The sequence below is a fragment of the Zoogloea sp. LCSB751 genome (assembly GCF_002028455.1).
In the GTDB taxonomy this organism is placed as follows: domain Bacteria; phylum Pseudomonadota; class Gammaproteobacteria; order Burkholderiales; family Rhodocyclaceae; genus Zoogloea.
On sequence record NZ_MWUM01000004.1, the window covers coordinates 172,618 to 229,914 of the forward strand.

The 57,297-nt window shown below is 65.6% G+C and carries 51 protein-coding genes, 3 tRNA genes and 1 pseudogene (2 of these 55 cut by a window edge); 23 read left to right on the forward strand and 32 right to left on the reverse strand.

Annotated elements, in window-relative coordinates; translation table 11 throughout:
* Together cphA (B4920_RS06605) and cphA (B4920_RS06610) are read right to left on the reverse strand one after the other, a co-directional pair.
* On the reverse strand, positions 1-210 hold the beginning of the coding sequence (cphA, locus tag B4920_RS06605; RefSeq protein WP_079433829.1) for a cyanophycin synthetase. It extends 2,367 nt beyond the left edge of the window; the window shows 210 of its 2,577 coding nt (coding positions 1-210); it begins with the start codon at positions 208-210; its stop codon lies off the left edge, out of view.
* 74 nt (positions 211-284) lie between these two features.
* Positions 285-2,477: a cyanophycin synthetase gene (gene cphA, locus B4920_RS06610; RefSeq protein ID WP_079433830.1), complete on the reverse strand. Its 2,193-nt coding sequence runs from the start codon at positions 2,475-2,477 to the stop codon at positions 285-287.
* A gap of 228 nt (positions 2,478-2,705) precedes the next feature.
* On the opposite strand from cphA (B4920_RS06610), the gene B4920_RS06615 reads away from it, so the two are divergent.
* Together B4920_RS06615 and B4920_RS06620 are read left to right on the forward strand one after the other, a co-directional pair.
* Positions 2,706-5,030, forward strand: coding sequence for an ABC transporter ATP-binding protein (locus tag B4920_RS06615; protein ID WP_079433831.1), 2,325 nt, complete (start codon positions 2,706-2,708; stop codon positions 5,028-5,030).
* Between the two features lie 10 nt (positions 5,031-5,040).
* Positions 5,041-5,508, forward strand: coding sequence for a DUF1854 domain-containing protein (locus tag B4920_RS06620; RefSeq protein ID WP_079433832.1), 468 nt, complete (start codon positions 5,041-5,043; stop codon positions 5,506-5,508).
* Between the two features lie 83 nt (positions 5,509-5,591).
* Here B4920_RS06620 and B4920_RS06625 read toward each other — a convergent pair whose 3' ends face one another.
* On the reverse strand, positions 5,592-6,410 hold the full coding sequence (locus B4920_RS06625) for a hypothetical protein (RefSeq protein WP_216819769.1): 819 nt from the start codon (positions 6,408-6,410) through the stop codon (positions 5,592-5,594).
* Positions 6,411-6,608: 198 nt separating this feature from the next.
* Here B4920_RS06625 and B4920_RS06630 point away from each other — a divergent pair, with 198 nt between their 5' ends.
* Positions 6,609-7,202: a hypothetical protein gene (locus B4920_RS06630; RefSeq protein ID WP_079433833.1), complete on the forward strand. Its 594-nt coding sequence runs from the start codon at positions 6,609-6,611 to the stop codon at positions 7,200-7,202.
* Between the two features lie 47 nt (positions 7,203-7,249).
* Here B4920_RS06630 and B4920_RS06635 read toward each other — a convergent pair whose 3' ends face one another.
* Positions 7,250-8,908, reverse strand: a complete 1,659-nt coding sequence (locus tag B4920_RS06635; RefSeq protein ID WP_079433834.1) for an aminotransferase class III-fold pyridoxal phosphate-dependent enzyme — start codon at positions 8,906-8,908, stop codon at positions 7,250-7,252.
* A 56-nt stretch (positions 8,909-8,964) separates the two neighbouring features.
* Here B4920_RS06635 and asd point away from each other — a divergent pair, with 56 nt between their 5' ends.
* From asd to B4920_RS30360, 9 genes are all read left to right on the forward strand, one after another.
* Positions 8,965-9,837 (forward strand): archaetidylserine decarboxylase, encoded by an 873-nt coding sequence (gene asd, locus B4920_RS06640; RefSeq protein WP_079433835.1) that lies wholly within the window; start codon positions 8,965-8,967, stop codon positions 9,835-9,837.
* 129 nt (positions 9,838-9,966) lie between these two features.
* Positions 9,967-11,169 carry a 3-hydroxybenzoate 6-monooxygenase gene (locus tag B4920_RS06645; protein ID WP_079433836.1) on the forward strand — a complete coding sequence of 401 codons (1,203 nt, stop codon included), beginning with the start codon at positions 9,967-9,969 and terminating at the stop codon, positions 11,167-11,169.
* Positions 11,170-11,204: 35 nt separating this feature from the next.
* The gene (locus B4920_RS06650) at positions 11,205-12,260 is read left to right on the forward strand and encodes a cupin domain-containing protein (protein WP_079433837.1); all 1,056 of its coding nucleotides are present in this window, start codon (positions 11,205-11,207) and stop codon (positions 12,258-12,260) included.
* Positions 12,261-12,295: 35 nt separating this feature from the next.
* Complete coding sequence (locus B4920_RS06655; protein ID WP_079433838.1) at positions 12,296-13,006, forward strand: fumarylacetoacetate hydrolase family protein; 711 nt, start codon at positions 12,296-12,298, stop codon at positions 13,004-13,006.
* Between the two features lie 3 nt (positions 13,007-13,009).
* A complete protein-coding gene (gene maiA / locus B4920_RS06660) occupies positions 13,010-13,648 on the forward strand; it encodes a maleylacetoacetate isomerase (RefSeq protein WP_079433839.1) in 639 nt (212 codons plus the stop codon).
* Between the two features lie 100 nt (positions 13,649-13,748).
* Positions 13,749-15,092: an aromatic acid/H+ symport family MFS transporter gene (locus B4920_RS06665; protein WP_079433840.1), complete on the forward strand. Its 1,344-nt coding sequence runs from the start codon at positions 13,749-13,751 to the stop codon at positions 15,090-15,092.
* Between the two features lie 146 nt (positions 15,093-15,238).
* Complete coding sequence (locus B4920_RS30350) at positions 15,239-15,412, forward strand: hypothetical protein (protein ID WP_254050853.1); 174 nt, start codon at positions 15,239-15,241, stop codon at positions 15,410-15,412.
* 57 nt (positions 15,413-15,469) lie between these two features.
* Entirely contained in the window at positions 15,470-15,853 is a 384-nt protein-coding gene (locus B4920_RS30355) for an aminotransferase class I/II-fold pyridoxal phosphate-dependent enzyme (RefSeq protein ID WP_368664712.1), read from the forward strand.
* A complete protein-coding gene (locus tag B4920_RS30360) occupies positions 15,850-16,089 on the forward strand; it encodes a PLP-dependent transferase (protein WP_254050864.1) in 240 nt (79 codons plus the stop codon). Before B4920_RS30355 ends, B4920_RS30360 begins: the two co-directional genes overlap by 4 nt.
* A gap of 84 nt (positions 16,090-16,173) precedes the next feature.
* On the opposite strand, the gene B4920_RS06675 is transcribed toward B4920_RS30360, so the two are convergent.
* Complete coding sequence (locus tag B4920_RS06675) at positions 16,174-16,914, reverse strand: siderophore-interacting protein (RefSeq protein WP_079433841.1); 741 nt, start codon at positions 16,912-16,914, stop codon at positions 16,174-16,176.
* Positions 16,915-16,977: 63 nt separating this feature from the next.
* Between B4920_RS06675 and B4920_RS06680 the strand changes: the two genes are divergently transcribed.
* The gene (locus B4920_RS06680) at positions 16,978-17,418 is read left to right on the forward strand and encodes a MarR family winged helix-turn-helix transcriptional regulator (protein WP_173862647.1); all 441 of its coding nucleotides are present in this window, start codon (positions 16,978-16,980) and stop codon (positions 17,416-17,418) included.
* 210 nt (positions 17,419-17,628) lie between these two features.
* On the opposite strand, the gene cydX is transcribed toward B4920_RS06680, so the two are convergent.
* The 8 genes and pseudogenes from cydX to B4920_RS06715 all read right to left on the reverse strand — a co-directional run bounded on the left by cydX (position 17,629) and on the right by B4920_RS06715 (position 21,487).
* The gene (gene cydX / locus B4920_RS06685) at positions 17,629-17,748 is read right to left on the reverse strand and encodes a cytochrome bd-I oxidase subunit CydX (RefSeq protein WP_079433842.1); all 120 of its coding nucleotides are present in this window, start codon (positions 17,746-17,748) and stop codon (positions 17,629-17,631) included.
* A gap of 12 nt (positions 17,749-17,760) precedes the next feature.
* Positions 17,761-18,904, reverse strand: a pseudogene (gene cydB / locus B4920_RS06690) (cytochrome d ubiquinol oxidase subunit II).
* 11 nt (positions 18,905-18,915) lie between these two features.
* Positions 18,916-20,469, reverse strand: coding sequence for a cytochrome ubiquinol oxidase subunit I (locus B4920_RS06695; RefSeq protein WP_079433843.1), 1,554 nt, complete (start codon positions 20,467-20,469; stop codon positions 18,916-18,918).
* The gene (cydP, locus tag B4920_RS28700; RefSeq protein ID WP_139379442.1) at positions 20,459-20,641 is read right to left on the reverse strand and encodes a cytochrome oxidase putative small subunit CydP; all 183 of its coding nucleotides are present in this window, start codon (positions 20,639-20,641) and stop codon (positions 20,459-20,461) included. Before cydP ends, B4920_RS06695 begins: the two co-directional genes overlap by 11 nt.
* A 212-nt stretch (positions 20,642-20,853) precedes the next feature.
* Entirely contained in the window at positions 20,854-21,021 is a 168-nt protein-coding gene (locus tag B4920_RS29465; RefSeq protein ID WP_161493253.1) for a hypothetical protein, read from the reverse strand.
* A gap of 61 nt (positions 21,022-21,082) precedes the next feature.
* A tRNA-Arg gene (locus tag B4920_RS06705) sits at positions 21,083-21,159 on the reverse strand.
* Positions 21,160-21,246: 87 nt separating this feature from the next.
* A tRNA-Arg gene (locus B4920_RS06710) sits at positions 21,247-21,323 on the reverse strand.
* 87 nt (positions 21,324-21,410) lie between these two features.
* A tRNA-Arg gene (locus B4920_RS06715) sits at positions 21,411-21,487 on the reverse strand.
* Positions 21,488-21,709: 222 nt separating this feature from the next.
* On the opposite strand from B4920_RS06715, the gene B4920_RS06720 reads away from it, so the two are divergent.
* Positions 21,710-22,063, forward strand: a complete 354-nt coding sequence (locus B4920_RS06720; protein ID WP_079433845.1) for a Rieske 2Fe-2S domain-containing protein — start codon at positions 21,710-21,712, stop codon at positions 22,061-22,063.
* On the opposite strand, the gene B4920_RS06725 is transcribed toward B4920_RS06720, so the two are convergent.
* The 3 genes from B4920_RS06725 to B4920_RS06735 form a co-directional block, all read right to left on the reverse strand.
* Positions 22,023-22,943: a helix-turn-helix domain-containing protein gene (locus B4920_RS06725; RefSeq protein ID WP_254050856.1), complete on the reverse strand. Its 921-nt coding sequence runs from the start codon at positions 22,941-22,943 to the stop codon at positions 22,023-22,025. The genes B4920_RS06720 and B4920_RS06725 overlap by 41 nt on opposite strands.
* A 237-nt stretch (positions 22,944-23,180) precedes the next feature.
* Positions 23,181-24,371, reverse strand: coding sequence for a 4-hydroxybenzoate 3-monooxygenase (locus B4920_RS06730; RefSeq protein ID WP_079433846.1), 1,191 nt, complete (start codon positions 24,369-24,371; stop codon positions 23,181-23,183).
* Positions 24,372-24,515: 144 nt separating this feature from the next.
* Positions 24,516-25,421 (reverse strand): LysR family transcriptional regulator, encoded by a 906-nt coding sequence (locus B4920_RS06735; RefSeq protein WP_079433847.1) that lies wholly within the window; start codon positions 25,419-25,421, stop codon positions 24,516-24,518.
* 168 nt (positions 25,422-25,589) lie between these two features.
* Here B4920_RS06735 and B4920_RS06740 point away from each other — a divergent pair, with 168 nt between their 5' ends.
* Together B4920_RS06740 and B4920_RS06745 are read left to right on the forward strand one after the other, a co-directional pair.
* Entirely contained in the window at positions 25,590-28,313 is a 2,724-nt protein-coding gene (locus tag B4920_RS06740; RefSeq protein ID WP_079433848.1) for a type VI secretion system Vgr family protein, read from the forward strand.
* Between the two features lie 126 nt (positions 28,314-28,439).
* The gene (locus B4920_RS06745; protein WP_161493254.1) at positions 28,440-30,485 is read left to right on the forward strand and encodes a hypothetical protein; all 2,046 of its coding nucleotides are present in this window, start codon (positions 28,440-28,442) and stop codon (positions 30,483-30,485) included.
* A gap of 356 nt (positions 30,486-30,841) precedes the next feature.
* Here B4920_RS06745 and B4920_RS29875 read toward each other — a convergent pair whose 3' ends face one another.
* Positions 30,842-31,138, reverse strand: coding sequence for a hypothetical protein (locus tag B4920_RS29875; RefSeq protein WP_216819771.1), 297 nt, complete (start codon positions 31,136-31,138; stop codon positions 30,842-30,844).
* Between the two features lie 15 nt (positions 31,139-31,153).
* On the opposite strand from B4920_RS29875, the gene B4920_RS29880 reads away from it, so the two are divergent.
* From B4920_RS29880 to B4920_RS06765, 4 genes are all read left to right on the forward strand, one after another.
* A complete protein-coding gene (locus B4920_RS29880) occupies positions 31,154-31,951 on the forward strand; it encodes a hypothetical protein (RefSeq protein ID WP_216819773.1) in 798 nt (265 codons plus the stop codon).
* 25 nt (positions 31,952-31,976) lie between these two features.
* Entirely contained in the window at positions 31,977-32,240 is a 264-nt protein-coding gene (locus tag B4920_RS06755) for a PAAR domain-containing protein (RefSeq protein ID WP_079433851.1), read from the forward strand.
* Between the two features lie 54 nt (positions 32,241-32,294).
* Entirely contained in the window at positions 32,295-32,909 is a 615-nt protein-coding gene (locus tag B4920_RS06760; protein ID WP_079433852.1) for a LysE family transporter, read from the forward strand.
* 158 nt (positions 32,910-33,067) lie between these two features.
* Complete coding sequence (locus B4920_RS06765) at positions 33,068-33,685, forward strand: DVUA0089 family protein (RefSeq protein ID WP_079433853.1); 618 nt, start codon at positions 33,068-33,070, stop codon at positions 33,683-33,685.
* On the opposite strand, the gene B4920_RS06770 is transcribed toward B4920_RS06765, so the two are convergent.
* The 12 genes from B4920_RS06770 to B4920_RS06825 form a co-directional block, all read right to left on the reverse strand.
* Positions 33,682-35,250, reverse strand: coding sequence for an acyl CoA:acetate/3-ketoacid CoA transferase (locus B4920_RS06770; RefSeq protein WP_079433854.1), 1,569 nt, complete (start codon positions 35,248-35,250; stop codon positions 33,682-33,684). The two genes, B4920_RS06765 and B4920_RS06770, sit on opposite strands and share 4 nt — an antisense overlap.
* Positions 35,251-35,348: 98 nt before the next feature.
* On the reverse strand, positions 35,349-37,136 hold the full coding sequence (locus tag B4920_RS06775) for an acyl-CoA dehydrogenase (protein ID WP_079433855.1): 1,788 nt from the start codon (positions 37,134-37,136) through the stop codon (positions 35,349-35,351).
* A 59-nt stretch (positions 37,137-37,195) separates the two neighbouring features.
* Positions 37,196-38,542: a porin gene (locus B4920_RS06780; protein ID WP_079433856.1), complete on the reverse strand. Its 1,347-nt coding sequence runs from the start codon at positions 38,540-38,542 to the stop codon at positions 37,196-37,198.
* 204 nt (positions 38,543-38,746) lie between these two features.
* Positions 38,747-39,166, reverse strand: coding sequence for a thioesterase family protein (locus B4920_RS06785; protein WP_079433857.1), 420 nt, complete (start codon positions 39,164-39,166; stop codon positions 38,747-38,749).
* Positions 39,167-39,176: 10 nt separating this feature from the next.
* Entirely contained in the window at positions 39,177-39,944 is a 768-nt protein-coding gene (locus tag B4920_RS06790; RefSeq protein WP_079433858.1) for a 3-hydroxyacyl-CoA dehydrogenase, read from the reverse strand.
* A gap of 155 nt (positions 39,945-40,099) precedes the next feature.
* Positions 40,100-41,359, reverse strand: a complete 1,260-nt coding sequence (locus B4920_RS06795) for a thiolase family protein (protein WP_079433859.1) — start codon at positions 41,357-41,359, stop codon at positions 40,100-40,102.
* Positions 41,356-42,126 (reverse strand): crotonase/enoyl-CoA hydratase family protein, encoded by a 771-nt coding sequence (locus B4920_RS06800; RefSeq protein ID WP_079433860.1) that lies wholly within the window; start codon positions 42,124-42,126, stop codon positions 41,356-41,358. The genes B4920_RS06795 and B4920_RS06800 overlap by 4 nt, the downstream gene beginning before the upstream one ends.
* 40 nt (positions 42,127-42,166) lie before the next feature.
* Entirely contained in the window at positions 42,167-44,035 is a 1,869-nt protein-coding gene (locus B4920_RS06805; RefSeq protein WP_079433944.1) for a feruloyl-CoA synthase, read from the reverse strand.
* Positions 44,036-44,050: 15 nt separating this feature from the next.
* A complete protein-coding gene (locus tag B4920_RS06810; protein WP_079433861.1) occupies positions 44,051-45,193 on the reverse strand; it encodes an ABC transporter substrate-binding protein in 1,143 nt (380 codons plus the stop codon).
* A 108-nt stretch (positions 45,194-45,301) separates the two neighbouring features.
* A complete protein-coding gene (locus B4920_RS06815; protein ID WP_079433862.1) occupies positions 45,302-46,060 on the reverse strand; it encodes an ABC transporter ATP-binding protein in 759 nt (252 codons plus the stop codon).
* Entirely contained in the window at positions 46,060-47,913 is a 1,854-nt protein-coding gene (locus tag B4920_RS06820) for an ATP-binding cassette domain-containing protein (protein WP_079433863.1), read from the reverse strand. The genes B4920_RS06815 and B4920_RS06820 overlap by 1 nt, the downstream gene beginning before the upstream one ends.
* Entirely contained in the window at positions 47,910-48,944 is a 1,035-nt protein-coding gene (locus B4920_RS06825; protein ID WP_079433864.1) for a branched-chain amino acid ABC transporter permease, read from the reverse strand. Before B4920_RS06825 ends, B4920_RS06820 begins: the two co-directional genes overlap by 4 nt.
* Positions 48,945-49,277: 333 nt before the next feature.
* Here B4920_RS06825 and B4920_RS06830 point away from each other — a divergent pair, with 333 nt between their 5' ends.
* Entirely contained in the window at positions 49,278-50,225 is a 948-nt protein-coding gene (locus tag B4920_RS06830) for a TetR/AcrR family transcriptional regulator (RefSeq protein WP_079433865.1), read from the forward strand.
* A 128-nt stretch (positions 50,226-50,353) separates the two neighbouring features.
* Positions 50,354-52,936, forward strand: a complete 2,583-nt coding sequence (locus tag B4920_RS06835) for a diguanylate cyclase (protein ID WP_139379444.1) — start codon at positions 50,354-50,356, stop codon at positions 52,934-52,936.
* A 28-nt stretch (positions 52,937-52,964) separates the two neighbouring features.
* Here the strand turns inward: B4920_RS06835 and B4920_RS06840 are convergent, their stop codons facing one another.
* Entirely contained in the window at positions 52,965-54,113 is a 1,149-nt protein-coding gene (locus B4920_RS06840; RefSeq protein WP_079433867.1) for a histidine kinase, read from the reverse strand.
* The gene (locus B4920_RS06845) at positions 54,106-55,257 is read right to left on the reverse strand and encodes an FIST N-terminal domain-containing protein (RefSeq protein ID WP_079433868.1); all 1,152 of its coding nucleotides are present in this window, start codon (positions 55,255-55,257) and stop codon (positions 54,106-54,108) included. Before B4920_RS06845 ends, B4920_RS06840 begins: the two co-directional genes overlap by 8 nt.
* A 170-nt stretch (positions 55,258-55,427) precedes the next feature.
* Here B4920_RS06845 and B4920_RS06850 point away from each other — a divergent pair, with 170 nt between their 5' ends.
* A complete protein-coding gene (locus B4920_RS06850) occupies positions 55,428-56,309 on the forward strand; it encodes a LysR family transcriptional regulator (protein ID WP_079433869.1) in 882 nt (293 codons plus the stop codon).
* 106 nt (positions 56,310-56,415) lie between these two features.
* Here the strand turns inward: B4920_RS06850 and B4920_RS06855 are convergent, their stop codons facing one another.
* Positions 56,416-57,297 carry the 3' end of a bifunctional aconitate hydratase 2/2-methylisocitrate dehydratase gene (locus B4920_RS06855; RefSeq protein ID WP_079433870.1) on the reverse strand. It continues 1,728 nt past the right edge of the window, so only the last 882 of its 2,610 coding nucleotides appear in the window; its start codon lies off the right edge, out of view — the gene reads right to left on this strand; its stop codon occupies positions 56,416-56,418.

The window sequence follows — 57,297 nt, forward strand, 5'->3', positions numbered from 1 at the left end:
TTCCAAGGCCTGGGCCACGGAGCTGGCGCCCATGTGGCCGTCGGCCTCGAGAAAGCCCATTTCGGGGAACAGGTTGCGCAATCGCGTCTCGTAGCCCGGCAGGGAGTCGATGTCGCACTCCGCTTCGGTGCAGGTCACGATGGCTTCGATCGCGGTGTGCCGGCTCCACAGATTGGGGCCGCGCAGAGCCCGGATGCGTGAGACTTCCATGGATAACAGTCCTTGTCGTTTTTCTCTGGGGCCGCCAGCGTCGGGCGGCCCTTCATCGTTGTTCGGTGGCGGCTTCAGTCGTTGCGCAGCGGCGCCTTCGGATCGTAGGGCTTGACGCCAGCACGGATCATCGCCGGCGATACGCCCAGCGCCCAGGCTGCGGCCACCGCGGCCAGCAGGTTGGACAGCACGCCCGGCGCATCGCCGCCGTCGGCCAGCAGCTTGATCTTGGCCAGGCGGGCCACCGGATCTTCCTGCTCGCCGGTGGCCAGCACGATGGCGCCGTCCTTCACGAAGACCGTGCGACGGCCTTCGTTGCGGGCCTGTACGACAGCCTCGGCGTTGGGATCGACGGCGTAGAAGATCACCTCGCCGTCGGACAGGGAGGCCATCTCGACGACCGCCGGGTCCTCGGCATTGAGCACCGCGGCACCGCTGGACAGCACCAGATCCACCTGGGTGCGGAAGACGTTCCAGACCTTTTCCGGGGAGTCGATGTAGAACTCACCATAATGGAGTTCCGGGTCGATGTTGGTGACCACGCCCACGGAGCAGCGGTCGTACACGGTGCCGTCGGCGAGGATGCTGCGGCAGCCGTTCTCGAACACCGCGGTCTCGACGGAGCGGTTCATCAGCACGCGCTCGGCGGCGTCCCAGTTGGAGCCTTCGGCGGTTTCCACCTGGCGGCCGTCGAGGAACACGCCCTCGGAGCAAGCCAGGCCGGTGTACTGCCCGGACAGGCGGGACAGGTGGGCGATCAGGCGAGCCACCGGCGTCTTGCCACGGCTGCCGGTGACGCCGACGATGGGAATACGCGCGTCCGCGTCCTTCTCGAACAGATGATCGACGATCGCCTCGCCCACCGGACGCGGCTGGCCGACTCCCGGCTTGATGTGCATCAGCAGGCCGGGGCCGGCGTTCACTTCGACGATGGCGCCCTGCTGCTCGCTCAAGGGCTTGGAGATGTCTTCGCAGACCAGGTCCACGCCGGCGATGTCGAGGCCGACGATGCGCGCCGCCAGACAGGCCAGCTCGGCGGTGTCCGGATGCACTTCGTCGGTCACGTCGAAGGCCATGTTGCTGGTGCGGACGATCATCACCTCCTGGCCTTCCGGCGGCACCGAGGCGCCGGTATAGCCCTGGCGCGCCACTTCCATCTGCGCGGCCGGGTAGTTTTCCAGCTTGATCAGGTACAGCGGGAACTCGTGCTCGACGCCGCGGCGCGGGTCGGAGTTGATCTGGGTCTCGATCAGTTCGTCGATGGTGTGCGTGCCGTCGCCGATCACCGACACCATGTCGCCCTTGTTGGCGGCGACCATCTTGCCGCCAACCACCAGCAGGCGGTGCTCGGCGCCCTTCACGAAGCGCTCGACCATCACCTCGGAGCCTTCCGCCGCCGACAGCGGGAACACGTCCGCCACTTCCTGCGGGGTGCGGATGTTGGTGAATACGCCGCGGGCGTGATTGCCGTCGCTGGGCTTCACCACCACCGGGAAGCCAATGTCCTCGGCGGCCTCGATGGCGTCCTCGACGCTGGTCACGATGCGGCCTTCCGGCACCGGCACGCCGCAGGACTCCAGCAGCGTCTTGGTGAGGTCCTTCTCGCGGGAGATGCTCTCGGCAATGGCCGGCGTACGATCGGTCTCGGCGGTCCAGATACGGCGCTGACGGGCACCGTAACCGAGTTGCACGAGGTTGCCCTCGGGCAGCAGGCGGATGTAGGGAATGCGGCGTTGCTTGTCGGCGGCAGCCTCGACGATGCAGCGGGTGCTCGGGCCGAGCATGTGCTTGTCGACGAGGTCACGCAGGCGCACGACGGCGGCGTCCACATCGTAGGAGCGGCCTTCGATGGCGGCCATCAGCAAGTCGTGGCCCATGTTGAGGGCGGCCATCGACACATCTTTCTGCCAGGCGCGGATCACCACCTTGTAGACGCCGCGCAGCGAGGTTTCGCGCGCCTTGCCGAAGCCACCGGTCATGCCGGCGAGGTTCTGCAGTTCGAGCGTGACGTGTTCGAGGATGTGTCCCGGCCAGGTCCCGTCCCGCAGGCGCTTGAGGAAGCCGCCGCGCTCACCGATGCTGCAACGGTGCTCGATGAGGGTCGGCAGCATTGCCGTCAGCCGCTCGTAGAAGCCGGGGATGACGTTGGACGGACAGTCTTCCAGGTCGTGGATGTCGACCCATGCTTCGAGGACTGAGCGATAGGTCCAGATGTTCGGTCCCCGCAGATGGAGCACATTGAGGAATTCGATCGTTTTATTGGTCATGGACGAGACACTTCGGAAGTAACGGGCCTGGTTTACGGCGCTCGGCAACGGAAACGCGATCTCCCTTTAACGCGGACGAGGCCGCCAGGATTACCTGAGAGAAAAATAATCGGGTTGACGATGCTTCTGGCCACCCGCCGGGTATACGCGCATGTAACGAGTCAGTAAACTTCGGGCGCAATTTTGCCCTACGCTGGCCCTTTTCTGGGGCCTAATCGCGTCTCCGAGATGAATTCCGAGTCCACTTCCCTTACCGCCGCCTATTCCGACTACCTCGGTCCGGCCGTGCCCGACAGCTGGCGCCCCCTCCTCGACAAGGCCCTGCAGGCCGGCGAAAAGGTTCTGGCCAGCCTCAACCTCGATCTCGATGCCACCCTGCAATTCCGCGACGGCCTGGTAGCCCTGACCGACCGCCGCCTGCTGGCCTGGGACCTGCAGGCCAAGGTCTGGCAGGTATGGACCTTCCGCAACGGCATGGCCCTGCGCCACCGCGACCACGCCGGCGTGGCCAGCCTCGACCTGGTGGACGGCGACGGCAAGCTGGCCGGCTGGCGCTTCACGCTGGCCCAGGACCCGGCCGCCCGCAATCTGGCCGACCGTTTCCATGCCCAACTCGAATGCGTGCTGGCCGGCCGTGAGCCGACGCCGCCCGAACCGCTCACCTGTCCGACCTGCGACGCACCGCTGCCACCGGGCACCGACGAGTGCCCGACCTGCGCCCGCGAGATCCACACGCCGCCGTCCACCTGGACCCTGTTCCGTCTGTGGCGCTTCGCCAGGCCCTACAAGAGCCAGCTGCTGGCCGGCTTCATCCTGACCCTGATCTCGACCGCCGCCACGCTGGTGCCCCCCTACCTCACCATGCCGCTGATGGACGAGGTGCTGATCCCCTTCCAGAACGGCCAGCCCATCGACACCCACCGCGTGATGATGATGCTGGGCGGACTGCTGGTCGCTGCACTGTTCGCCTGGGGCCTTGGCTGGGCCAAGACCTACATCCTGGCCTTGGTCAGCGAGCGCATCGGCGCCGACCTGCGCACCACCACCTATGAGCACCTGCAGGGCCTGTCGCTGGAATACTTCGGCGGCAAGCGCACCGGCGACCTGATGTCGCGCATCGGCTCGGAGACCGACCGGATCTGCCTGTTCCTGTCGATGAACCTGCTCGATTTCGCCACCGACGTACTGATGATCACCATGACGGCGATCATCCTGGTGTCGATCAATCCGTGGCTGGCGCTGGTCACCCTGGTGCCGCTGCCCTTCATCGCCTGGCTGATCCACACCGTGCGCGACAAGCTGCGCTACGGCTTCGAGCAGGTGGACCGGGTGTGGTCCGAAGTCACCAGCGTGCTCGCCGACACCATTCCGGGCATCCGCGTGGTGAAGGCCTTTGCGCAGGAGAAACGCGAGGTCGCCCGTTTCCGCGAAGCCAACGCCCGCAACCTGGCAGTAAACGACCGGGTGAACAAAGTGTGGTCGGTGTTCTCGCCCACCGTCACGCTGATGACCGAGATCGGGCTTCTGATCGTGTGGGGCTTCGGCATCTGGCTGGTGTCCGGGAAGTCCGTCACCGTCGGTACGCTGGCCGCTTTCCTGGCCTACATCTCGCGTTTCTACACCCGGCTGGACTCCATGAGCCGGATCGTCTCGGTAACGCAGAAAGCCGCTGCCGGCGCCAAGCGCATCTTCGACATCCTCGACCACGTTTCCAGCGTGCCCGATCCGGTCAATCCGCAACACCTGCCCAAGGTGACCGGCGCCATCGAGGTCAAGCGGGTCGGCTTCCGCTACGGCAACCGCACCATCCTGCGCGGCGTGGACCTCAACATCGCGCCGGGCGAGATGATCGGCCTGGTCGGCCACTCGGGTTCCGGCAAGAGCACGCTGGTCAACCTGATCTGCCGCTTCTACGACGTGACCGACGGCGCCATCCGCATCGAAGGCATGGACATCCGCTCCGTGCCGGTGTCCGAGTACCGCCGCAATATCGGCCTGGTGCTGCAGGAGCCCTTCCTGTTCTTCGGCACCATCGCCGAGAACATCGCCTACGGCAAGCCCGATGCGACCCGCGAGGAGATCATCGCTGCTGCCCGCGCCGCCCACGCCCACGACTTCATCCTGCGCCTCCCGCAGGGCTACGACTCGCTGGTCGGCGAGCGCGGACAGGCCCTGTCCGGCGGCGAGCGCCAGCGCATCTCCATCGCCCGCGCGCTGCTGATCGACCCGCGCATCCTGATCCTCGACGAAGCCACCTCGGCGGTGGATACCGAAACGGAAATGGAAATCCAGGCCGCGCTGGAAAACCTCATCCGCGGCCGCACCACCATCGCCATCGCCCACCGCCTGTCCACGCTGCGCAAGGCCGACCGCCTGGTGGTGCTGGACCGCGGCCAGATCGTCGAGATCGGCAACCACGACACGCTGATGGAAAAACAGGGCGCCTACTTCCGCCTCTACGAAGCCCAGACCCGCAAGCTGGACGACGACGCGCTGGGCGGCAACGGCGACAAACCCCGCGTGCCCTTCCACCGCGCCCACACCCCTGCCTGAAGACCACGCCATGCCTACGCAAAACATCCAGCTGGAACGCAATGCCTTCGGCCAGCTCGTCTTCATCGACGCCACCGGCCAGGCCCAGCTGATCACCCCGGTCCGCGCCTTCCCGATCGCCGCCCCGGCCGAGAGCATCGGCCTCATCAACGGCGACGGTGAGGAAGTCGCGTGGATCGACCGCCTCACCGATCTGCCCGACGCGCCGCGCAAGCTGCTCGAGGACGAAATGGCCAGCCGCGAGTTCATGCCGGTGATCCAGCGCATCCACAGCGTGTCCAGCTTCGCTACCCCCAGCACCTGGGAGATCGAGACCGACCGCGGCCCGACCAGCCTGGTGCTGAAGGGCGAGGAAGACATCCGCCGCCTCACCCCGCCGGCCCTGCTGATCGCCGACAGCCGCGGCATCCACTTTCTGATCCGCGACCGCTACGGGCTGGATGCCCACAGCAAGCGGCTACTGGACCGCTTCCTGTAATCCGTTCCATCCGGCGCAGGCTGGCTCATGCGCCGGGCTGCGCCAGCCAGTATCAATCGGAGGCCGACCGGCGTCCGACCCCGTCAGTCGCCGCCCCCTCCTCCGCAGCTGCTGCAAGCACTGCCCCCATCTCCACCCGAACCACCATCGGCGGTGCCGTCGCCATGTCCATGGCCACCGCCATGTCCAGAGCCGCAATCTCCGATTCCATCCGCCGCGCAGGAGCCGCCGCAACCGATGTCGCTGGCGCAATAGGCCGGAACGCCCTGCGCGTTCTCCACGCCGGAACAATCCAGCACATAGTGGAAGCCATCCGGAATCTGCAGCAGCGCATCCAGCGCGAAGAGCACCGGTAACCGGTCCGGCTTGTTGGGGTCGATGCCTTCGAGACGGCAGGCATGCAACCAGGTGCGTCGCAGGCCTTGCTGGGCGGAGACCGGCGTCACCATGTGCTCGGCCGGCGTGTGATCGAGGAAGCGCCCCAAGGCGCGGGCGCAGAACTGCCGGTAACCCCGTGTAAAAAGAATGAACTCGTGCCAGGCCACATCCACAGCCTGGCTGGGCATGGACACCATCCGGCCGTTTGCAGCCCCCGCCACACGAAAGAAACTGCGCAGCTCACGGATGACCATCTCTGCCTGCGCAGAACTCAGGTGAGGGTAAGTCGTTCGCAGCTTGCGACCGAGACTGGCAGGGAACTGGAAGGTGGCCAGGAAACGTTCGCGTGCCCGCACACGCCACGCCCACCACACGCCCCCCGGCACGACGAGCAATACGCCGGCAAACAGCGCCTTGGGTAACCAATGACGCCACTCATTGCCCGCGCCGACCACCAGCCCAAGCACAAGCAACAGCACAACCACTGCCATCCCACCACGCCCGTTCGCCTTCACCGTGCCCATCGCTGCATGTCTCCACTACGTCCTGGGCAGATTCTATCGGTGATGCATCGCCTTTTCATGCCATAGCGGTAATCGGCATCACCGTTCCTTAACAAAACCGCAGCCGGCCCGTAACCCGCGCTTCTTAGTCTTGCCTTGAAGACCCCATTTCGAGCCATTCCAACCTAATCCGGGTCGTTCGCCCCTCCAGGAGAGTCCATGAAGAACTTTTTGCGCGCCCTTGAAATCCAGCGGTGGGACGATCATCGCTTCTACCACCACAGCCGCATGAACCAGACCCTGCACTTCATCAGCGCAGTGAGCTTTCTGGTGGCCTATTCGCTGCTGTTCGTCGATCCGGTGAAGGCGGCGCTGATCGGCTGGCTGATCTCCATGGTCACGCGCCAGTCCGGCCACTTCTTCTTCGAGCCCCTCGGCTACGACGAAGAGAACCAAGTCACCAACGATTACAAGGAAGCCGTGAAGGTCGGCTACAACCTCAAGCGCAAGGTCGTGCTGCTGTCGATCTGGGCCTTCATCCCGGTCGCCCTGTGGCTCAATCCGACGATGTTCGGCCTGTTCGAGGCCCACACCGGCGTCGGCGAATTCATCGACCACCTGGGCCTGATGTGGCTGGGCCTCGGCGTCAGCGGCCTGCTGTTCCGCACGGTCCATCTGTTCTTCCTGAAGGACGTGCAGACCGGCCTGGTATGGCTGACCAAGATCCTCACCGACCCGTACCACGACATCAAGCTGTACCACAAAGCACCGCTTTACCTGCTGCGCGACCTGCGCGCCCGCCAGGCAGCCTGATCCTTTAGCGCCGCTCCAGCCCCACGGGCGGAGCGGCGTTTTCACGTCTACTTCCCGAGGAAGCGATGGCTCAGCATCTCCTTAAGGATGCGCCGGCGGATGCCCTTGTTGGTCACGCTGCCGTCATTCCACCACCAGCCGTCCGCCTCCATCTGGCGCGCGGCGGCGACGAAGCGTTCGGCGACCGCCTCGAAGTCCGTATCGGTGTAGTTGAGGCTGAAGATGAAGCGCCCCGTCCCGACCCAGCTGAGGGCCAGGCCCTCGGCCCGCAGGTAGTACTGCAGCATCCAGTTGTAGCGGCTCGGGCGGGTGTAGAAGACGGTCCAAATCGACGACACGTTGGCCACCTGCAGCGGCAGCCCCTCGGCCTTGAGGCGCAGGTTGAGGCGCTCGGCGCGGGCATTCCAGGTGTCGTCGAGGCCAGCGTACAAGGCCTGCACCTCGGGCGTCTCGATGCGCTCCAGGAACTCGGCCATCGCGCCCATCACGTAGGGATGGGAGTTGAAGGTGCCGCGGGCGAAGCAGATGTCCGCCGGGCGGTCGTCGCGAAAGCGCTTCATCAGTTCGCGCAGGCCACACACCACACCGATCGGCATGCCGCCGCCGAGGGTCTTGCCGTAGGTCACCATGTCGGCCTGCACGCCGAAGTATTCCTGCGCGCCGCCCGGCGCCAGCCGGAAGCCGACGAAGACCTCATCGAAGATCAGCACGATGCCGCGCTCGGTGCACACCTGGCGCAGCTGCTTCAACCACGCCGTGTAGGCCGCCCGGTCGAAGCCCGCCTTGCGGGAGCTGTCCACCAGCGACGAATCCCCCGGCGCCGCGCCGTTGGGGTGCAGGGCCTGCAGCGGGTTGATCAGCACGCAGGCGATGTCCTTGCGCCGGCGCAGCACGCGCAGCGCGTCATCGTGCATGTCCTTCAGGGTGTAGGTCTGGTTGGCCGCCACCGGGTTGCCGACCCCCGGCTGCACATCGCCCCACCAGCCGTGGTAGGCACCGCAGAAGCGCACCAGATGGGTCCGGCCGGTGTGGTAGCGGGCAAGCCGCACGGCCTGCATCACCGCCTCGGTGCCGGACATGTGGAAGGACACTTCATCGAGCCCGGAGATCGCCTTCAGGCGCTGCACGTTGTAGGCGAGCAGCGGATGGTAGGCGCCGAGCACCGGGCCGAGGGCCTCCACGCGCGCCGCGCCGCGGGCCATGCAGTCCTTGTAGAAGTCGTAGCCGAACACATTGACGCCGTAGGAGCCGGTCAGGTCGTAGAAGACGTTGCCGTCCAGATCGGTGACCGTCACGCCACTCGACGCCTTCACGAAGGAACCGCCCTTGAGGTGCTGGCGCACCAGCCGGCTGTACTGGAAGGGCACCCGGTAGGCGCCGGTGAATTGCATGTCCGACACGCCTTCCTGGGTCTCCGCGCTCATCGCCGCGCTGGCCGCAAAGCGCGTGCGGTACAGCTCGGCGAGGCGGAAGAAGGCTTCCTTGCGCTTGGCCGCGACCTCCGCCGGCGCATCGTCGCTGCGGAAGAACGCCGCCTCGTCGTATTCGTAGAAAGGCAGCAGCTTCGCCACCCGGCGCGACATCTTGGCGTGCCCCGCCAGCGACGGGTGCTTGCCCTTCGACAGCTCCAGCCGGCGCTTCGCCTTCATCACCAGGCCCGGCAGCGCCAGCGCCCCGAGTCCGGCCAATACCAATGCATCTTCCACGTAGTGCACTCCGCAACTGAAAGATGAACGATTTAACCGACCCCAGTTACAGAACCATGAAAAGTCCCCGCCTGCTTGCCCGCCTCACCGACCAGGAAGACCTCAACTTCCTGCTCACCAACCGCCTGCCGCGTGCGCTGCTGACCCGTTTCGTCGGCTGGTTCAGCAAGATCGAACATCCCCTCGTTGCGCGCCTGTCCATCGCCATATGGAAAGCCTTCGCCGACCTGGATCTGTCGGAAGCGAAGAAGCAGGAATTCCGCAGCATGCACGACTGCTTCACGCGGGAGCTGAAGGATGGCGCGCGCACCATCGATGGCGACCCGATGGTGCTCAGCAGCCCCTGCGACGCCATCGTCGGCGCCTGCGGCACGCTCGACGGCGTCACCGCCCTGCAAGCCAAGGGCGCACCCTACCCGCTCATCGACCTGCTCGGCGACCCGGCGCTGGTGGATACCTACCGGGACGGCCGCTACGTGACGCTGCGCCTCAAATCGAGCATGTACCACCGCTTCCATTCCCCGGCCGACCTGGACGTGGAGCACGTCACCTACATCTCCGGCGACGTGTGGAACGTCAATCCGCCGGCCCTCAAGCGGGTCGAGCGCCTGTACTGCAAGAACGAGCGGGCGGTGATCCGCACCCGTCTCTCCGACGGCGCCCCGCTGATCCTGGTGCCGGTGGCGGCGATCCTCGTCGCCAGCATCCGCCTGCACTGGCTGGACGTACTGCTGCACCTCCGCTACCGGGGCCCCAACCAGATCCCGGGCACCGCCCGCTTCGGCAAAGGTCAGGAGATGGGCTGGTTCCAGCACGGCTCGACGATCATCGTCTTTGCGCCGAAGGGCTTCAGCCTGTGCGCCGGCATCGGCGAAGGCAGCCCGATCCGCATGGGCGAGCCGCTGCTGCGCCGGCCGGACGCCGCTTGAGCGTGTAGAGCACAAATTCGACACAAACAACTATTTGATAACGGAAATCAGCCTATTCGATAGATTGCGTTTTCAAAATAGTTGGCGTCTTCCACACTTGATCTACATCAAATCAAATCAGGAGACGCCATGAACACCACCCCCAACACGCTGCCGGTCATCATCGCCGGCGGCGGCATCGGCGGCCTCGCCGCCGCCCTCGCCTTGACCCGCCGGGGCTTCTCCGTCAAGGTGCTCGAACAGGCTGCGCAGATCGGCGAGATCGGCGCCGGCATCCAGCTCGGCCCCAACGCCTTCCACGCCTTCGACGCCCTCGGTGTCGGCGACAAGGCCCGCAGCCGCGCTGTTTACACCGATTACATGATCATGCACGACGCCCTCGACGAGAGCGTCGTCGGCCGCATCCCCACCGGCGAGGCCTTCCGCAAGCGCTTCGGCAATCCCTACGCGGTGATCCACAGGGTTGATGTTCATCTGTCCCTCCTCGAAGGCGCCCAGGAAACCGGCCGCGTGGAGTTCCTGACCTCCACCCACGTCAGCCGCGTCGAGCAGGACGCCGACAGCGTGACGGTGTACGACCAGCACGGCAACGCCCACAAGGGCATCGCACTGATCGGCGCCGACGGCGTGCGCTCGGCGGTGCGCGAGCAGTTCGTCGGCGATCCGGCCCGCGTCACCGGCCACGTGGTGTATCGCGCCGTGGTGGACAAGAAGGATTTTCCGGAAGACCTGCAGTGGAACGCCGCCAGCATCTGGGTCGGCCCCAACTGCCACCTGGTCCACTACCCGCTGCGCGGCGGTGAGCAATACAACGTGGTGGTCACCTTCCACAGCCGCCAGCAGGAGGAATGGGGCGTCACCGAAGGCAGCGCCGAGGAAGTACAGAGCTACTTCCAGGGCATCTGCCCAAAGGCCCGCCAGCTGATCGAACTGCCCAAGAGCTGGAAGCGCTGGGCCACCGCCGACCGCGAGCCCATTGGCCAATGGACCTTCGGCCGCGTGACCCTCCTCGGCGACGCCGCCCACCCGACCACCCAGTACATGGCCCAGGGCGCCTGCATGGCGATGGAAGACGCGGTCACCCTCGGCGAAGCCCTGCGCGTCCACGACAACGACTTCGTCAAGGCCTTCGACCTCTACCAACGCTCCCGCGTGGCCCGCACCGCCCGCATCGTGCTGTCGTCCCGCGAGATGGGCCGCATCTATCACGCCAAGGGCGTCGAGCGCCTGGTGCGCAACGACCTGTGGAAGGGCCGCAGCGCGGAGCGCTTCTACGACGCGATGGAATGGCTGTACGGCTGGAACGCCGACAACTGCCTGGCCAAAGACTGAGCCCCACCCATCCGAACCCGAACAGGAAGCCGACCATGCAAGACCAAAGCCGTTTCGACACCCTGGGGCGCCTGGAAGACCTGCCCCTCGACTACCGCGAGGAACTCGCCCGCCAGAACCTCGTACCCCTGTGGCCGAGCCTGCGCGCGGTGCTGCCCGCCGGCAAGCCGCAGCCCAACACCCGGCCGATCCACTGGCCCTACGAAACCCTGCGCCCCCTGCTGATGCAGGCCGGTGAGCTGACCCCCATCGAGAAGGCCGAGCGCCGCGTGCTGGTGCTCGCCAACCCCGGCCACGGCCTCGAGAAGATGCAGGCCAGCGCGGCGATGTACCTGGGCATGCAGCTGCTGCTGCCCGGCGAATGGGCGCCGGCCCACCGCCACACCCCCAACGCGGTGCGGATGATCGTCGAAGGCGAAGGCGCCTACACCACCGTCGATGGCGAAAAGTGCCCGATGAGCCGCGGCGACCTGATCCTCACGCCGACCGGCCTATGGCACGAGCACGGCCACGACGGCGACGGCCCGGTGGTGTGGCTGGACGTGCTGGACCTGCCGCTGGTCTATTACATGGAGGCCTCCTACCACATCGACGGCGAGCCCCAGACCGTCAAGCCCGGCCGTGGCGACCGCGCCTACGCCCGCGCCGGCGTGGTGCCGACCCAGGTGTTCCAGCGTTCGAACAAGGCCTACCCGATGCTGCGCTACCCGTGGGTCGAAGCCCGCGCCGCACTGGAAGCCCTGGCCGCCGACCAGCCGGAGCTGGAAGCAGTGCAGGTCAGCTATGTGAATCCCGAGACCGGCACCGACGCCGAGAACATCCTCGGTTTCTACGCGCTGATGCTGCGCCCCGGCCAGACGCTCGACCTGCCCGTGCGCTCGCCGGCGATGGTCTTCCACCTGATCGAGGGTGGCATCGACGTGGGCATCAGCGACAACAGCTTCGCCCTTGCCGAAGCCGACACCTGCTGCGCCCCCGGCTACACCCCGGTACGCCTGCGCAACCGCTCCACCAACAGCCCGGCCTTCGTCTTCATCGCCGACGAGACGCCGCTGCACCGCAAGCTCGGCGTCTTCGAGAACCGCGGCTGAACCACCTCACACACCCCATACCAAGGAAAACAGACATGACCCAGCAGACCTACCTGTGGAACCCGCAACCCGTCTTCTCCCTGCCCGTGCAGGGCAGCGAGGCGCGCCTCCCGGTCAAGCGCATCTTCTGCGTCGGCCGCAACTACCACGCCCACGCAATCGAGATGGAGCGCCCGGTGGACAAGGCCACGATGCGGCCCTTTTACTTCATCAAGGATGCCTCGACGCTGGTCCAGTCCGGTGAAACCGTGCCCTACCCCACCGGCACCCAGAACTACCACTACGAGATGGAACTGGTGGTGGCCATCGGCCGCAGCGGCTTCCGTGTCACCGAGGCCGATGCCGGCGAGCTGATCTACGGCTACGCCGCCGGCCTCGACATGACCCGTCGCGACCTGCAGCTGGTGGCCCGCGAACAAGGCCGCCCGTGGGACCTGGGCAAGAACTTCGAAAAGTCCGCCGTGTGCAGCGAGATCGTCCCAGCCGGCGAGCGCGGCGTGCTCGAAACGGGCGCCATCAACCTCGCCGTCAATGGCCAGACCAAGCAGTCCTCCGACCTCTCCAAGCTGATCTGGAACATCCGCGAGCTGATCGTCGACCTGTCCCAGTTCTACCACCTGGAACCGGGCGACCTGATCTACACCGGCACCCCGGAAGGCGTCGGCGCGGTGAAGTCGGGTGACGTGATCACCGGCCATGTGGATGGCGTCGGCGACGTCCGCCTGACCGTCGGCGCCCCCGAGTAAGCCATGAAGCTGCACAACTTCTTCCGCAGCGGCACCTCGCACCGGTTGCGCATCGCGCTGAACCTGAAGGGATTGGACTACGAGTACCTGCCGGTGGACCTGCGCACGGAGCAGCACCTGGGGCCGGCCTTCAAGGCCCTCAACCCGCAAGGGCTGGTGCCGGCGCTGGAAACCGGTGGGCAGGTGTTGATCCAGTCGCCGGCCATCATCGAATGGCTCGAGGAGCGCCACCCCGAGCCGCCGCTGCTGCCGAAGGACGCCGACGCCCGCGCCCGCGTGCGGGCCCTGGCGGCCATCGTCGGCTGCGACATCCACCCGATCAACAACCGGCGCATCCTGGAATACCTGCGCCACACGCTGCACTGCGACGAGGCGGCCATCAACGCCTGGTGCGCCACCTGGATCAGCGCCGGCTTCGATGCCCTCGAAGCCCTGCTGGCCGCCGACCCGCAGCGCAGCGCCTTCTGCTACGGCGACACGCCGACGCTGGCCGACGTGTACCTGGTGCCCCAGGTGGAAAGCGCCCGCCGCTTCAAGGTGAATATGGCCCGCTGGCCGCTGATCCAGGCCACCGACGCCGCCTGCCAGCAGCTCGACGCCTTCCGCCGCGCCGCGCCGGGTGTTCAGCCCGACGCCGGCTAAGCCCCGCCCACCATACACAACACCTAGAGCGCGCACCGCGATACCGCCCGGTATCGCGGATGCCCCGGTACGTCCATCCAAAACGAGACGGAGACAAACAATGCCCACGCAGCGCACCGTGAACGTCACGGACTTCATCGCCCATCACCCCCTTAGTCCCTACCAGGTGCTGATCATCGTGCTGTGCTTCCTGATCGTCGCCATCGACGGTTTCGACACAGCCGCCATCGGCTTTCTGGCCCCGGCCATCCGCGCCGAATGGCAGCTGGCCCCGGGCGACATCGCGCCGCTGTTCGGCGCCGGCCTCGCCGGCCTGATGGCGGGCGCTTTCCTGTTCGGCCCCCTCGCCGACCGCTTCGGGCGCAAGAGCGTACTCATTGCCTGCGTGCTGTTCTTCGGCCTCGCCAGCCTGCTGTCGGCCTATTCGGGCTCGGCCACCGAACTGGTGATGTGGCGCTTCCTGACCGGCCTTGGGCTGGGCGGTGCGATGCCCAACTCGGTGACGCTGACCTCCGAGTTCTGTCCCGACAAGCGCCGCGCCTTCCTCGTCACCGCGATGTTCTGCGGCTTCACGGTCGGCTCCGCACTGGGCGGGCTGGCCTCGGCCCATCTCGTCGAAGCCTACGGCTGGCGCTCGGTGCTGATGCTCGGCGGCGTGCTGCCTTTGGCGCTGCTGCCGGTGCTGGTCTGGCGCCTGCCAGAGTCCGTGCGCTATCTGGTGATGGAGAACAAGGGCTTCCACCGGGTCGCCGCCACCCTGCGCCGCATCGATCCCGCCCAGGACTTCGACGGCGCCCACTTCGTCGCCAGCCACCACAAGCCGGCCGGCATGCCGGTCAGCCATCTGTTCCGCCCCGACCTGCTGCGCGGCACCCTGCTGCTGTGGCTGACCTTCTTCATGAGCCTGCTGGTCATCTACCTGCTGTCGAGCTGGCTGCCCACTTTCATCAAGAGCACCGGCGTCTCCCTGAAAACCGCCTCGCTGGTCACCACCATGTTCCAGGTCGGCGGCACGGTCGGCGCCATCGTGCTCGGCTGGCTGATGGACCGCCTCGCGCCGCACCGGGTCCTCGCCACCAGCTACATGCTCGCCGGCCTGTTCATCGCGGCAATCGGCAGTCTGTCCGGCAACCCGGCGCTAGCCGGGCTGGTGGTGTTCTGCGCCGGTTTCTGCGTGTCCGGCTCCCAAGTGGGCGCCAACGCGCTGTCCGCCAGCTTCTACCCGACGGACTGCCGTGCTACCGGCGTCAGCTGGGCCAACGGCGTCGGCCGGATGGGCTCGGTGCTCGGTTCGGTGGGTGGCGGCGCCATGCTCACGATGAACCTGCCGCTGTCGTCGGTGTTCATGGTCGTCGGCCTGCCGGCGGTAATCGCGGGTCTCACGATGCTGATGTTCGGGATTCACCGCAGCCGGCAACAGGCTGCCCAGCCGACGACGGCCTGACTGGACGCGGCGGCCTGCCAGCAGTTCGACACCGCGCTGCGCGGCCGCCGCGAGCACTGTTTTCAACATTTCCAGGCGACGAAGGTGTGGCGATCAGGCGTTGTTATGGGTGTTCACCTGCCACAACCGCATCGAGCTTTCGAGAAATGAAATCGTCCCCTGACACCCGTGCGCTGAGCACCGACAACGTCCATTCCGACCGCCGCTTCGGCGTCGAACATGACGGCATCCACAAACCGATCCACACTTCGGTGCAATATGATTTCGACCGGGTCGAGGATCTGATCGGCGCGTTCCAGGGCACCTACAAGGGCGGCTAGCAGTATGCCCGCCAGGGCACGCCGACCACGGCTGCCCTCGAAGCCAAGATCACCGCGCTGGAGAACGGTGTCGGCACCGTGTGCTTCGCCACCGGCATGGGCGCCATCTCGGCGGTATTCCTCACGCTGCTGCGCGCCGGTGACCACCTCGTCGCCAGCCGCTACATCTTCGGCAATACGAACAGCCTCCTCGGCACGATGGAAGGCCTGGGTGTCGCGGTCGACAAGGTCGATGCCTGTTCCGTCGAGGCCGTTGCCGCAGCGATCCGGCCGGAAACGCGCATGGTCTTCGTCGAGACGATCGCCAATCCGCGGACCCAGATCGCCGATCTGGAGCGCATCGGCGAACTGTGCCGGGAGCGCGGGCTCATCTTTGTGGTCGACAACACATCACCTCGCCGGCGCTGTTCAGACCTCGTGCCATCGGCGCCAGCCTGGTGAGCAACTCGCGGACCAAGACCATCGCCGGCCACGGCGAGGCCCTCGGCGGCGCCGTCACCGACACCGGCCTGGGCGACACGCGCACGCTGATCATCCCGGTCGCCCCCACCATCTTCTGGGAAGCCGGCCAGGAAGCGCGCGCCGCGATGGGCATTGCCGAAGGCCTGATCCGCCTGTCGATCGGCCTCGAAGACGAAGCCGACCTGATCGCCGACTTCGACCGCGCCCTGGCATAACAGTATTCGGCGGGGTGGCAAGGAGACCTGCTTGATGCCGCCATCGACGACATGGCTCTGCCCGGTGACGAGGGCGTTCTACATTCAGTCGTCCAGCCGCTCGTGGAAATCCGCGGCTCCGTGTTTCCAGTAGGCGGCAATGCGCATGTCCACGCCGGCAACGCCCTTGCCCTTCAGCAACTCGCGCAGCGGACGCATGACGCCGGTCTCGCCGGCACCCCACGCAAAGCCGCTGCCGGCGGGCAGTTGCAGCGCGCGGACGGCGGCCAGCAGTTCGTCGCCGCTGCGCACCCAGCTCACGTCCACGTTCGCCGCGCTGGCGAAGTCGCGGCGGTCCGCCGCGTCGTCGACCTGGATCACCGCAATGGTCCGCGCGCCGGCCGGGAGTTCCCACAGGCGACGCTGAATGGCCGGCAACGCCGAACTGTCGCCCACCAGCAGGTGCCAGTCGTAGTCCAGCGGGATGATCATCGAGCCCCGCGGGCCGCCGATGGCGGCAAGCTGGCCGACCTGCGCCGCACGCGCCCAATCGGACGCCGCACCCCGCTCGTGCAAGGCGAACTCGATGGACAGCGTCCGGGCCGCAGCATCGTGCTGCAGCGGCGTATAGTCGCGGCGGACGACTTCACCGGCCGGGTCGGCGAACATGAATTTCACGTGGTCATCGAAAGACAGGGAGACGAAATCGGCCAGGTCATCCCCGCCGAAAGTCACACGCACGAAACCGGGACTGACCTGCTCCACCTGGGCGACAGTCACCTCCCGGCGGCGCAGTTCATGGCGGACGCGCTGAATGCGGCGTTCCCCTTTGAGTGTTGTTTCCATTGACGTTCCAATTAGTTGATAACGTCAATAATTCTGGAAAACAAAGTTGATAAAGTCAACCATATGAGCAACGATCGGGCTAAAGACGTATTTGAGGCGGTCCATACCGTCATGCACCTGTTCCGCTCCAAGCAGTACCGGGCCCTGCGTGAGAGCCCGCTGCAGCTCACGCACATGGAAGGCAAGGTGCTGGGCTTCTTCGCCCGCAACCCGGGGGAGACGCTGAGCACCCTCGTCAGCCATTCCGGACGCGACAAAGGCCAACTCGCACGCTTGACGAGCAGCCTGCGGGAGCGCGGATTACTGGAGGCACGGCCGGATGCGAACGACAGGCGCAATCTGCGCCTTTACCTGACACCGGAGGGCGAAGCCGTCTCCGCCTCGCTGGACGAACAGGAACGCGAGCTGTCCCAACAGGCTATCCAGGATCTCAGCCAAGCCGAGCAGGACGCGCTGCTGTCACTGCTGCAGCGGGTGCGCAAGAACCTCGACGCAGCGCCCTAGCTTCGCCGCACGATTGACCGCTCTGCCGGGAGCCCGGCCAAAAAAACGCTCCCGGAGGAGCGTTGTCAAACTTGCCGTTGCACATCCGCCTGAACAAGCACGGACGGGGAGTGAGCGACGGTAAGGAACCTCAAGGAGGAGACAAAACCATCGTCGGGAGAGCGCGCCCTCGACGAATCCAGCTGACAGCGCTCATTACACCGCTCGCCGTCAATGACGGGCGGTGCGCGCTCCTGCGCGCCGGCTCTCCTCGTGCTCAGCCCACAAGGCATTAAGGATCGCCAGCAGTACGGCGAAGCCGATTCCCAAAATCCAGGCGAAATACCACATCTGTCGTTCTCCTCAATAAGCCGAATGGCTGTTTTCCCGCACGTAGGCGGCAGTGACCTTGCCGCCCATGACGCGGTAGGCCCAGGCGGTGTAGGTAATGATGATCGGCATGAACAGCAGCGTGGCCACCAGCATGATGGTCAGGGTGAGCTGGCTGGACACGCTGTCCCACACGGTGAGGCTGGCATTGGGGTCGATCGACGACGGCAGGATGAACGGAAACAAGGCCGCCCCCGCTGTGCCGATGACACCTAGGATGGCCAGCACCGAGGCCCAGAAGGCCGCCATCGTGCGCCCCGAGCGCGCCAGCGCCTGGGCTGCCGGTACGGCGACAAAAGCCACAGCCGGCAACGCCAAAGTCAGCGGGTAATGCCGGTAATTGGCGAACCACGCACCGGCTTCACGCACGACGGTTTTGGCGAGGGGGTTCGGCTGGGCTGCGGTATCCAGCGCGGACTGGATCACGTAGCCAGGAATTCCCCATCCATAACCACACGCCGGCCGCAGCGAAGGCCAGCAGCATCAGTCCGCCGAAGAAACCGGCGGCCCGCAGCGCGCGCCACTGGACCTCGCCCTGCGTGCGATGGGCCAGGTAGATCGCGCCATGGAAGCTGATCATCGCCGACGACACCACGCCACACAGCAGCGCGAACGGGCTGAGCAACTCCCAGAACGAGCCGGAATAGGTGGACACCAGCTGCGCATCGAAGCTGAACGGCACGCCGAGGAACAGATTACCGAAAGCCACGCCGAAGATCAGCGGCGGCACCGCCCCGCCGACGAACAGCCCCCAGTCCCAGGTGCGCCGCCAGGCCGGGTTGTCGATCTTGCTGCGGTAATCGAAGCCCACCGGCCGGAAGAACAGCGCCCACAGCACCGCCAGCATGGCCCAGTAGAAACCGGAAAAAGCCGTCGCATACACCAGCGGCCAGGCCGCGAAGATCGCCCCGCCGCCGGTGATGAACCACACCTGGTTGCCGTCCCAGTGCGGGCCAACGGTGTTGATGATGACCCGCCGTTCGACATCGTCCTTGCCGACGAAGGGCAGCAAGGTGCCGACGCCCATGTCGTGGCCGTCCATGATTGCGAAGCCCACCAGCAGCACGCCGACGAGCAGCCACCAGATCAGTTTGAGAGTCGTGTAATCGAGCAACATGAGCATCTCCTTCAGGCGTGGGCCTCGTTGGCGTAACGGCCGGTCCCCAGGCTGCCGGGGCCCTGCTTCGCGAAGCGGGTCATCAGGTACAGCTCGACAACCAGCAAGACCGTGTAGAAGCCGACAAAGCCGGCCAGTGAGCCGTAAAGGCTTTCCACGCTGAGGGTCGAAACGGACAGATGGGTCGGAAGAACGCCGTAGATCGTCCACGGCTGGCGCCCGTATTCGGCGACGAACCAGCCCACTTCGCAGGCCAGCCATGGCACCGGCAAGAAATACACGGCCCAGCGCAGCAACCAGGGCTTGTCGGCAAAAGTCCCTTTCACCGAGTACCACAGGGCCAGACTGAACAAGGCCAGCATGCCGAAGCCGAAAGCCACCATCAGGCGGAAGCTCCAGAACATCGGCGTCACGCGCGGCACGGTGTCGTTCACGGCTCGGTCGATCATCGCCGGCGTCGCCTGGCTCACGTCGGCGACGTATTTCTTCAGCAACAGACCAAAGCCCAGATCGGCCTTGTGCCGCTCGAAGGCCTCGCGGGCATGGGCGTCGTCCGAATTGCGACGCAGGGCTTCGAGGGCCGTCACTGCGCCAATGCCAGCGACGATGCGCTCGCGGTTCTTGGCCTTGATCTCCTTGATGCCGGGAATCTGCTTGCTCAGGGAACGCGTGCCGATGATGCCCATCACCCACGGGATCTCGATGGCGAAGTCGTTCTTCATCTCCGCCTCGTTGGGGACCGCGACGAGATTGAACGAGGCCGGCGCCGGCTCGGTCTCCCACATCGCCTCGATGGCGGCCAGCTTGGTCTGCTGGGCCTCGCCGACGGTGTAGCCGGATTCGTCGCCGAGCACGATCACCGAACACACCGACGCAAAGCCGAAAGCCGCCGCGATGCCGAAGCTGCGCTTGGCGAACTCCACGTCGCGCCCCTTGAGCAGATACCAGGACGAGATCGACAGCACGAACATCGCCCCGGTCACGTAGCCGGCCGACACGGTATGCACGAACTTGGCCTGGGCATCCGGGTTGAACAGCAGCGCCCAGAAATCGGTCATCTCCATGCGCATCGTCACATAGCTGAATTCCGCCCCCACCGGGTTCTGCATCCAGCCGTTGGCGATCAGGATCCACAGCGCCGACAGGTTGGTGCCCACCGCCATCAGGATCGTCACCAGCAGGTGCTGCTTGCGGGAAAGCCGATCCCACGCGAAGAAGAACAGGCCGATCATCGTCGATTCGAGGAAGAAGGCCATCAGCCCTTCTATGGCCAATGGCGCGCCGAAGATGTCGCCGACGTAGTGGGAGTAATAGGCCCAGTTGGTGCCGAACTGGAACTCCATCGTGATGCCGGTGGTGACACCCAGCGCGAAGTTGATGCCGAACAGCTTGCCCCAGAAGCGGGTCATGTCCTTGTAGAGCTGCTTGCCGGTCATCACATAGACCGACTCCATGATCACGAGTAGCCACACCATGCCGATGGTCAGCGGCACGAACAGGAAATGATAGAGAGCCGTGGCGGCAAACTGAAGACGGGACAAATCGACCACTTGTTCAGTGACCATGTTTGCCTCCCTGATCAGCCGCGGAACCCATGAGATGCGCGGACATGGCCACCGGATCGACCGGCACCTTTGCGTCGTGAACGAAGAACCACCACAGGGCGCCCAGTGCAATGGCTTTGGCGAGGAGAAGCCAGCCCAGGTGGCGTAACAGGAATGAGTCAGTTGGGGTCATGGTTCGACTGCCTTGTTGAAAAATCAGACTTTGCTTATCAAGCGTCGTGCCATTCTGCCGAATTTCGACAAAGTCTTTTTACAACAAAGGCTTGAATTCGACTTTTCGCGACCATTAGCCGCAGGTCAGCCACCGCGTTGAGGCTGTCATGGCAGCCACTGGCAGTTTCGAATTGCCTAATGGCAGTATCTGGCAGCGTTTTTGACAGCCGGTCAAATCACCATGGCAAGGACTTGGTCCGTTGCGCCCGGGAACACCTCGAACATCTGCACCGGCCATCCGATGATGGCCTGAAAATCGGGATGGAGAAGTGTCGCCCGCGTGCCGGACGGCACGACCTCCACACGGGTCTTGGGGATGGGCGCCGACGTGAGGAGCACGCTGTGCAGATCGCGCCAACAATGCAAAAAGGGACTGCATTTCTGCAGTCCCTTTTCATTTTGGCGCGCCCGGCAGGATTCGAACCCACGACCCCTTGGTTCGTAGCCAAGTACTCTATCCAACTGAGCTACGGGCGCACACCATACAATCAGTCAACCGGAAGCCCGGCGGAAGCAATTGCTTCCCGACTGAACAGATTCGCAATAAAGCGACTCTGGCAAAACTGGCGCGCCCGGCAGGATTCGAACCCACGACCCCTTGGTTCGTAGCCAAGTACTCTATCCAACTGAGCTACGGGCGCACACCATACAATCAGTCAACCGGAAGCCCGGCGGAAGCAATTGCTTCCCGACTGAACAGATTCGCAATAAAGCGACTCTGGCAAAACTGGCGCGCCCGGCAGGATTCGAACCCACGACCCCTTGGTTCGTAGCCAAGTACTCTATCCAACTGAGCTACGGGCGCGCTGCGAAAGACCGGCATTATACATAGCTTCAGGGAAATTGGAAGCCTTTCGTTGCCGTTTGATGTCTTTCCCCGCCACGCCCCGGAATTCCCCTTCTGGCGCCCTTCTTGCCTGCCTATGAACATCCGGGCTTTTACGCGACGAAAACGGAGGGTTTGCGACACGAACTTCCTTTTCACCGCCGGCCCTTGTCGATGATCCCACGCTGCAAGGAGCGCACAATGTTCGTCCCCGTCTGCAAACAGAGCTATCTCTACGAAGGTGAAATGGTGCCAGGTATGGCCGGCACCAAGGAAATCCTGATCGTCTGGGCCGATGGCGGCCAGCCGCGCGCCTTCGACGGTATCTGCCCGCACGGCACCTTTCCGCTGTCGAAGGGCATGTTCAATGGCCGCACCCTGGTCTGCCCGTCCCACAACTGGGTCTTCGATGCCCGCAACGGGCACGGCCTGTCGCCGACCGGCTGCCAGATCCCGGAATACGCGATGAAATTCGAGGACGGCATGGTGTGGGTGGACACCGACGCCAGCGCGGTCAGCGCCCCGTGTGGGACTGGCGGTAGCGGGACGGACTGAGTCCCGTGCGACGTTTGACGAAGCGGCAGAAATAGGCCGGATCGTCGAAGCCCAGGCTGGCCGCGATGCCAGTAACCGGTTCGGTTGTATATAGCAGCAGCCGGCAGGCCTCGCGGGTCAGGCGTTCGTGGATCACGTCCAGCGCGCGGCCGCCGCACTCGGCGCGGGTCAGGCGGTTGAGGCGTGGCGTGCTGACCCCCAGCTGGCTGGCGTAGCGGGCCACCGGCCAGTGCTCCAGGTAATGGGCTTCGACCTGCAGCACGAAACGGGTGAACAGCGCCTGATGCACCGCTACCGGGCTCCCCTCCCCCAGCGCCTGCAGGCGGGCGCCGGCCTGGGCCAGGTGCCAGACGATGGTCTGGGACAGCCAGCGCAAGGGCGGCGAGCCGGCCATGCCGGGGCTCATGAACTCGGCGCTGAGCTCCCGCAGCAGCGCATCCAGCCGCCCGGCCGTCGGGTCTTCCACATCGAAGTGCAGCACGCGCGGCCCGGCGAACAGCTCACGCAGGGCTTTCCCGACCGTTTCCAGCTCGCCCTCGACGAGGAAGTGGCCGCCCAGCGTGAGCACCCGACCCTGCGCTTCCGGTGCAAAGCGGAAGCCATGCACCGTGCCCGGCGGAATGATCACCGCCGCCGGTCCCGTCACCTCCTGGCGGCCGGCATCCAGCGCGACGCTCGCCGTCCCTTCGGTGATCCACACCACCTGATACAGGCCGTGGTGCAGGTGAGGCTGGATCTCCCAGTCGTGGATGCGGCTGCGGGACTGGATTTCTTCAATATGCAGCAGTTCGCGCACCGGCTCCGCCGCTTCACCATACAAGGTGAAGCTCGGGATCAGCGGCTTGGGTGCAACGAAGCGGGGCTTCACGCGCATGTCCATGCGTGACGCGCCTCAGGAAAGGACAGCCACCGGCATCCGGCCGGCCTCGCCATACAGGGCGAAGCCCGAATGCCACGCGGAAAAATGCGGGAAGAGATGCATCACGGGACTCCGGAAGCGGCACGACGCCAGCGCTGGCGCCGATTATGACGCCGCCTCCATCCCGCCGACAGTGCGCGGGCCCACTAGCAGCTAGACAATTCTGCTATGGCCCGCCTGTCGCCAGTCAAATGCCAATCAGCCCTGCCAGCCTTCGAACGGCACGCCGACGTAGTTCTCCGCCAGCGATGCCGCCGCGGCGCGGGAGCTGACCGTGTACTCCAGCTGCGACCGGCGGAAGCGCCGGGTGATGGTGTCCTCGCCGTCGAAGTCGTGCAGCATGTTGGTCATCCACCAGCTGAAGTGCTCGCCACGCCACACCCGCTTGACGGCGCGGGCGCTGTAGCTGTCGAGGCCAACCCGGTCGTCGCGACGATAGAAATCGACGATCGCCTTGCTGAGCAGGACCACGTCCCCCGCGGCCAGGTTGAGGCCCTTGGCGCCGGTCGGCGGCACGATGTGGGCGGAGTCGCCGGCCAGGAACAGGCGGCCGTGCTGCATCGTCTCGCAGACAAAGCTGCGCATCGCGATGATGCTCTTCTGGAAGATACGCCCTTCCTTCAGCTGCCAGCCGTCGTCGTTGGCCAGGCGGGCACGGAATTCGGCCCAGATGCGGTCGTCGGACCAGTTGTCCACGCTGTCGTTGGGATCGCACTGGAAATACATACGCTGCACATCCGGCGTGCGCGTGCTGACCAGAACGAAGCCGCGGTCGCTCTGGGCGTAGATCAGCTCGTCGCTGGACGGCGGCGCCTCGCACAGGATGCCGAACCAGCCCGCCGGATAGACCTTCAGGTGCTCCTGGCGGATCGCCGCGGGGATCGCCTGGCGCGACGGGCCGTGGAAGCCGTCGCAGCCGCCGATGAAGTCGCACTGGATCTCCTGCGCCGCACCGTTCTTGCTGTAGCGGATGGACGGCTGCGTGCCGTCGATGCCCTGCAGGCTCACGTCCGACACCCCGAACTCGATGGTCGTGCCGTTGGCAAGCACCGCCGCCACCAGGTCCTTGATCACCTCGTGCTGCGGATAGACGGTGATCGACTTGCCGCCGGTCAGCTCGGGCAGATCGATGCGGTGGCGCTTGCCGCCGAAAGACAGCTCGATGCCGTTGTGCACATAGCCTTCGCGCATCATGCGCTCACCGACGCCCAGCTCCTTGAGCAGTTCGACGGTGGGATGTTCCAGCACGCCGGCCTTGATGGTCGCCTCGATGTCTTCCCGCGAGCGCTGCTCGACGATCACCGATTCGATGCCCTGCAAATGCAGCATGTGGGAAAGCAGCAGCCCCGCCGGGCCCGCGCCGATGATGCCAACCTGGGTCTTCGTCATGTCCTTGTCTCCTGTCAGAGTTGTTGTGTTCGACAGGACGCAGGTTACGGACAGGCATAGACCGCTTGAATGGACGAATCAGCGAGACGAATTGCACTTTTGAAACGACTGCGGCCCGCGGCCATCGTCCCTACAAAAATCGGCTCAAACCGACCCGGCTTCGCACATCAGGTCGGCAACCAGGCCGCGCAGCCAGCGGTTGGCCGGGTCGTTATGGAAACGCTCATGCCAGTGCTGGCGCACCGAGTATTCGGGCAAGGGATACGGGACCGGGAAGCAGCGGAAGCGCCCACGGCCGGCCAGCACCTCGCCGAGACGCTTGGGAATGGTCAGCAGCAGTTCGGTCTGCTCGATGAAAAAGGCCACGCCGACGAAATTGGGAATCCGCAAGGCCACCCGCCGGCGGATACCCTGGCGGGCCAGCTCCTGGTCCACGATCAGGTGCCCGGTGCCCTGGGTGCTGACCAGCGCGTGCTCTTCCGCCTCGAACTGCTCTGGAGTCAGGCCATCGCTGATGCGCGGATGGTCGGCGCTCACCATGCATACATAGTGCTGGCGGAACAGCGCCTGCTGGTAGAAGCCCGCTTCCAGCTGCGGGATGAAGCCGATGGCCAGATCGGCCCGCCCGCTCTCGAGCAGGTCCGACGTATCCGGCGACAGCGGCAGCACCTCGATCTGGATCCGCGGCGCCACCTCGCGCAGGCGCCGCCACAGGCCCGGCATGATCACCAGCTGGCTGATGTCGGTCATGCAGATCCGGAAGCAGCGGCTCGATTCCCGCGGATCGAACTCGGTACGTTGTCCCAGCACCCGGTCCAGCGCCTGCAGCGCCTCACGCACCGATTCGATCAGCGATTCGGCCAGCGGCGTCGGCTCCATGCCGCCAGCGGTACGCACGAACAGCGGATCTCCGAACTGCTCCCGCAGCTTGCCCAGTGCAATGCTCACCGCCGGCTGCCCCATGTTCAAGGTCTCCGCCGTGCGGCTCACGCTGCGGGACTTGAAGACTTCGTCGAAGACGCTGAGCAGGCGGGCGTCGAGGGGGTTCATGGTGGGCTATCGGGTCTCGGCTTGTGCTGTTCATCTTACTGCACCGCCCTCGTCCGCATCCAATCCAGTCCCGCCCGAAAATTGTCATAAATTCTCATGTCATGTTGACACAAAAATGACATTAAATTAAAAGACAGGCTTTCCGGCACCGCTGGCAGTGAACCGCTCATGTCCTCCTCCCTTGCCTCTGCCCTGTCCAGTCTCCTGAGTGCGCTGAGTCAGGCGAACTGCATCCTCAGACTTCAGTTTCCGGATGACGTAGCCTCGGCCGTCACGCGCCTGGTGCCCTACCAGGCAAGCGGCAACGAAGCCATCTGCGACGGCATCCGCTATCGCCTGCAATGCCTGGCAGACGACAACCGGATCGATCTGGCCGACCTGCTGGGCCAGCCCATTGCACTGACCATCGGCGACGACCGCGGCGGGCGCCGGCTGGTGAGCGGCATCGTCACCTCCGCCGAACAACGCCTGTCCGACGGATCGGCAACGGCCATCGAACTCGTCTTCCAGGACGCCCTCGCCATACTCCGCCAGCGCAGCACCTGGCGGGTGTTCTGCGAAACCTCGGTCGTCGAGATCACCGAACAGATCCTCGCCGAACACATCCGCAGCAACGGCGCACTTGCCCAGGCCTTCAGGTTCGTCGTCAGCGGCCTCCAGAAAAGCTACCCGAAGCGTGCATTCACCCTGCAGGCAGGCGAAAGCGACCACGCGTTCCTGACCCGCCTGTGGCGCCAGGAAGGCATCGCCTGGAGCTTCAAGTTCTCGCTCGACAAGGACACACCGCAGCACACGCTGCAACTCACCGACCGACCCGGTGCCTTTCCCGACAATCCCGCCGGTAGCGTGCGCTTCCACCGCGCCGACGCCACCGAGGATCGCGATGCCGTCGTTGCCTGGCGCGCCTGGCGAACCCAGGCGCCGTCCTCCATCGCCCGCGCCAGCTTCGACTACAAGGCCGTCCGGGCCATGGAGAACATCCAGCCCACGGTGCTCAAGCAAGGTCAGGCCGGGGATGCGCTGGCCAGCACGCTCACCGACTACCACTACGACGCTCCGCAACTGGCCGCCGATGGAGGCCACTACGACGAAATGGGTCGCGCCCGCATCCTGGCCCATGAATTCGCCGCTGCCGGCTGGCGCGGTGAATCCGTCGTCCGCCAGTTCGCCCACGCCACTGTCTTCGGCCTCAGCGAACACCCGGAGATCGACGCCTGGCCCCGCGACAAGCGGAAGTTCACGCTGACCCGGCTCGAGGTCTACGCGCGCAACAACATTCCTCTCGAACCTGCCCTGGAACGCCACCTCACCGCAGGCTGGGACATTCCCGGCAACGACGGCGGCTCTGAAGAACGGGCGGATGCGCCCATCTATTACAACCGCTTCGAATGCGTGCAGCAGGACATCGCAGTCGTACCCACTCATTCATCCGCCGACGCCCCCCGCATCGGCATCCTCAGCGCCATCGTGGTCGGCGCAGAAGGCAGCGAAATCGATGTGGACGACCATGGGCGGGTCGCCGTGCGCTTCCCCTTCGCGCGCCCGGAAGACCATCCCAACGGCTACGGTACCTCCAGCACACCGCGGGACTCGGCGCGGATCCGCGTAATGCAGCCCTGGGCCGATAACGCCTACGGTGCCGCCTTCTGGCCCCGGGTTGGTTCCGAAGTGCTGGTCGGCTTCCTGCAAGGCGATCCATCGAGGCCGATCGTCCTCGGCGCCGCCTACAACGGCACCCACGAGCCACCGCGCTTCTCGGGCTATGGCAGCCTGCCCGCCAACAGCGCGCTGTACGGGCTGCGCAGCAAGGAGATCAAGGGCAGCGGCTACAACCAGCTGCGCTTCGACGACACCTCGGCGCAGATCAGCGCCCAACTTTCATCCGATTACACAGCCAGCCAGCTCAACCTCGGCTGGCTCGGCAAGCCACGCCAGGACGGGCAATCCGAAGCCCGCGGCGAAGGCTTCGAACTGGCCTCCGACGCCGCCGGCGCCCTCCGCGCCGCCAAGGGCCTGCTGCTGTCTGCCTGGTCCCGCTTCAAGGCGTCCGGCGCCCAGTTGGACCGACAGGAACTGCTGGGCCTGATGGAAGAGCAGTTGGATTTCTTCAAGCAGATCGGTGACTACGCCGCCCAGCATGGTGGCAAAGCCAACGACAACGCACCCCATAGCCAGCTCCACAATGATCTGAAGAGCTGGGAAAACGGTTCCAACACCACCAAGGGCGGGGCCGGAGGCGGCAAGCCGCTGGTCGCCGTCAGCGCCCCGGCCGGCGTTTACCTCAACAGCCCCGAGGCCGTGGTGACCCATGCCGGCAAGAACGTGGACATCGTCGCCGGCCAGCACCTGCAGTCGGCCTGCGCCGGCCGCCATACCCTCAACACCGGCCAGGGCATCGCGCTGTTCGCCCAGTCGGAAGGCATAAAGATCCTCGCCCACGACGGCAAGCTGGAACTCCAGTCCCAGCACGGCGACACCCAGGTCAATGCCAGCCAGAACCTCAAGCTATCCGCCAGCGAAGGCAAGGTGCAGGTCATGGCCGGCGAGGAGATCCTCCTCGCCGAATCAGGCGGCGCCTACATCAAGCTGGCCGGTGGGCGTATCGAACTCGGCTGCCCCGGCGACTTCATAGTCAAGGCCGCCAGCCACCAATGGTCCGGCAGCGCCTCAGGCCAGACCGACCTGCCCAAGTTCTCCGCCGGCGACCTCGGCCGCACGCCCGTGCTGGTGCGCGCCACCGACGGCCAGCCCATCGGCGGCATCCCCTACTCGATTACCCGTCCCGACGGCAGCACCCTGTCCGGCCACACGGACGCCAACGGCAAGACCACCGCCCTGGAAGGCAGCACCTTCGAAAAGATCAACGTGCAGTTCTTCGCGCCCGACCAATAACCGACCCTGTCCTTCGCCATGACCGCTTCTGGACCCATTACACCCCAGCCCCTGGCCGCCGGCCAGGTCCTCACCAGCCCCGACCACAGCGAGAAGAAGATCCCCAATCCTCTCCCGCTACCCGGCGTGGTGATCTTCGTGCATGGCGTGAATTCGGACGGCGAATGGTTCGACGCCAGCGAAGAAGGCTTGTGCAAAGGGCTCAACAAACGGCTGGCCCGGCAGTCGGAGCAGTTGGCGTGCAACGGGCCCGAGGCTGGGCAGTTGAGGGAAGTGAAATACTCGAATGAACTCACTTCTGTTGGCTTCATCAACCCCGACCGCAGTGCAAAGAACTTCATCGATACGGAAGCACCGCACTGGTCACCCGTCATCCGCTTCCGCTGGGGCTACAAGGCCAGCAAGGAAGACCTCAAGACCTTCGGCTCCAACATCTGGCTCAACGAGCAGGACTACTGGGGCGGCGGCCCCTTCGCCAACGGCTGCACCAGTTTGCCCGACCTTTGGAGCGAGGGTACGAACGACCGCCTGTTCCTATGGCTCACCGCCCAACACGTGAACCCGGTTCCGGGCCGCGACGTCTTTGCCTGCCCACCGCGCAGCTACTACGTCTTCGCTGCGCTCAGGCTCGCCAAGCTGGTCGCATCGATCCGCGCCAAGCAGGCGGACTGCCCGGTCACCATCGTCTGCCACAGCCAGGGCAACATGGTTGGCATCGCCGCGGCATTTCTCGGCGAACGCCTCGGCGACGCCGTTGCCGACAACTACATCCTGTGCAATCCGCCGCTGAGCCTGCGGCCCGATAACCTCGCCGAGCAGTGGACCCAGCGCTACACCATCAGCACCGCCAACCAGACGAGCGGACGCCAGACTTCTGCAGCCCGGAACGCAACGCTGGCCCACTACTTCGGGATTCTGCATGCACGCGCCAGCAAGGAGCAGGATGCGGCCAGCATCGACAAGGCCATGGCCAACGAGAACTGCCCGGTCGGAACCCCATACAAGGCAGGAACGGACCGCAAGACCCACGGCTTCAAGGATCGAACCTATGGCCGCGTCACGCTGTATTGCTGCCCCCACGACCAGGTCATCTCGGCAACACCGGTGCAGGGCATCGGCTGGCTCGGCATGCATGAAAAGGAAATCAAGGCTTGCAAAGGGGGGGAAGTATTCAGCCAACGGGTCTTTGCCCAGGGTTATCCGGTCGGCGCATCACCGGGCGAGTCTTCCGCTTACCACTACTTGGACAACCGCTGGAACAAAGACCTGAAAGACGGCAAGGATGGTTTCTGGCACCCGCCCTCGCCCACCGCCCGCTTCTCCCTGCGCCATGGCCTGGATGCCAACACCAGCCTGCTCGGCAAGACGATGACCGTCGCGACCTGCTGGCTCCTCAGCGCCGTCGATCTCTTCAAGCTCCCAGTCAATGCCAACCCTAAGGAGAACTGGGTCATTCCGATCAATGCGCCCCCACTGCCCGAGCCCTTCACCCCCAAGGCCCGCCGCTTCGGCCAGGTCAGCGACCAGTTCGACGAGGGCTACGACCCCGGTGGCAATTCACGGAATGCGCAAAAGCCCAAGGCGGAGAAGGCCGCTGACGATCCCTATGACTCCCACACTACCCTGAAGACAAAGGATGGCTCGATGGAGGACCGTCCGATGGGCGACGCCAATTCCGAAGCTCAGATGCGCTACGAAGACCGGGCCCGCCTGCGCATGCGGGCCCGGCGCGAAGGGCTGGCAGATGAAAACAACCGGGTCGTTGGCGAAGACGATCCAGCGCAGGCCAGCGAAGCTCACAAGCAATGGCGCAGCGCCAAGATCAAAACGTTTTTGTCCGAATCGGTTGATCAGAATGCAACGGACCATTCAACGATTGTCACCAACCCCATGCACGCGGAAAAGGCTATGGCTTACGACGTTGCAATTGGCGTTTGCCGCCTAAGTCAAGACGATTTGCGGGAATTACGAGTGGAGGCAGACTGGCGATATCTACAAAGTCTAAAACGTGACGATCATCCCCACTGTTACCTGGATGAGTATTTTCAACAAGGGCTAATGAACCATATCGATATTCACACATGGGCCAACACGCATCCCGACGCTCGCCTCCCCTCAAGCATCCGTGATGAGCGCACAACTCGTGCCCCAGAGTTAGCGGGGCAATCATGAATGCTTTTCCCTACAACAGATCACATCCAGTAGCTCTGGCCGCTACCGTATTTTTGGTCAGTTTTTCTCTCGCCCTAATCCTAGCCTGGCACTTCGATACTCAGGTCCCGTTCCATATCTGGACAACGGAGGAAATCATGACTCGTCTACTTGCCGTTCCAACGCTAATTACCGCCTTAGTCGTTACATGGTCACTGTTTGGGACCTCAAGTACTGCAAGCGCAGTGCCACAGGAATCATCACTAAAACTTGTCTCGTCTGCTCCATTTAAAGCACAAGTTGTCGGTGTCCAGTGGATGAACCCACTGGTGCGGCGGGATTACCCTACCGAATGGCAATTGCTATGGGCAATCGGGTTAGCACAACCCAACAAGAATGATGAAGTTGTAAAGGAAAAACCCAAGAAATTCTCGTCCGTACAACCCATTGCAGCCATCGTCTGGAACATAAGCGGCAGAGTCACGTTTCCAAGCTTCTTCGGCGGCTACATGGAGGACATCCTGCGTCCATTCGGCAATCGTTATGTATTGAACGCCAACTACTTTTACACCATTCAACCAAAGTCCCCGAAAGACTGGCGCGAACTGGCCGGCATTCACATCGAATTTGCCCTCCCGGATACGCCCCTTCTGCCTCAGGAACAGGCCATCCATATCGTGCGAAATGCAATGAATGAGGAATTCCAGTTCTACAACCCAAGACTCTCCACCCGCAACGTCCCCGCCGATGTACACATCTCCGTCGGCGGAGCCAGCGTCGGCTTCGCGTCTCTCACTGCCGCCCTCGACTACCTCAAGACCCACCCCAAGGAATCCGTCTGGGCGATGACCTGGGATTCGCCGGATCACCCGAAGGACGAGCAGATGACCGAGAACTGCGTCCTCCTCGTCCTCGCCGGCCCCGACTTCGACACGAAACGCGAACCGCTCGCCTGGATCGGCTATCCAGCCGTTCGCAAGAGCGAAGACTTCGAAACCCAACCCGACGCATCCCGCCAGTTGCAGGCCTGGCAAGCCGCCATCCGCGATGCGGCCGCCCAGGCCGACACGACGGTCCCCGCCCTCAGCCACGTCATCCATGACGCCGGTTTCGGCTCCGATGCCGCCGGACGCCGGCTGGCACAAGTCGGCCATGCCCTCGGCACGCTCAACCCCGAATTCGATTTCGCGACCCAGACCTTCAACACACCCAAACTGCTCGGTGACATGCGCGCCGGCACGGCGCTGACCAACGTCGCGCTGGCCATCGCCTGGACGCACCAGAAAGGCAAGCCGGTGCTGGTGCTCGGCACCACCGAAACCGACCGCCTCAGCGCCGTCGTCGTCACCCCGCCGGCCCGCCCACGCATCTTCGATCCCAACCGCGACTGGTTCCGCGCCCGCGGCGAAGGCAATGCCTATCTGCCCTGGTGGGGGTTGCGCAAGGACGCGGACTGGGCGACTTATCCGCAGGGTTTTTCCGATTGAACATCAGCCATTTCTGGAGGCTGCAATGAAGAGTGTCATCCGACTCGGCGATCCCACCAGCCATGGCGGCAGCGTGGTGCAGGCCAGTTCATCCCACCGCGTGATGGAGCGAGGCGTCGCCCGCGTTGGCGACCGCTGCATCTGCCCGATGCGCGGCCACGAGAGCTGCGTGATCGCGGAAGGCGATCCGCAGGTGTTGAGCGACGGCATTCCGGTGGCTTTCGACGGTCACAAGACCAGTTGCGGGGCGACGCTGATCTCCACACTGGGCAGTAGTGGGCGCACCTGAACGCGCCTGCATCCGTAAAATGGCCACTCCGCATCGCTCCCGAACACGCCCCCCATGTCCGGCATTACCGACTACCCCGCTTTCGTCCTCGCCGTCATCCTCTTCCTGCTGATTCCCGGGCCGGGCAATCTGGCGCTGATGACGTCCACCGGCAAGGGTGGCATCCGTGCCGGGCTGGCAGCCACCTTTGGGCTGATCCTCGGCGACCAGGTGCTGTTGTGGCTGGCGGTGGGCGGAGTGGCGGCACTGCTGGCGATGAATCCGCTGGCTTTCCAGGCCGTGCAGTGGCTGGGGGCCGCCTACCTGGCCTGGCTGGGGATGCGGATGCTGCTCGCCAAACCCGGGCAGGCGCCGGTGCTCAACATCCGCCCGCGGCATTACCTCCGTCAGGCGCTGCTGATCACGCTGCTCAACCCGAAGGCCATCGTCTTCTACATGGCCTTTTTTCCGCTCTTCATCGATCCGGCGCGTAATCCGGGGCTCACCACCTACGGAATCATGGCTCTGAGCATTGCCGCATTGACCTTTCTATATGGCCTCATCGCGGTGCTGCTCACCCATCTCCTCGCCGAACGACTGCGGAGCAGCCCCATCGTCTCCCGCGCGCTGGAGAAGCTGGCAGGCAGCGTATTGATCGCATTCGGCATCAAGCTGGCCGTAACACGCTGAATCGATGTCGGTTTTTCTTACACAAAGAGCCTCGGCGGCTCTCCTGAAAGCGCCAAACTATTGAAAGAAAAAGCTATTTTTTCAAGGCACGTCTGATGCATGGTGTGATCAAGCACACATGATCCATCCGGTGCCGGCCCGGTTTCACGGAGACGTCCATGCAATACTCCGGCCTCCCAATCTGCCTTGCCCTCGCACTGCTCTGCGTCACCCCGCAAGCTGAAGCCGGCGACTACAGTTTCTCCGGTCGCCTCAACGACCCGGCCAATGCCGCCCTCGTTGGCAGCGGCCTGCAGGCTGCCCAGTTCAGCGACGAAGGGGCCATCGCCAATAACGTCGCGCTGTATACCTTCAACGTCGCGGCGGGCGGGTCCGTCAGCTTCACCAGCCTTGGGTTCGCCGGCGGTGGCATCGATCCCTATTTCAGCCTGTTCAGCGGCAGCGGCAATGCCGCCGGCTTCCTGGGCTCGAACTACGTGCAGGCGTTTTCGAGCGGTGGCGATTTTACCTTCAGTTTCATCCTCACCCCCGGCGATTACACCATTGCGCTCGGCAGCTTCGCCAACATGTCCATCGCGGAAAACAATGGCATCGGCAGCTTGGGCGATGGTTTCATCGGCCTCGGCCAGCCAGGCACCTTGGGCTCCGGCCATTACCAGCTGAATGTCGGCGTACCCGATCAACCGAATGGGGCTCCCGAGCCGGGAACCCTGCTGCTGCTGGGGCTCGCCGGCGTCGTACTGGGCGTGATCCGTTACTTCCGGTCCCGCCGTTAGGCACGCTCTCCAAGTAGCCCGGCGAGCCCGCCCCATTCCGGCTTGAAGATCTCCGCGTCCATCAGCGTCAGATCACGGACGATCGGCCGGAAGCGCATGTGCGCCAGAACGTCCCGCTCCAGGTCGACGCCCGGCGCGATCTCGGTCAGCTCCACGCCCTCCTCCGTCAACCGGAACACCGCCCTCTCGGTCACGTACAGCACCGGCTGGCGGATGCCCTGCGCGTAGCGGCCGCTGAAGGTGATCTGCTCCACCTGTTCCAGAAACTTGCTGTGCCCACCTTCCTGCACCACCGTCACGCGGCCATCGTCGATGTCCACCTGCAGGTCGCCCGCCGTGAAGGTGCCGCAAAAAACCACCTTGCGGGCATTCTGGGTGATGTTGATGAAGCCGCCGCAGCCCACCGGCCGGCCGTTGAACTTGCTGACATTCACATTGCCCGCCGCATCCGTCTGCGCGAGGCCCAGGAAAGCCACGTCGATGCCACCGCCGTCGTAGAAGTCGAACTGGGCCGGCTGCTCGATGACCGCCTCCGCGTTGAGCGCGTGGCCGAAGTCGAAGCCACCGGCCGGCACGCCACCAATCGGGCCGGTTTCCAGCGTCAGCGACATCAGTTGATCCACGTGCTCCTCGGCGGCCACCGCGGCGACGCCTTCCGGCATGCCGATGCCCAGATTCACCACCGCGCCAGCCTTCAACTCCATCGCCGCCCGCCGCGCGATCACCTTGCGCGGGTCCAGCGGCAACGGCGGCGTGGAGCCGCGCAGTACCTTGATGTCGCCCGCGTAGGCCGGGTTGAAGTAGGTCGCCATGGTCTGCAGGTGGTTCTCCGCCTTGCCGACCACCACGTAATCCACCACCACGCCGGGGATCTTCACCTGCTTGGGGTGCAGCGAACCGGCGCGCACCACGTGCTCCACCTGGGCGATCACGATGCCGCCGCTGGCCCGCGCCGCCTGGGCCACCGACAGGCTTTCCAGCAGCACGCCTTCCCGGTCCATCGTGATGTTGCCCTTCTCATCGGCCACCGAACCGCGGATCAGCGCCACATCCACCTTGGGCGCCTTGAACTGCAGCCACTCCTCGCCGTCCATCTCGATGAGCTTCACCAGGTCTTCCTCAGTCCGGCGGTTGACCTTGCCGCCTTCGATGCGCGGATCGACGAAGGTGCCCAGCCCAACCTTGGTGATGAAGCCCGGCCGGCGCCCCGCCACCTGGCGCGGCAATAACGCCAGCACACCCTGGGGCAGGTTGTAGGCCTCGATGCGCTCCTCCATGATCAGCTTCATCAGGTTCGGCCCGCCGACACCGAAGTGCCCACCAACCAGGCGCTTGATCAGCCCTTCATGGGCGAAATGGTGCATGCCCCGGTCCTTGCCGTTGCCGACGCCGGTGGAGTGATACAGCGTCAGGTCACGCGGATGGCCGGTGGCGAGGAAGGCCGCCTCGATGGCCTTGGCCACTTCCTCGGGAAAGCCGGCCAGGCCCATGCCGGTGCAGAAAACGGTGGCGCCATTGGGAATCAGGCGAGCGACGTCGCCCGCCTCGATGAAACGGGTAGTCATGGTTTTGTTCTCCTGTGGGGGCGAATTCATTCGCCCTTCTTGCGTTGAATGACGTCTGCGGGCGAATGAATTCGCCCCCACGAATCAGAAGCGTGTGCTCAGAACGCGGCTTCGCTGAAGGCGGACAGCGCGGGGCCGGCCATCTGCACGGTCTGCGCGCGGGCAGCCGCTTCGGGCAGCACGGTGGCGAAGTAGAAGTGGGCCAGCTCCACCAGGCTGCGCAGATACACCGCATCGCCCTCGCCGGCGGCCAGCTGAAGCCGGGCGGCCTGGGCCATGCGCCCCATCTGCCACGCGCCGACCACGCTGCCGAGCAGGTGCAGGAAGGGCACCGCGCCGGCCAGCACGTCGGCCAGACGGGTCTTGCCGTTGGCGAGGATCCAGTCCGTCGTGTCTTCCAGCGCAGCGACAGCCGCGTCCAGCCCGTCGGCCAGCGCTGCGAAGTCATCGCTGCGCAGCGACGCCGCGCCATCGCGGAGTTCGGCGATCAGCTCGCGCAGGGTTTCGCCGTTCTCGCGCAGGATCTTGCGGCCGATCAGGTCGTTGGCCTGGATGCCGGTGGTGCCTTCGTAAATGGTGATGATGCGGGCGTCGCGGAAGAACTGGGCAATGCCGGTCTCCTCGACGAAACCCATGCCGCCGAAAACCTGGATCGCCTCGTCGCAGACGTCGTTGCCGACCTCGGTGCACCAGCCCTTGGCCACCGGCATCAGCAGGTCCACATAACGCCGGGCCTTGCCGGCCGCCGCCGCGTCAGTGCTGTGGTGGGCGATGTCGAACCAGCCGGCGGCGGTGTACAGCAGGCCGCGCATCGCCATCACGCGGGCGCGCATGCCGAGCAGCATGCGCTTCACGTCCGGGTGGTGGATGATCGGCCGCCCCGCTTCGCCGCTCACCGCGTCGCGCCCCTGCACGCGCTCGCGGGCATAGGCCAGTGCGTACTGGTAGGCACGCTCGCCGAGGCCGAGGCCCTGCACGCCGACGCCGAAGCGGGCTTCGTTCATCATGATGAACATGGTTTCCAGGCCCCGGTTCGGCTGACCGACCAGCCAGCCAACCGCGCCCCCGGCGTCACCGAAGCTCAGCGTGCAGGTCGGGCTGCCGTGGATGCCCATCTTGTGTTCGATGGAGATGCAGCGCACATCGTTCTTCGCGCCCGGCTGGCCGTCGGCGTCGAGCAGATACTTGGGCACGATGAACAGGGACAGCCCCTTCACGCCGGCCGGTGCGTCCGGCAGGCGGGCCAGCACCAGGTGCACGATATTGGGCGTCAGCTCGTGCTCGCCGTAGGAGATGAAGATCTTCTGCCCGAACAGCCGGTAGCTGCCGTCCGCGCCCGGTTCTGCGCGGCAGCGCGTGGCGGCCAGGTCGGAACCCGCCTGGGGCTCGGTGAGGTTCATCGTCGCCGCCCATTCGCCGCTCACCACCTTGCCGAGCCACAAGGCCTTCTGCTCGTCGGATGCGGCGATCTGCAGCGCCTCGGCCTGCCCCACGTTGAGCTGCGGCAGCATCGTGAAAGCCATGTTGGTGGAGAACCACATCTCCCACACTGCCGTGGACAGCAGCTTGGGCAGACCCTGGCCGCCGTGCTCGACGGGCAGCGACAGGCCGATCCAGCCGGCCTCGGCGAACTGCTTGTAGGCCTCGGCCCAGCCGTCGGGGGTGATCACCCGTCCGTCCTCCGTCAGCCGGCAACCCTGCAGATCGCCCTGGCGGTTGATCGGCGCCAGCACACCGGCGGCAAACTTGCCGGCTTCCTCCAGCACGGCGTTCACCAGGTCCTCGCTGGCCTCCTCGCAACCCGGCAGGCGGGCGATGTCATCGAGGCCGGCCAGCGCCTTCATCAGGAATTGCATGTCCCGCAGGGGAGCTTGATAGTCGGTCATGGTGGCGTCTCCACAGCCGGGCCCGCCTGGGCAGGCCCCGGGGTTTCAGGTTGAAGGGATCAGAAGCGGTAGCGCAGGCCGATCATGCTGGCATTCTGCGAGCCACCGGCCGGCGGCGAAATACCGGCACCGACCGACGCTGCGTACTGGGCATTGGAACTGTTGTCGATATGGGCCAGCTGCAGGTAGGTCGCGAAGTCCTTGTCGAAGGAATAGAAGCCGCGCAGCACGATCAGGCTGCCGTCCCGCCCCTGGTCCTTGTTGAGGATGCGCTGGAAGCTGCCGTCCACCGAGATGCGGGTGGTGATCGGATGGGCGCCTTCCACGTAGTAGATGTCCGACTTCACCTGCGCCGCGGCGGCATCCACCTTGCGGCCCAGCCAGCCGACGCCGATCTTGCCCTGACCCAGTTTCACGTAGCCGCCCAGCGCAGTGCGGGTATCGGTGTCGCCGGAATTCGTGAAGGGAATCGCCGCCGTACCGTTGAAGAAGGCCGCGGTAGCGCCGGTGCCGCCGTGCTGCACGTCGGTGGCCGCCGCCAGGCCGAAGCGCTCGTCGTCGTAGCGGATCATCGCCGACCAGCCCTTGCAGGAGTTCGCGTTGCCGGCGATCTCGCCAGCGCAGGTGCCGGACGACGGCGTGCCGCCCTTGGTGTCGCGGCCGGCGCTGTAGTTGATGCCCATCGACAGCTTGGAGAAGGTGCCGCGCCACGCGATGCTGTTGTCGAAGCGGGCGCTCGGCAGGTAGTAGTCGAAGGAGCCGAGGCCGTAGATGTTGGGGCCCAGCAGGTCCGAGCTGTCCATGCCGAACAGCAGCATCGAATACTGGCGGCCGAAGGTGAAGGTGCCGATCGGCGTGTCGATGCCCGCGTAGAGCTGGCGGCCGAACAGGCGCCCGCCCTGGCCCAGGGAACCATCGTCCATGTTGAAACCAGCCTCGGCGACGCCAATGGCCTTGTAACCCTCGGTGAGCGCCTTCACCGCCTTCACGCCAACCCGCGACGCGATGGTGCCGGTGATGCTCGGCAGACGGTTGAGGCTGCCCTTGTTGCTGCCCTGCTGCACGTTGCTGATGTGCTCGTAGCCACCGTCGAGCACGCCGTAGAAACTGAGCTGCGGCGCGCCCGGCACCAGGCTGGCGACCTTCGCGCCGACGCTCGTCGCGGGGGTCGCGGCCGGTGCCGCAGCGGGAGCAGCCGCCTGGGCGGCGCGCAGGCTTTCCAGCTCGGACAGGATCCGGTTGATCAGCACCTTCTGCTCGGCCACTTCGCGCTTCAGCGCATCGTTCTCCGCATCGGCCAGGGCCGGTACGCTGGCGCCGAGGCCGCAAGCGGCCAGTACGGCGGCGGCCAGCGGGCGCTGCCAGGTGTTGAAGGTTTGTGCGGTGTGACGGTTTATTGTTTTCATCGTGGGTCTCCTCCTAGGTCCGGCATCGAGGCCGGAATGGTTTTGCCCGTACGGGCGCCTTCACGGGGCGACAGTCGCCATTCCATGAATCCTTGGGACGCACCGGCCCCGGGCCGGTCCGCGACGGATCAGGTCGGCGGCGCGGCCCCAGCGGGCGCGTCAGATAGGAAGCAGGCCGGGCTTGCCCGGCGTCGGGTCAGCGGGCTATTCGCACAGCGCGCGGTAGTCCTCGGGGATCGGTACCGCGCGGATGCGCAGCGGATCCTCCGGGTCCTGGCGGGCGAACACGCGCACCTCTCGGCCTTCGCACAGCACCGTGTCGCCGCGACGGGCGACGTGGCGCATCACGAAACTCTTGGTGTTCCAGGCCTCCACCGAAGAGTCGATCTCGATGTCCTCGCCGTAGGTGGCCGAGTTCATGAACTTGGCCTGGGCATCCACCAGCGGCGTGCCGATGATGCCGCGCTCGGCCGTGGTGTCGCGCCAGCTCGGCACGCCGCAGGCGGTGAAGAACTCCCGGCTGGCCGTGTCGAACCACTTGAAGTAGTTGGCGAAGAAGACGATCTGCGCCGGATCGCAGTCGCTGAAGGCGATGCGCAGGCGATGGGTGTGGCTGCGGGCCATCGTCGCCTCCTTACTTCGCCGCCAGACGGGTCGCCCCGTCGAGGCGGATCGTCTCGCCGTTGAGCATCACGTTCTCGACGATGTGCTTCGCCAGCGCCGCGTATTCCGCCGGCTGGCCGAGACGCGGCGGAAACGGCACCGACGCGCCCAGCGAGGCCTGCACCTCGGCCGGCAGCGTGTGCATCATCGGCGTGATGAACAGGCCCGGTGCAATGGTCATCACGCGGATGCCATGGCGCGCCAGCTCGCGGGCGATCGGCAGCGTCATCGCCACGATGCCGCCCTTCGACGCCGCGTAGGCGGCCTGGCCGATCTGCCCCTCGTAGGCGGCGACGGAGGCGGTGTTGATGATCACCCCGCGCTCACCATCCGGGCCGGCCTCGCCCTTGCTCATCGCGTCGGCGGCCAGGCGGATCATGTTGAAGCTGCCCACCAGGTTCACATGGACCACCTTGGCGAAGGCGTCCAGCGCCAGCGGCCCCTCCTTGCCCAGCACCTTGGCGGCGTTGCCGATGCCGGCGCAATTGACCAATCCGTGCAGGCCGCCGAAGCGGCTCAGCGCCAGCGCTACGCAGGCCTGGGCATCGGCCTCGTCGGCCACGTTGGTGCGCTGGAAGGCGGCGCGCTCGCCCAGTTCAGTCACCAGCCGGTCGCCGAGTTCGGCGTTGAGGTCGGCGATCACGACATGGGCGCCGGCGGCGTGGAAGGCCCGCACGTTGGCCTCGCCGAGGCCCGAGGCCCCGCCGGTGATGATGAAGCTATGGTTGTGAAGCTGCATTGGCTATGTCTCCGTATGTTGTTCTCGTGGGAGGCACCGATTCCCTGTAGGGGCGAATTCATTCGCCCTCGGTGCTCATCGCAGGCTGCGGAGGGCGAATGAATTCGCCCCTACAGTTCACCGATATGCCCTCACAGGCCGGGGAAGGCTGCCGATCAGACGCTTTCCAGCAGCACCGCCGCGCCTTGCCCGCCGCCGGCGCAGGCCGACGACACGCCGTACTGCTGGCCGGCCTCCTGCAGTTCGCGGGCGACGGTGAGGGTCAGGCGCACGCCGGAGGCGCCGAGCGGGTGGCCGATGGCGATGGCGCCGCCATGCACATTGGCCTTGTCCCGGTCCAACCCCAGTTCCCGCTCGCAGGCCAGGTACTGGGCGCCGAAGGCCTCGTTGATCTCCACGCGGCCGATATCGCCGACGCTGATGCCGGCCTTGGCTGCTGCCGCGCGGATGGCCGGCGCCGGGCCGATGCCCATGATCTCCGGCGGCACCGCCACCACCGCGCCGCCGACGATGCGGGCCAACGGCTTGAGGCCGTGGGCGCGTACCCAGTCGCCACGGGCGACGATCACCGCCGCCGCGCCATCGACGATGGCCGAGCTGTTGCCGCCGGTCTGCACGCCGCCGAAGGCCGGCTTCAGCTTGTTCAGGGTTTCGAAGGAGGTCGGGCGCACGTGACCGTCGCGCTCGAAGCGCGCCAGCCGGTCGGCCAGCTTGATGCTGCGGGGCTTGTAGCCTTCCAGTTCCCAGGTGGCGTTCTCGACGGCCGTCACCTCGTCGGCGAACCAGCCGCTCTCCCAACCGGCGCAAGCGCGGGCGAAGCTCTGTTCGGCGAAGCGGTCCACCTCCTCGCGGCCGATGCCGTAGCGGCGCGCCAGGTTCTCGGCGGTGTCGCCCATGCCGATGCCGGGCGCGGTGTCCTTGGTGGCCTCCCACAGGAAGTCGCGGAAATCCACCTGGCCCATGCGGAAACCAGCGCGGTGGGTGTAGGCCGCCACCGGGTTGCGGGACATGGACTCGGTGCCCACCGCCAGCACCACACTGGCCTTGCCGAGGGTGATCTGGTCGGCAGCGGTCAGGATGGTCTCGAAGCCGGTGCAGCACAGGCGCTGCACCAGCAGCGCCGGGGCCAGCGGATTGACGCCCGAGTACAGCCCGATGTGGCGCGGCAGGAAGTAGGCGTCGAAGCTCGACTGGGCCATGTTGCCGGCGATGATCGCGTTCACCTCGCTGGCCGGGATGCCGCTCTTCGCAAACAGCGCGCGGGCGGCGCAGATGCCCAGGTCGGTGGCGGAGGCGTCGCGCAGCGGGCCGGCGTAGTCGGCGAACGGTGTGCGCTGGCCGGCCACCAGCCAGATGTCGTCGTAGGTGGTGCCGAGGGCGGCCGCTTCGGAGGCGGCGAAAGCGTGGGTGCTCATGTGCGGGGTCCTTGTCCTTTGCGCTGGAGGAATTCGCCGATACGTTCGGCCACGTCGGGGCTGGTTTGGGTCAGGGCGGCGGTGAGGGATTCGACAAAGAGGCCGTCGTCGGTAGCCATGTTGTCGATGCGGGCGATGGCCGAGCACATTGCCCAGTTGGCCATCGGGGCGTTCTCGGCGACGCGGGCGGCGAGTTGCTGGGCCTTGGCCAGCGCCTCGCCCTTGCCGACCACATAGTGGGACAGGCCCAGGCGCTGGCCCTCCTCCGCGTCGAGGATGCGGCCGGTCAGCATCATTTCGCACATGCGGCCCGGCCCGATGATCTTGGCCACGCGCACCGACGCACCGCCGCCGACGAAGATGCCGTGGCGGCCTTCGGGCAGCTGGTAGATCGTGGTCGGCTCGGCAACGCGGATATGCGTCGCGGTCGCCAGCTCCAGCCCGCCGCCGATCACCGCCCCGTGCAGCGCGGCAATCACCGGGATGCCGCCGTGCTGGATGCGGTGGAAGATGCGGTGCCACCACTGGGAGTGCTGCATCACGCCGAAGGGCTCCCGGTGCTGGTGCTCGGATAGGTCGAGGCCGGCGCAGAAGTGATCGCCCTCCCCGGCCAGGATGATCGCCCGGGTGCCTTCGGGCGTCGCCGTCAGGGCTTCGTCCAGCGCCCGCAGCAGGCGGTCGGACACCGCGTTGCGCTTGGCCGGCCGTGCCAGGGTGATCGTATAGATGACGCCATCCTGCGACGTCTTGACGAGTTGTTCACTCATTGCTGTTTCCTCTTGTCGTTCTTGTCCGTCTTGTCGCGGCCTACACCGCGCCGTGCACCGTGATGACGGTCTTGTCGGGCACGTCGGCATACAGGTAGGCCACCAGGTCGGCGCGGCGGTTGAGTACCGCACGCTGGTTGATGTAGCCCTTGTCGGTGATCTCGCCGGCTTCCACCGACGGGGGTTCGGCAACGAGCAGCGCCCGCGCCGGATAGGTGGAGGTGCCGCCGCCCAGGCTCTTCATCATCGCCATGCCCTGGCGCACACGGGACAGCACCGCCGGGTTGGTGAGCACCTGCTCCACCGGTGCGTCCGGAGGCAGGTTCGGGCACAGGGTCCGGCACTCGGGGATGTTCGGGAAAACCAGGAAGCCGATCTCGTCCCGGTCATGGCCGGTGACGACGATGTCCTGGGCCACCGGCTTCAGCGCGTCGATGCCGGCCACCCGCAGGGAACCTACGTGCACCCAGGTGCCGGTGAGGAGCTTGAAGTCCTCACCGACGCGGCCGTCGAAGACCAGCCCAAGGGCCGGGCGCACCACATCGACGAACTCCACCGCGTCACCGATCATGTAGTAGCCCTCGTCGTCGAAGGCCTTGGCGGTGACGTCCGGCTGGCGCCAGTAGCCGGGGAAGACGTTGGGGCCCTTGACCCGCACCTCCATCTTGTCGGCGGCGGGCACCAGCTTCAGCGCGGTGCCCGGCACCGGCACGCCGATCACGCCGGAGCGCACCGCGCGAAAGTGGCAGTCGGTGGCCATCGGCCCGGTCTCGGTGGCACCCCACGACGACACCATCAGGATGCGCTTGCCGGTGGATTCCTCCGACAGGTCTTCCAGTGCGCTCCACAGGTGGTTGGGCAGCGCCGCGCCGGCGTAGAAGATGAACTTCAGGCGACGGAAGAAGTTGTCTCGCAGCGCCTTGTCCTCGCGCAGCAGCGGCACCAGCATGTCGTAGGCGCGGGGCACGTTGAAGTACACCGTCGGCGAGACGTCCTTCAGGTTGGCGACGGTGGTGGCGATCTGGGCCGGCGTCGGCTTGCCCTCGTCGATGTACAGCGAGCCGCCCCAGCGCAGCACCATGTTGAAGTTGTGGTTGCTGCCGAAGGTGTGGCTCCACGGCAGCCACTCCATCAGCACCGGCGGCTCCTCGGCCAGCACCGGCCACATCAGCTCCTTGGCCTTCTGGTTGGAGCACATCATGCGCTGGGTGTTGATGACCGCCTTCGGCGTGCCGACCGAGCCCGAGGTGAACAGGAACTTGGCGATGGTGTCCGGCGTGATGCGCGCGAAGGCCGACATCACCGCCGCCTCATTGGCCTCCCCTTCCAGTTCGGCGAAGGGGATCGTGCCGTCCACCCGCGCGCTGCCGCCGCCGGCCACCACCACCCCGTTGTGCAGGTGGCGGATCGCCTCGATGGCCGGCAGGAAGCGCTCCACCGGGTCGGCGTAGATCACGCCGGGGCGCAGCAGCTCGATGTTGCCCTTGAGCTTGGCGTGGTCCTTCGACAGCAGCGAGTTGCCGGACGAGATCGCGCAGGACGGCACGCCGACGTGCATCGCGGCGAGCATCAGCAGCGCGTGCTCGATGGAGTTGTCCGACAGCATCACCACCGGCCGCTCCGGCGACAGGTTCTGGCCGAGCAGCCAGCTGGCGATGCGGACCACGCGCTGGCGCGCCTCGCCGTAGCTCACCTCGATCCACGCCCCGTCCGCGCCGCGCTGGGCGAGGAACATCCGCTCCGGCGTGACGCGGGCCCAGTGCTCCTGCCATTCGCCGACGCAGCGTGCGTAGCTGTCGGGCAGCGGGATGCCGGAGCGCAGGATGCGCGTGCCGTCGGCGCGGGCCTCGATCAGCACCAGCGGCTCGGTGAACATCGGCCGGCTGATTTCGGTGATTTCATTGAGCATGTTCATCGCCCGTCCTTACTTGGTGAGCAGCGTATAGGCGCCGCCGACCACCTGGATCAACACCCGGCCGCGCTGGTCGAGGCCGAAGTGGTCGGTCGGGCTCATGCTGTAGACGCCGTGGGTGGCCACCACCTCCTTGTTGCTTTCCAGCGCATCGCGCAGGGCCTTGCGGAATTCCGGCGTACCGGGCTTGGCCTTCTTGAGGGCCACCGGCACCGCCGCCTCGATCAGGCGGTAGGCATCGAAGGCGTGGCCGGCGAAGGACACGAAGCTGCCGGCGCCGTACTTCTCCTCGTACTTCTGCACGAACTCCATGCCGAGCTTCTTGGACGGATGGCTGTCGGGAATCTGCTTGGCGGCGACCACCGGGCCGACCGGCATGATCACGCCTTCGGCAGCCTTGCCGGCAACGTTGAGGAAGGTCTGGTTCACCGCCGCGTGGGTCTGGTAGATCTGGCCCTTGTAGCCGCGCTCCACCAGCGCCGTCTGCGGCAGCGCCGCCGGGCTGCCGGAGGCGGCGACGAGCACCGCGTCGGGCCGCGCCGAAACCAGCTTGAGCACCTGGCCGCTGACCGAGGTGTCGTTGCGGGCGTAGCGCTCGACCGCCGCCAGCTTGATGCCGGCCTGGGCCAGCAGCGGCGTGACGACGTTGAGCCAGTCTTCGCCATACACGTCGGAGAAGCCGATGAAGCCGACGCTCTTCACGCCACGGGCCTTCATGTTGTCCACCAGCGCACCGGCCATCAGCGCGTTGTTCTGCGGCGTGCGGAAAACCCAGGCGTTCTTGTCGGCCGGCACATTGACCGGCGAGATGGCGATCTGCGGCGTCTTGCTCTCGAAGGCGACTTCGGCGATGGCCACCGAGGCCGGCGTGCTGGCCGAACCGACCAGCACGTCCACCTTGTCCTCGGAGACCAGCTTGCGGGCGTTCTTCGACGCCGCTGAAGGATCGGTGGCGTCGTCGAGGACGATGTACTTGACGTTCTCGCCGGCAATCTTGGTCGGCAGGATCGCGAAGACGTTCTTCTCCGGAATGCCGAGGGACGCCGCCGGCCCGGTGGAAGACAGGGAGACGCCGACGGTGATGTCGGCCAGCGCGGCCTGGCTGGCCAGCAGCGCGGCACCGGAAAACACGACTGCGAGTTTCTTCATCCTCATTGTTGCTCCTTTGGTCTCGTGCGCCCCTTTGTTGGGGCGTGGTTTCTGGGTGAGCGGGTCTTGGCGCCCGGCTTCGTTTTGGTTTGCTGTTGTCCTTCTACTTGCTGGTCACGTCGCCAGCATGTCCTGGTGCTTGCCGCCGAGGCCCAGGTAGGCCTCGATAACGCGCGGGTCGTCGCGCAGCTGGTCGGCCGGGCCTTCCATCGCCACCGCGCCGGTTTCCAGCACGTAGGCGTAGTCGGCCACCGCCAGCGCGGCGCGGGCGTTCTGCTCGACGAGCAGGATCGACACGCCGCGGCGGCGCAGCTCGGCGATGATGCGGAAGATCTCGCGGGTGATCAGCGGGGCCAGCCCCAGGCTCGGCTCGTCGAGCATCAGCAGCTTGGGCCTGGCCATCAACGCGCGGCCCACCGCCAGCATCTGCCGCTCGCCGCCGGACAGCGTGCCGGCGGCCTGGCTGCGGCGCTCCTTGAGGCGCGGGAAGAGGCTGAAGACTTCCTCCATGGTGTCCCGATAGTTGCGGTCGCCGCTGCGGTAGCGGTGGAAGGCACCCAGCTCCAGGTTGTCCTCCACGCTCATCTCGCCGAACAGTTCGCGCTTCTCGGGCACCAGGCTCATGCCGCCGGCCACCAGGCGCTCCACGTCGGGCGCCACTTCCAGCTGGCCGTCAAAGCGCACCTGGCCCTTCGATTCGAGCAGACCGATGATCGCCGACAGCATCGTCGTCTTGCCGGCGCCGTTGGGCCCGATCACCGTGACGATCTGCCCTTCGCCAACGCGCAGGCTGGCGTTGGTGAGCGCTTCGACCTTGCCGTAGGCCACGCACAGCTTGCTGACTTCCAGCACATTGCGGGTCGTCGTGTTCATCACTCCACTCCCCCCAGGTAGGCTTCCAGTACGCGCGGGTTCTGCTGCACCTCGTCGGGCAAGCCTTCGGCGATCTTCTGGCCGAACTCCATCACCACCACGCGATCCACCAGCCCCATCACGAAGTCCATGTCGTGTTCCACCAGCAGGATCGCCATGCCTTCGCCGCGCAGCTTGACCAGCAGCTCGCCGAGGGCCTGCTTCTCCTTCAGGCGCAGGCCGGCGGCCGGCTCGTCGAGCAGCAGCAGGCAGGGGTCGGAAGCCAGCGCCCGGGCGATCTCGAGGATGCGCTGCTGGCCGAGGGCCAGGCTGCCGGCTTCGGCGTGCATGAATTCGCCGAGGCCGACGCGCTCGATCTGGTAGGCAGCCTCGCGCAGCAGGCGGGCCTCCTCGTCCCGGTCCAGGCGCCAGGCGGCCGGCAGCACACCGCGGCTGCCGCGCAGGTGGGCGCCGAGGGCGACGTTCTCCAGCACCGTCATCCGCGGCAACAGGCGTACATGCTGGAAGCTGCGGCTCATGCCGAGGCGGGCGATCTCCCGCGAGCCGTGGCCGGCGATGGACTTGCCGCGGAACAGCACCTCGCCGGAGGTCGGCGTATCGACGCCGGACAGCTGGTTGAACATGGTGCTCTTGCCGGCGCCGTTGGGGCCGATCAGCGCGAGGATCTCGCCGGCCTTCACATGCAGGTTCATGTCGTTGTTGGCGACGAGGCCACCAAAACGCCGGGTCACGTTCTTCGCTTCGAGGATCACCTCGCCGGCAGTCGGCATGGCCTTGCGCGGCAGCGGCTCGGCGGCGGCATCCACGTGGCGCACCGTGCCGCGGCTCGGCGCCAGGCGGGCGATCAGCGGCCACAGGCCTTCCCGCGCACGCTGCAAGAGCACCACCATCAGCAGGCCGAAGATGATCGTCTCAAAGTTGCCTGACGCGCCGAGCAGGCTCGGCAGCCAGTCCTGCAACCACTGCTTGAGCAGGGTGATCACGCCGGCGCCGACGATGGCGCCCCACACCTGCCCCGCCCCACCGACCACCGCCATGAACAGGTACTCGATGCCCACATGCACGCCGAAGGGCGACGGATTGACGAAGCGCTGCAGGTGGGCGTACAGCCAGCCGGATGCGGCGGCATGCAGCGCGGCGATCACGAAGATGATCATCCGCGAGCGGGAGGTATTCACGCCCATCGCCTCGGCCATCACCATGCCGCCCTTCAGCGCGCGGATCGCCCGCCCTTCGCGGGAATCCAGCAGGTTGCGGGTGGTCAGCACGGCCACCAGCAGGAAGGCCCAGATCAGGTAGAACAGCTCGCGGCCCTCGTCCAGCTCCCAGCCGAACAGGCTGATCGGCGGGATGCCGGTAACGCCGGTGTGGCCGCCCAGGGTGTCCATGGTGCCGAACAGGAAGTACAGGCTGATGCCCCAGGCGATGGTGCCGAGCGGCAGATAATGGCCGGACAGGCGCAGCGTCAGCGAGCCGAGGATCAACGCCACGGTGGCGGTGAGCAGCAGGCCGACCACCAGCGCGGCCCACGGGGACGACGCCCAGACCAGCCAGGCCGGCAGATCCGGGCTGGTGGTGAGCACCGCCGTGGTGTAGGCGCCAAGGCCGACGAAGGCCGCCTGGCCGAAGCTGGTCAGCCCGCCGACGCCGGTCAGCAGCACCAGGCCGAGGGCCACCATCGCCGCCAGGCCGATGTAGTTGAGCAGCGTCACGTAGAACTCGGGCAGCACCGCCGGCGCCACCGCCAGCAGGGCCAACAGCACGAGGGGCAGGCTAAGAGCAAAACGGGTGGCAGGCGCCGAGCCGGGGGTGGGCAGCAGCGACACGGCTGCATTGCGGACGGGGGCGTTCATTCTTCTTCCTCCACGTGGTGGCTGGTGAAGGAGCGCCACATCAGCACCGGGATGATCAGCGTGAAAACGAAGACTTCCTTGTAGGCGCTGGCCCAGAAGGACGAGAAGGACTCCAGCACGCCGACCAGCAGCGCACCGGCGGCGGCGATGGGATAGCTGGCGAGGCCGCCGACGATGGCCGCGACGAAGCCCTTGAGCCCGATCAGGAAGCCGGTGTCGTAGTAGATGGTGGTCAGCGGCGCGATCAGAATGCCCGACAGCACGCCGATGAAGGCCGCCAGCAGGAAGGTGAGCTTCCCTGCGAAGACCGGCGAGAAGCCCATCAGGCGCGCCCCGTTGCGGTTGATGGCGGTGGCGCGCAGGGCCTTGCCGTACAGGCTGCGCTCGAAGAACAGCCACAGCCCACCGATCAGCGCCGCCGACACGGCGACCACCCACACCTGCTGTCCGCTGACAGTCAGGCTACCCAACGCAAACTGGGCATCGGAGAAGGCCGATGTGCGTGCCCCTTCGGCGCCGAAGAACAACAGGCCGAGGCCGACCATCGCCACGTGGATCGCCACCGAGACGATCAGCAGGATCAGCACCGGCGCTTCCGCCACCGGCTGATAGGCGAGCCGGTACACCAGCGGCCCCAGCGGCACCAGGATCGCCAGCGTAAGCGCCGACTGCACGAGCACCGACTGGCTAGCCGGCAGCGCGTACATCAGCGCGGCCAGCGCCAGCGGGTAGCCGAGACACCAGCCGAAGCTGGCTGCCAGCCCGGCCCGGCTGCCGCCGCGCAGCGCCTTCCAGGCATCCAGCCCGGCAGCCAGCGCGCCGAGCACGATCAGCAGCCACAGGGTTGCCGGCACCTTGCCCTGCTGCAGCATGGCCATGGTGAGCGCCCCGTAGGCCACGTACTCGCCCTGGGGAATGAAGATGACGCGGGTCACGGCGAACACCAGTACCAGCGCCAGGGCCAGCAGCGCATACACTGCGCCGGAGGTGATGCCGTCCTGGGTCAGGATCAGCGCAATATCCAGTTCCATCAAAGCCTCCCCGACCTGCCGGCGCCGCGGACCATGCCGCGCCACGCCCGACCCCGCAGGGGAACCGATGAAACCGGAGCTTGAGAGCTCGGTCTCGGGCACATCTGTTGTCTCCTCACATTCCTGTAAGTGGAACCGGACGGCGGCTTGTGTCGCTCTTTTCCGGTAAGCGCATGCTTCATGCTGCAGCGTGAGGCCACTGTATCGTTCACTAACTACCCTGTCAAACACTTGGATAACTAATTAGTTAAAATTTCGGTGACAGGGAAATCGGCCCGCGGCAGGGCCGCCGACGGCTGGTTTAGACTGACGGGGACAGGAAAGGCAGGACACATGGCAACACAACAGGCAACACCCACCGCCACCATGCAGGACAGCGAGGCGGCGATTCTTGAACTGGCGCGCAGCGAGCCCGAACTCGGGCAGGCCGCGGTCGCCCGGCGGCTGCAGGAACAGGGCTACCGCATCTCCCCATCGGGGGTCCGCTACATCTGGCAGAAGCACGATCTGGAAACCACGGTGAAGCGCCTCAATGCGCTGGCGGCCGATTCCACCGAGGGCATGGAGGCGCTGACCGACAGCCAGCGGGAATTGCTGGAGCGCAACTCGGTTACTGCCCGCCTGCTCCACCCCGGCGGCAATGGAGAAAAGAGCACGGACGAGCCGCTGGAGCGCAGCGAGCTCATCATCAACGCGGCGGCCGAGCTGTTCAGCACCGCCGGCTACGACCGCACTTCGATCCGCGACATCGCCAGCCGCGTCGGCCTGCTGCCCGGTTCGATCTACCACCACTTCCCGTCGAAGGAAGAGCTCTACATCGCCGTCCATCGGGAAGGCTTCCGCCGCGTGCTGAAGCGCGCCAAGGCCGCCGGCGAAGGAATTTCAGATCCGTGGGAGCGCCTGCGCCGGGCCTGTGAAGTGCACGTACATGGCATGACAGAAGGCTCGCCGGTGGACCGCATCACCGGCACCAACCTGGCCCTGATCGGCAACGATGACATCCAGGCGCGCATCCAGCCCTTCCGCGACGAATACGAAGAAGTGTTCCGCGAGCTGATAGACGCGCTGCCGATGCGCCCCGACGTCGACCGCAAACTCTTCCGCCTGACCCTGCTCGGCAGCATGAACTGGGTTTACCTGTGGTTCCGCCCGGGGCAGCGTACGCCCGCCCAGATCGCCTCGGCCATGCTCGACATGATCCGCGACGGTGTGGCCCCGGTAGCACCGCAAGCCGGCACCCAAGGCCGCGGGCCGGGAATTACTCACGAAGGGCCGTTATAACTTAAGTCGTAGCGATAGAGCCTATTTATAATTCGGGGGCTCAATTACGTCGCTCCCGACTCCGTGCCATCCGTCTGCTTCCGCTCCGTTTTCGACCCCGTGCCCGGCTCCGTTGCCCGGAGCGCTCCGTGCTGAAACTCCGCATGCCGCGCCTGCGCACCAGGCGCTTGCCGATGCTGGCCTGGCTGACGCTCGTGTTGTCGTGCAGCGCCGTGGGGATCTACTGGTGGCGCGTCGACGCCTTCTACGAGCATCTGAATACCGAAGCGCTGGCGCAGATCAACCTGCGGGCGGTGGAGCTCGCGGATGCCGTCGCCGCCCATACCGAAACCACCATCCGCAGCGTCGATCTGGCGCTGCGCCACGTCCGTGACGAATACGCCGCCGGGCGCGACATCGACGCGGTCGTCCGGACGATCCGCGAGAGTTTTCCCGCCGATGCGATCGTGCAGGTCGCGGTGATCGCGCCCGACGGTTATCTCAAGAAAACCAGCATCGGCACCTTCGAGCGGACCTACCTGGGCGACCGGGAACACTTCCGGGCTCATCTGGACACACCCGACGACAGTCTGTTCATCAGCCATCCGGTGCTGGGGCGGACGTCGGGGGTATGGACGATCCAGTTCACCCGGCCGATCCGCCACAACGGGGAGTTTGCCGGCGTGATCGTGCTTTCCGTCGCGCCCCAGTACTTTGCCGACAGCCACCAGCAGATCGAACAGGGTGGCCGCAACGTGGTCTCCCTCTTCCGCACGGACGGCAGCTACCTGGTGCGTACGCCCCGACTGCTCGATGCGATGGGCAAGCGCCTGCCCGCCGACCGCCCCTTCCTGCGTGCCGATGCGCCGTCCCAGGGAAGCTTCCGGGCCGCCGCCGCCTTCGACACGATTTCGCGCACCTACGCCTGGCGTCGCCTCAGCGGCTATCCGGTGGTGATCAATGTAGGCCTCGAGGAGAATGTGCAGCTGGCACGTGTGAGCGCTGATCGCGAGCGCGCCTATTTCCGCACCGCCGTCGGCAGCGCGGTCGTGCTGCTGCTGGCTGGTGTGGTGTCACAACTGCTCCGCCGCGCCGCCAGCCAGCAGGAAGCCCTGGTCGCCAGCGAGCAGCGCCATCGCTCCTTCTTCGAGAAGAACGTGTCGGTCAAGCTGGTCATCGATCCGGAGGATGGCTGCATCGTCGATGCCAACCCCGCGGCGCTACGTTATTACGGCTATCCGCGCGAAACACTGCTGGGCCTGCGCATGAGCGATCTCAACGGTCTGTCACCCGAGCAGGACCGCCTCGAAATGCACAAGGCCCTGCACGAGGAGCGCATGTTCTTCACCTTCCGTCATCGCCTGGCTAACGGCGACACGCGGGATGTGGAGGTGTATTCCGGACCGGTGGAAGTCGACGGTCGGACGATGCTGTATTCCATCGTCCACGACGTCACCGCCCGCCGCGAACTGGAACTGCGCCTGGCGGCCAGTGAAGATCTCCATCGCAACCTGTTCTTGACCGTCGCCGACGGCATCACGGTCATGGATCGGGATGGCAGCGTTGCAGCCTGGAACGAGGCAGCCCTGTCCATCCTCGGCGTGGACATCGACGGAATGCGCGCACGCAGCTATCTGATGTACCAGGTGGACGGCACGCAGCTGGCGCTCAGCGACTATCCGTCTTCCCGGGCGGCCCGCGGCGAGTTTGTCGATCACCAGCTCTACGGCGTGCAACACCTCGATGGCCGGCGCGTGTGGATCAGCGTCAGCAGCCGTCCGCTGCGCGTCGGAGGGGCGATGGAAGGTGCCGCGGCGGTACTGTCGCTCTCCGACATCACCAAGCTGGTGGAGGCCGAGGAATCCCTGCGGGTGGCCGAATCGGTCTTCGAGGTGGCCAGCGAAGGCATCATCGTCACCGATGCGGAGAATCGCATCATCGCCGTGAACCCCGCATTCTCCGTGCTCACCGGTTACGAACACGACGAAGTGGTCGGCAGAAGACCGTCGGTGCTCGCATCCGGCATCCACGATGCAGGCTTCTACAACAGCATGTGGCAGCGCCTCGATCAGGACGGACGCTGGGAGGGCGAGATCAGCAACCGGCGCAAGGACGGGCGTCTTTACATTTCGTGGTTGCGCATCAACGTGGTGCCGGAGCGACTCGGCCGCGGCAGGCGTTACGTGGGGCTGTTCAGCGATATCACCGACCGCAAGCGTGAGGCCGATGCGGTCTGGCGCCAGGCCAACTTCGACGCCCTCACCGGCCTGGCCAACCGCAAGCTCCTCGAAGACCGCCTCCAGCAGGCCATTGCCCGCGCCCATCGCAACCATACCTCGGTGGCGGTCCTGTTCATCGACCTGGACCGCTTCAAGCCGATCAACGACAAGTACGGCCATGCCGCCGGCGATGAGCTGCTGCGCCAGGTGGCCCGCCGCCTCGAGAACTGCCTGCGCGACGAAGACACCGTGGCCCGCCTTGGCGGGGACGAGTTCATCGCCGTATTGCCCGACCTGCAGATCGCCGATTTTCCGAATCGGGTGGCCGAGAAGATCGTCTCGGTACTGAGCGAACCCCACCGCCTGGGCGCCCATATCGTCGATGTATCCTGCAGCGTCGGGGTCAGCCTCTTCCCCGCCGACGGTGACAACCCGGGCAAACTGATCGCCGCTGCCGATGCCGCCATGTATGGCGCCAAGCAAGCCGGACGCGGCACCTGGCAGCGGGTCTAGGCCCGCATCCTTCCCTGTCCGGCAGCGCTCAACGAGCGACGGTCGTCCGGCTCGCCGGCAGCACGACGGTAAAGGTGGAGCCACAGCCCGGCGTGCTGTCGACCTCGATACGCCCGCCGTGACGCTCGACGATGCCGTAGCACAGGGACAGACCCAGTCCGGTCCCCTTGCCCACCGGCTTGGTCGTGAAGAAAGGATCGAAGATGCGGGCCAGGTTCTCGGCAGCGATGCCGGCACCGGTATCGCTAACGGCGATCCGCACCGTGTCCCCCTCCGCACGGGTCCGGATGGTGATCGTGCCATGCGTCTCGATGGCCTGAGCCGCATTGACCAGCAGATTCATGAAGACCTGATTGAGTTGGGACGGTAGGCACTCCACCAGTGGCAGCTCGCCATAGTCGCGTACCACATCGGCCTTGTACTTGATCTCGTTGCGCACCACGTTGAGGGTGCTGTCGATGCAACTGTGGAGATTGGCCCACTCCCAGACGTTTTCCCCGACCCGCGAGAAATCGCGCAGATCCTGCACGATCACGCGGACCCGTTCCGTGCCCTCCAGCGACTCCTCGATCAGCGGCGCCATGTCAGTCCGCAGAAAATCGATGTCCGCCGCGCGCCTGGCCTGCTGCACCCGGACCGCCATCTCCGGGTCGGCCTGCAGGCGCGCGTCGCAGGATTCATAGACGGCCAGCAGCTCCAGCAGCTTCGCCGCGTAATCCTTCAGGGTGCCGAGGTTGGAATTGACGAAGCAGATCGGATTGTTGATCTCGTGGGCCACGCCCGCTGCCAGCTGGCCGATGGAGGCCAGCTTTTCCGACTGCAACAACTGGCAATGGGCATCCTCGAGCTTGCGGATCAGTATCTTCTGCTCCTCCTTCTCGCCCTCGAGCGCCGCCTGTGTCAGCTTGTGCTCGTCGATCTCCCGCTCCATCCGTGCCTTGGCCTGCTGCAGTTCCCGGTTCATCGCCTCGTTCTTGCGCAGCGCTATCTCCAGTTCCTGGGTCCGCCGGCGGACCTGTTGCTCGAGCAGCAAGGTGTTCTGGAACATGCCGAAGCTGCTGGTCTGCGAGTTCATCGACTGCTCGGCACGCTTGATCAAGGCAGCCACCACCTTGTTCAGGCGCACGATCTCCGCCTGCAGGGCTTCCTCGCCCTGGCATTCCCGATGCTCAGCCATGGCCGCGCTCCCGACATTCACCGATTGCCAGCCCGGTCAGGGTCTGATTCACATGCACGCCCCAGAACTGTTCGCCATAGGTGCAGAAACCGACGAAATGCTCTCGCCGGTAAGCCTCGTCCACCGCGGCCTTGAGCCCCCGCTGCACCATCTCCAGGTTGCGCAGAACGCAATCGAAGCCCAGCACCAGCTGCGGCTCGCCCAGTGCATCGTGAATGCCCTGACAAGTCTCCCGCAGGTTGGCCAGCAGATCGGTACTGCGCGCCACGCGAAAAACCAGACCCTCTTCGACGGCACAGTAGAAGGTCAGACTGCCGTCCTGATTGACACTGCGGATCGCGCGCACGTAGTCCGAGCCATTGATGACCACCACCACCGGCGCCGCGGCGAAGGCATCGGGGCGCAGATCCTCGACGCTGACGCCGGCGATCCGGGCGTACTCGCCGGCGGCCGGCAAACCGTTGATCTCCGTCACGACCCGCCGGCCCGCATCGGCCGCAGTCACTACCAGGCGTTCGTCCAGGCATTCGAAATGCTGGGTCTTGAAGACATGCACCGGACAGTCGGTGTGGGCCACCAACAGCACCGCAGCGTCCTCATGGAACACACCATCGAAATAGACCTGGGTCCTGGTAAAGCACAGATCGTCGCCGGCCGATCCGCCCACCAGCGGCAGATTGCCGATACCGTCCTGGAAAGCCCGCGCAACCAGCTCTTCGCGGACCGACAGACCATCCACCAGCATCAGCGCGAAGCCGTTGCGCCGGGCCCCGTCACGGGCCTCCAGGGTGTCGTACAAGGAATAGGCGAAGCGTCGCCCGGCATCCAGATCGAAATCGGCAAGTCCGGTCAGCAAGGCCGCCAGCGCGGTGAAGTGCTTGCCCGGGAAGCTCGCCCCGGCGAGGCTCCTGTCCCGGTAACCGGCCGGACCGATCTCCCCGGCGGTCGTACAGCCCACCACCGTGACGCCGTGGAAGCAGGCCCGCATTTCTGCCGCCAGCGCTTCCAGGTCATAGTGGCTCGAGCAGAAGAACAGCACGAACGACATGTCCGGCTGCACGACCCCCGCGTGGAACTCACGCACGGCCTCGGCGGCATCGACGGCACAGGAGTGGGCGGAACGACAGACTTGAACGGCATCCATAGACGGCTTCTCTCGACAGCAAGGGCCCCGATGCGCCTCGCCGCAGCACTCTGCCGGAAGCCCGCGGGATTGGGAAGGGCGTATTACTCGCTGGTTTCCGACAGTCGCGAAGCCATGTGCTGGGTGATAATCAGCTTCCCCGGCCAAATGCCCGGTACTCGACACCCGCCATGATCGCCCGCAAGTATCTCTATCTCATCGCACTGGCCCGGGAGAAGCACTTTGGCCGCGCAGCCGAAGCCTGCCACGTTTCCGCCTCAACCCTGTCGGCCGCCATCCGTGACATCGAGAATGAGCTGGGCGTCACCATCGTCGAGCGCGGCCAGCAGTTTTCCGGTCTGACCGTGGAGGGCGAGCGAGTGCTCGAATGCGCGCGCCAGATGGCTGCCAGGACTGAAGGACTGCACCAGGAGCTGGCACAACTGCAGGATGGCCTGTGCGGCCGCCTACGGCTTGGCGTCATACCCACCGCGCTCACCGCCGTTGCCACCCTTACAGCCCCCTTCGCGCGCCGCCATCCGCACGTGGACATCGAAGTCCTGTCGATGAGCACCCAGCAAATCCTCGCCGGCCTGCGCAGCTTTGAGCTGCATGGCGGCATCACCTATCTGGAGACGGCGACCAGCGACCTGTCGGCCACGCCCCTGTGGCGCGAGAACCACGTTCTAATCACCCCTGCGGGCGGCCCCTTCGAGCGCCGGGAATGGGTGACCTGGCAAGAAGCGGCAGAGCTTCCCCTGTGCCTGCTGCCTCCCAACATGCACAACCGCCAGACCATCGACAGCGTATTTGCCACCATCGGCCACAAGCCGCAGCCGACGCTCGAAACGGACTCCATCGTCAGCATCCTGGCCCACGTGGGGGCTGGCCACTGGTCGAGCATCGTTCCGCGCGCCGTGCTGGACCTGATCGGCGTCCCCAACGGCATTCGCGCTTACGACCTGCGCGAGCCGGTCGTGGAATGGGCCACCGGCCTCCTCCTGCTCAACCGCCCACAGCGCTCACCGATGGCAGACGCCCTGCAGGCCGAAGCGCTTCGCCTGGAACACTGAGCACCGACGGCGCAGCGCCAACCAAAAAACACGAAGCCCCTGCCGGTTTCCCGGACAGGGGCTTCGTCATCGACAGCCGGGCCAGGCCCGGCATATCGAGAAGGTCTTACACCTCGACGGTATCGGCAACTTCAACGAAGGCCGGAATCTGGTCGAAGTTCATGTAGCGGTACACATCGGCCGCCTTGGCGTTAACCGCCTGAACCTTTTCCTGGTATTCGGCGACGGTCGGCAGGCGGCCCAGCAGGGCAGCGATGGCGGACAGTTCGGCCGAAGCCAGGTACACGCGGGTGTCGATACCCAGGCGGTTCGGGAAGTTACGGGTCGAGGTGGACACCGCGGTGGAACCCTTGCGGATCTGCGCCTGGTTGCCCATGCACAGCGAGCAGCCCGGCATTTCCATGCGGGCGCCGGCCTTGCCGAGGACGCTGTAGTAGCCTTCTTCGGTCAGGATCAGCGCGTCCATCTTGGTCGGCGGAGCGATCCACAGACGGGTCGGGATGTCGGACTTGCCGTCCAGCACCTTGCCCGCAGCGCGGAAGTGGCCGATGTTGGTCATGCAGGAACCGATGAACACTTCGTCGATCTTGTCGCCGGCGACTTCGGACAGCACCTTGACGTCGTCCGGGTCGTTCGGGCAGGCCAGGATCGGCTCGGTCACGTCGGCCAGGTCGATCTCGATCACGGCGGCGTACTGGGCGGCGGCGTCGGCCTTCAGCAGGGTGCCGTTGGCGATCCACTCTTCCATGGCCTTGATGCGGCGCTTCAGGGTGCGGGCATCTTCGTAGCCTTCCGCGATCATCCACTTCATCAGGGTGATGTTGGAACGCATGTACTCGACGATCGGCTCCTTGTTCAGGGCCACGGCGCAGGCAGCGGCAGAACGCTCGGCAGCGGCGTCGGACAGCTCGAAGGCCTGTTCGACCTTCAGATCCGGCAGGCCTTCGATTTCGAGGATGCGGCCGGAGAAGATGTTCTTCTTGCCCTT

Bases quoted from the DNA above. Each gene is read 5' to 3' on its own strand.
- B4920_RS06620 (WP_079433832.1), top strand. From the start codon at position 5,041: ATGCCTACGCAAAACATCCAGCTGGAACGCAATGCCTTCGGCCAGCTC.
- B4920_RS06810 (WP_079433861.1), bottom strand. From the start codon at position 45,193: ATGAGGATGAAGAAACTCGCAGTCGTGTTTTCCGGTGCCGCGCTGCTG.
- B4920_RS06850 (WP_079433869.1), top strand. From the start codon at position 55,428: ATGATCGCCCGCAAGTATCTCTATCTCATCGCACTGGCCCGGGAGAAG.
- B4920_RS06755 (WP_079433851.1), top strand. From the start codon at position 31,977: ATGAAGAGTGTCATCCGACTCGGCGATCCCACCAGCCATGGCGGCAGC.
- B4920_RS06780 (WP_079433856.1), bottom strand. From the start codon at position 38,542: ATGAAAACAATAAACCGTCACACCGCACAAACCTTCAACACCTGGCAG.
- B4920_RS06760 (WP_079433852.1), top strand. From the start codon at position 32,295: ATGTCCGGCATTACCGACTACCCCGCTTTCGTCCTCGCCGTCATCCTC.
- B4920_RS06645 (WP_079433836.1), top strand. From the start codon at position 9,967: ATGAACACCACCCCCAACACGCTGCCGGTCATCATCGCCGGCGGCGGC.
- B4920_RS06765 (WP_079433853.1), top strand. From the start codon at position 33,068: ATGCAATACTCCGGCCTCCCAATCTGCCTTGCCCTCGCACTGCTCTGC.
- B4920_RS06840 (WP_079433867.1), bottom strand. From the start codon at position 54,113: ATGGCTGAGCATCGGGAATGCCAGGGCGAGGAAGCCCTGCAGGCGGAG.
- B4920_RS06720 (WP_079433845.1), top strand. From the start codon at position 21,710: ATGTTCGTCCCCGTCTGCAAACAGAGCTATCTCTACGAAGGTGAAATG.
- B4920_RS06830 (WP_079433865.1), top strand. From the start codon at position 49,278: ATGGCAACACAACAGGCAACACCCACCGCCACCATGCAGGACAGCGAG.
- B4920_RS06805 (WP_079433944.1), bottom strand. From the start codon at position 44,035: ATGCTCAATGAAATCACCGAAATCAGCCGGCCGATGTTCACCGAGCCG.
- B4920_RS06665 (WP_079433840.1), top strand. From the start codon at position 13,749: ATGCCCACGCAGCGCACCGTGAACGTCACGGACTTCATCGCCCATCAC.
- B4920_RS29880 (WP_216819773.1), top strand. From the start codon at position 31,154: ATGAATGAGGAATTCCAGTTCTACAACCCAAGACTCTCCACCCGCAAC.
- B4920_RS06650 (WP_079433837.1), top strand. From the start codon at position 11,205: ATGCAAGACCAAAGCCGTTTCGACACCCTGGGGCGCCTGGAAGACCTG.
- asd (WP_079433835.1), top strand. From the start codon at position 8,965: ATGAAAAGTCCCCGCCTGCTTGCCCGCCTCACCGACCAGGAAGACCTC.
- B4920_RS06740 (WP_079433848.1), top strand. From the start codon at position 25,590: ATGTCCTCCTCCCTTGCCTCTGCCCTGTCCAGTCTCCTGAGTGCGCTG.
- B4920_RS06785 (WP_079433857.1), bottom strand. From the start codon at position 39,166: ATGGCCCGCAGCCACACCCATCGCCTGCGCATCGCCTTCAGCGACTGC.
- B4920_RS29875 (WP_216819771.1), bottom strand. From the start codon at position 31,138: ATGGATGGCCTGTTCCTGAGGCAGAAGGGGCGTATCCGGGAGGGCAAA.
- B4920_RS06775 (WP_079433855.1), bottom strand. From the start codon at position 37,136: ATGACCGACTATCAAGCTCCCCTGCGGGACATGCAATTCCTGATGAAG.
- B4920_RS06815 (WP_079433862.1), bottom strand. From the start codon at position 46,060: ATGAACACGACGACCCGCAATGTGCTGGAAGTCAGCAAGCTGTGCGTG.
- cydP (WP_139379442.1), bottom strand. From the start codon at position 20,641: ATGACCCCAACTGACTCATTCCTGTTACGCCACCTGGGCTGGCTTCTC.
- B4920_RS06630 (WP_079433833.1), top strand. From the start codon at position 6,609: ATGAAGAACTTTTTGCGCGCCCTTGAAATCCAGCGGTGGGACGATCAT.
- B4920_RS06735 (WP_079433847.1), bottom strand. From the start codon at position 25,421: ATGAACCCCCTCGACGCCCGCCTGCTCAGCGTCTTCGACGAAGTCTTC.
- B4920_RS06770 (WP_079433854.1), bottom strand. From the start codon at position 35,250: ATGACTACCCGTTTCATCGAGGCGGGCGACGTCGCTCGCCTGATTCCC.
- B4920_RS06675 (WP_079433841.1), bottom strand. From the start codon at position 16,914: ATGGAAACAACACTCAAAGGGGAACGCCGCATTCAGCGCGTCCGCCAT.
- B4920_RS06800 (WP_079433860.1), bottom strand. From the start codon at position 42,126: ATGAGTGAACAACTCGTCAAGACGTCGCAGGATGGCGTCATCTATACG.
- maiA (WP_079433839.1), top strand. From the start codon at position 13,010: ATGAAGCTGCACAACTTCTTCCGCAGCGGCACCTCGCACCGGTTGCGC.
- B4920_RS06790 (WP_079433858.1), bottom strand. From the start codon at position 39,944: ATGCAGCTTCACAACCATAGCTTCATCATCACCGGCGGGGCCTCGGGC.
- B4920_RS06625 (WP_216819769.1), bottom strand. From the start codon at position 6,410: ATGGGCACGGTGAAGGCGAACGGGCGTGGTGGGATGGCAGTGGTTGTG.
- B4920_RS06615 (WP_079433831.1), top strand. From the start codon at position 2,706: ATGAATTCCGAGTCCACTTCCCTTACCGCCGCCTATTCCGACTACCTC.
- B4920_RS06795 (WP_079433859.1), bottom strand. From the start codon at position 41,359: ATGAGCACCCACGCTTTCGCCGCCTCCGAAGCGGCCGCCCTCGGCACC.
- cydX (WP_079433842.1), bottom strand. From the start codon at position 17,748: ATGTGGTATTTCGCCTGGATTTTGGGAATCGGCTTCGCCGTACTGCTG.
- B4920_RS06695 (WP_079433843.1), bottom strand. From the start codon at position 20,469: ATGGTCACTGAACAAGTGGTCGATTTGTCCCGTCTTCAGTTTGCCGCC.
- B4920_RS06725 (WP_254050856.1), bottom strand. From the start codon at position 22,943: ATGGACATGCGCGTGAAGCCCCGCTTCGTTGCACCCAAGCCGCTGATC.
- cphA (WP_079433830.1), bottom strand. From the start codon at position 2,477: ATGACCAATAAAACGATCGAATTCCTCAATGTGCTCCATCTGCGGGGA.
- B4920_RS06820 (WP_079433863.1), bottom strand. From the start codon at position 47,913: ATGAACGCCCCCGTCCGCAATGCAGCCGTGTCGCTGCTGCCCACCCCC.
- B4920_RS06680 (WP_173862647.1), top strand. From the start codon at position 16,978: ATGAGCAACGATCGGGCTAAAGACGTATTTGAGGCGGTCCATACCGTC.
- B4920_RS06825 (WP_079433864.1), bottom strand. From the start codon at position 48,944: ATGGAACTGGATATTGCGCTGATCCTGACCCAGGACGGCATCACCTCC.
- B4920_RS06845 (WP_079433868.1), bottom strand. From the start codon at position 55,257: ATGGATGCCGTTCAAGTCTGTCGTTCCGCCCACTCCTGTGCCGTCGAT.
- B4920_RS06655 (WP_079433838.1), top strand. From the start codon at position 12,296: ATGACCCAGCAGACCTACCTGTGGAACCCGCAACCCGTCTTCTCCCTG.
- B4920_RS06730 (WP_079433846.1), bottom strand. From the start codon at position 24,371: ATGACGAAGACCCAGGTTGGCATCATCGGCGCGGGCCCGGCGGGGCTG.
- B4920_RS30350 (WP_254050853.1), top strand. From the start codon at position 15,239: ATGAAATCGTCCCCTGACACCCGTGCGCTGAGCACCGACAACGTCCAT.